Here is a 54,804-nt window from a genome sequence, read left to right on the forward strand (position 1 = left end):
TGGGCCTTCGCACACGCCGGGTTTGCCCGTCACCCGGGCATAGCCATCTGCCATATAGGCCGCGTGCCGCTCATCCCGCGTCAGGGTGTGTTGAATGCCGTGATCCATCCGCGCCAGCGCGTCATAGAATGGCAAGGTTGTATCGCCGCACAGGCCAAACATGTGTTTCACACCATGTGCCTCGAGCATACGAACCATTGCCTCAGCTCCGGTCAGGTAATTCGTTCCAGTCATGGTCGGTAACTCCTTTGATTCCATCTGCACACAGAACTGTATACAGTTTTGTATATTGATTTCAAGAATGACCTGTGGCACCTGTAGACCAAAGTGCAAAGGACGGTATTATGGCGGGTCCACGCGTTGATGATATCTATGATCAGGTAAAGGCGATGGCAGTTTCATTTCGCCTGCGCCCCGGTGATCGACTAAATGAGGTAGCGCTGTCCAAAGATCTGGGGGTCAGCCGCACCCCCTTGCGTGAGGCACTGAACAGGCTGGTGGCCGAACGGTTGTTCGATTTCCGCCCGGGGCAAGGTTTCTTCTGCCGTCCGCTGGATGCCCAGAGCGTGTTCGATCTGTTCGAACTGCGCCAAATCATCGAAACCGCTGCCGCACGTATCGCCTGCACCAAGGCCTCGGCAGCTCAACTGCAGGCGCTTAACGATGAGCTTTATGCGACAGGCATAGATATTACTGGGCTCACCGTCCAAGAGGCCGTGACCCGGGACGAGGCGTTCCATCTAGGCATCGCCAAGCTATCGGGCAATATGGAGCTGCTACAGACCCTGACGCGGATCAACGAACGCATTCGCTATATCCGCTGGATCTCCATGAGCCTTGACCGGGTTCAGCGCTCAAAAGACGAACATAAACGTGTCATGCAGGCCTTGATGGACCGCGATCCGGATGAGGCCGCACATATACTAGGTGCTCACATCAACAAGCGTATGGATCAGGTGCAGGACGCCGTGCGCCATGGAATATCCAGTATTTACATGGAAGGGTCCGATAAGATCTCGACCCGCATTATTCAGGAGGCGCAGCCATGATCGCTCAGGGTGGAAAATCCATCTACGGTGCGTCTGTTGGCATACTGATGCTGGACGCGCAGTTCCCGCGAATACCTGGCGACATGGGCAATGCACAAACCTGGCCATTCCCGGTGCTCTACCGTGTCGTGCGGGACGCCTCACCCGATCTTGTGGTCCGGCATCGGGCCGAGGGGATGCTGGGCGCGTTTATCGATGCCGCCCGAGACCTCGTCAAAGACGGGGTGGATGGGATCGCCACCAATTGCGGTTTCCTCTCGCTGTTTCAAAAGGAACTGTCCGAAGCTGTATCCGTCCCGGTCGCAACCTCCTCTCTGATGCAGGTCGAGATGGTCAATCGGATTTTGCCCGCGGGGAAACGCGCCGGAGTGCTGACCATATCCGCTTCAACACTGACCAAAGACCACCTGACAAGCGCCCATGTGCCCGACGGCACACCAATTGGCACAACCGAAGACGGCAGCGAATTCACCTCGGCGATCCTTGGAAATAGGCTGACACTGGATGTAGACAAAGCCCGCGTCGACAATGTCGAAGCAGCACTTGCGTTGCAGTCCGGCAACCCGGACCTTGGGGCCATTGTGTTGGAATGCACAAACATGTGCCCCTACGCGCTGGATATTCAGAAGGCGACAGGCCTGCCGGTTTTTTCCATCGTGACCTTCGTAAACTGGTTTCAGGCCGGGCTGATTCCACCTGCGTATCCTTAGGACCTCGCATTGCCGGACGCCTTCGCGCGGGCATGGCCAATAGGCCTTTGACGCCAACTCCTCCTTCTCACTGATTAATATGTTAAGGAATGCGCTTGACCTCTGGCAATATTTTACTTAACATGTTTATTAATAAAGCAGTGAGGAACCATGCCGCATTTTCACGTCGAATACTCGGGGAACCTCGAAGATATCGTGGACATGGGCGGCTTGTGCGAATGCATCCGCGCAACAGCAGCCGGCATTGACACGTTCCCGATGCCGGGCATTCGCGTGCGCGCGGTGCGGGTTGATCACTATGCCATCGCCGACGGAAACCCGGTGCATGGATTTATCGACATCTCGGTCCGTATCCGCGCGGGCCGTTCCGCCGACATAAAACAGGACGCTACCCAGCGCATTTTTGAGGCGGTCGGCGCATATCTGGCCCCGGCCATGACGCGCCACTCAATCGCATTGTCGCTTGAAATGCGCGACATCGACCCCGAACTTTCGCCTAAAACTGGCACCATCCGGGATCACTTGGGTGTGCCCCCGCAGGAGACCTGACGCATGAGCGCACTGGACACAAACATCGAAAAACTGACCGGATATTTGGCCCGGTTCCAGGACACAGGGATCAAGAACCGGATCAACGGCAAAGATCGCGACGGGTCCGGTGGCGTGTTTCAATCGACAACACCCGTTGACAAATCCACTATCTGCGACGTAGCCCGCAGCACCGAGACCGATGTGGATGCAGCGGCACAGGCCGCACGGGATGCCTTTCCAGCCTGGCGCGACTTGCCCGCGACGGAACGCAAGAAAATTCTGATCAACATTGCAGATGCGATCGAAGCCCGCGCCGAAGAGATTGCCCTGTGCGAATGCTGGGACACGGGTCAGACTTGGCGCTTCATGTCCAAGGCAGCTTTGCGCGGGGCTGAGAACTTTCGCTACTTTGCCGATCAGGTGGTGCAGGCGCGAGACGGGCAGCAATTGAAATCGCCGACGTTGATGAATGTCACCACCCGTGTACCCATTGGCCCGGTGGGTGTGATCACCCCTTGGAACACACCGTTCATGCTCAGCACCTGGAAAATCGCACCCGCGCTGGCGGCGGGCTGTACGGTGGTTCACAAACCGGCCGAGGACAGCCCCCTGACCGCCCGTCTGTTGGTGGAGATCGCGGAAGAGGCCGGGCTGCCGCCAGGGGTTTTGAACACCGTGAACGGCTTTGGTCATGATGCCGGCAAGCGCCTGACCGAACATCCTGCGATCAAGGCAATCGCCTTTGTTGGAGAAAGCCGCACCGGAAGCATCATCACCAAGCAAGGGGCAGATACACTCAAGCGGATGCACCTTGAACTGGGCGGCAAAAACCCGGTTGTCGTGTTTGATGACGCCGATCTGGATCGCGCACTGGATGCGGTGATCTTCATGATCTATTCGATCAATGGTGAACGCTGCACGTCATCATCCCGCCTGTTGGTGCAGGACACCATCAAGGAAGAATTCGAGGCCCGCCTGATCGAGCGTGTAAACAATATCAAGGTTGGCCATCCACTGGACCCAGCAACCGAGATCGGACCGATTGTAACCGAAGAACACTATGACAAAGTCACCAGCTACTTCGACATTGCAAAAGAAGACGGTGCGACAGTCGCTGCGGGCGGCGTAAAGGTCGGCGACGAAGGCTATTTCGTCCGCCCGACCCTGTTCACCAATGCCACCAACCAGATGCGGATCGCACGCGAGGAAATCTTTGGTCCGGTGCTGACTTCGATCCCCTTTTCGACCGAAGAAGACGCGCTGGCCATGGCAAACGACACTGACTACGGCCTGACCGGCTATGTCTGGACCAACGATCTGGCGCGCGCGCTGCGCTTTACTGACAAGCTTGAAGCTGGAATGATCTGGGTAAACTCGGAGAACGTCCGGCACCTGCCCGCCCCGTTTGGTGGAGTAAAGGCCTCGGGCATCGGGCGCGACGGCGGTGATTGGAGCTTTGAGTTCTATATGGAGCAAAAGCACATCGGCTTTGCCACCGGACAACATAAAATCATGCAACTGGGTAAGCTATAATCGGCCAGCCCGCTCGAAAGACTGGAAATTCAGGAGGAGACCATGGGAGAAATTGTTCTAGCGGCAAAGATGACCCACGTGCCCACTCTGCTCATGTCCGAGCAGGAAGGGCCGATCAAGGGCAAGCGCCAACCAGCAATTGACGGCCATCGCGAAATCGCGCGACGCGCCAAGGAGCTGAGTGTGACCACGGTGATAATCTGCGACACCCATTGGGTGATCAACGCCGGTTTCCACATCAATGCAAACGAAAAGTTCGAAGGGATGTTCACCTCGAACGAGTTCCCTCAGTTCATTCAGAACCTGCCATATTCCTATCGGGGGAACCCCGAAATGGGGGATGCTATTGCCAAGATAGCTTCGGACAAAGGCGCCTATACGCTTGCGCACCACCTCGACAGCCTTGAGTTGGAATATGGCACGCTGGTTCCGATGCGGTTCATGAGTCGCGAGCATGACATGAAGGTCGTTTCGGTCGCTGCATGGGCAACGGTTCACGGACATGACGAAAGCCGGATCATAGGCGAAGCCATCCGCGAGGCGGTCGAAGCCAGTGATGAAAAAGTGCTGTTGGTTGCATCTGGTTCCCTGTCGCACAAGATCTGGGCCAACAAGGATTACGCCGCCAACAATGGCACCTTCACGATCAGTTCGGAATTCAACCGCCAGATGGACCTGCATGTTCTTGAAATGTGGAAGAACGGCGATCACGCCACTTTCCTGAAAATGCTGGGCGACTATGCCGAATACTGCTGTGGCGAGGGTTCGATGCACGATACGGCGATGCTGTATGGCGCGTTGGGATGGGATGCCTATGACGAGAAATGCGAGGTCGTGACCGAGTATTTCCCAAGCTCGGGCACAGGCCAAACCAATGTCATTTTCCCTGTCTAACCAAGTGATCTGCTGAAACAGAACGCGCGTCTGGCCATAAATAAATGTAATGCAGCGGGGCCCGGCCCGGTTGATGAGGACTGAATCCAATGCGCTTTGCGACCTACACCGCCAATGAGAATACATTCTACGGTGTTGCAACCGATGACGGGATGATTGCCCTGTCGCCCGAGTTCCCCCAATGGCCCTCTCTTTACGATGTCGTGGCTGCAGGCGCACTGGACCAGCTAGCAGCAGCCGCTCAAGGCCGGCAGGTTACACATACCGAGTTCACCTATGAAATGGTCATGCCCAATGCGCGGCGCATCCTGTGCGTTGGGGTGAACTTCCCTGACCGGAACGCCGAATACAAGGACGGTAGCGCACAGCCGAAATACATGTCGCTGTTTCCACGGTTCGCCAGTGGATTTACGGGGCACGAACGAAACCTTATTCGCCCTCCTGAAAACCACACACTGGATTACGAAGGCGAAGTCGCAATTGTCATTGGCAAAAAAGGGCGCCGCATCCCACAGGAACAGGCCTATGACCACATTGCCGCGCTGACATTGTGCAACGAAGGCACCATCCGCGATTGGGTTCGGCATGCAAAGTTCAATGTCACGCAAGGCAAGAATTGGGACAATTCCGGCGCGATCGGCCCGTGGCTGGTTCCATTTGCCGACGCCTCTCAACTGGATGACGCCCGTATCGTTACCCGCGTGAATGGCGAGGTACGTCAGGACGATACCCTGAACCGGATGATGTTTCCGATCCGACGCGAGATCGAATATATCTCGACCTTCATGACACTGCAGCCCGGAGATATCATCGTCACAGGCACGCCCACCGGCGCGGGCGCACGGTTCGATCCGCCCAAATACCTCAAACCCGGTGATGTGGTCGAAGTCGAAGTCGAGGGGATTGGCACCCTGCGCAACGGCATTGAGGACGAGGTCGTATGACACCGGCAGAGCATGCAATAGCCGCTGCTGATCTGCTAAGTGCCGAACGCACCGGCAAACAGATCGGCCTTTTGACATTACGCCACCCGAACATGGGGATGGATGATGCTTACGAGGTGCAGAACGCCATCTATCGCGCCAAATTGGCTGAGGGTCGCAAAGTGATCGGGTGGAAGATCGGCCTGACTTCGAAAGCGATGCAATATGCGCTTAACATCGACATCCCTGACAGCGGAATCCTGTTCGACGACATGATGTTTGACAGCGGCGCAACCGTGCCTGCGGGACGGTTCATTCAGCCCCGCATCGAGGCTGAGATCGCTTTTGTCACGAAATCATCGCTGGGTGGGGATACGGTGACCCGTGAAGATGTGATTGCAGCCACCGACTATGTCACCCCCGCCTTTGAAATCCTCGACACCCGGATACTGCGCGTGGACCCTGAGACGGGGAAGACCCGAACCGTGTTCGATACCATCAGCGACAATGCGGCCAATGCCGGTGTTGTACTGGGAACCGCCCGCCATAAGATTGATGCCATCGATCTGCGCTGGATCGGGGCGCTGACCTTCCGCAATGGTGAAATAGAAGAGACCGGGCTGGGTGCGGGCGTGCTAAACGACCCGATTGAAAGTGTGGTTTGGCTGGCCCGTCGCATGGCTACCTATGGTCAGAGTATCGAACCCGGCCAGATCATCCTGTCCGGTAGCTTCATCCGACCGGTCGAATGCCCTTCCGGAGCTGAAATCCACGCTGATTTCGGAACGTTTGGGTCCGTTGATATTTGCTTTGCCTAGAAAGGGTTCATGATGCCTGCCCCTACGAACCGCTTTAAGATCGCCCTGAACGAAAAACGCCCGCAAATCGGCTGCTGGATTGGTCTGGCTGACGCGTATGCCGCCGAAATCTCGGCGACCGCCGGGTTCGACTGGTTATTGGTTGATGGCGAGCACGCTCCGAACGATTTGCGCTCGATCCTGGAACAGGTACGTGTGATCGAGTCGTCCGACAGCATTCCCCTCGCCCGTCTTCCGATAGGCGAAACCTGGATGATCAAGCAATATCTGGACGCCGGTATTCAGAGCCTGCTGATACCGATAGTTGAAAGCAAAAATCAAGCCGCCGAACTGGTGCGGGCAGTTCGGTATCCGCCAAATGGTGCGCGCGGTGTCGGTTCATCGCTGGCGCGCGCCTCGCGTTTCGCGGCGATTCCCGATTATCTGACCACTGCCGATGATCAAATATGTCTGATCGCGCAGGTGGAAAACCGGGCGGGGATGGCCGAGCTCGACGGCATTCTAGAGACCGATCTTGATGGGGTTTTCATTGGCCCAGCTGATCTGGCTGCCGATATGGGTCATATTGGCCAGGCAGACCACCCTGAGGTCAAAACCGCGGTGCTTGAATCCATAAGGCGCATCGTCGCCTCAGGCAAAGCGGCTGGAATCCTGACCACAGACCCTGAAATGCAACGCGAATGCCTTGATCTGGGCGCAACCTTTATCGCCACCGATATTGATGTAACCCGGTTCGCAACGGCCATGCGTACCAGCGCCAAACAAGCTCTGAACCTTCTGCCTGACCAGAAAGCGACAGGTCAAATGGCATCGACCAATGGCGGTAGATACCTGCAGCAACTTTGCAAACATTGGTCACACAAGGCCGATGCAGAATTTAGCGATACACATGGTCGGATCAGATTTGCCGATGGCAAAACACTCGAAATGTCTGCAGCCGAAGATCATCTTGCGATTGTTGCGACTACGGGTCCGCGCGGTGATCTGGACCGTTGGAAACAAGTAATCGAACAACATCTCTTGCGCTTTGCGTTCCGCGAAGACTGCATTTTGCACTGGGATCAAAACACGTCCTGATCCCCCACCTATGCCTGTTGATGGAACAGCGATTGGTCGCAGACCAACAGCGCCGCGCCGTTTAACGCATTGAAGACCGCAAAAGTTTGTGACACCAACAGTCGCAATGCAGCTAGTGAAGTTTGAGGGGGCAGATGCCACTCGCCGCGACCGGGCATCATGCCGTTGCATATAAAGAAGGACGGGGCGAATGACCTTAACTCCGATCGAATTGCTTAAGGCGAATGCGCCAACCACCCGTCCTGTTGTCGCGCTCAGCGAAGGGGCTGATCCTCGGGTTGTGGCCGGTGCGCTGGCGGCGCATCATGCCGGAGTTGCTGATATCATTCTTGTCGGCCCGGAACCCGAAGTCGAAGCCGCCTTGCAGGCCGAGGGCGCGTCAGCGGGCAATGGCATCTCGATCCATGATCCGGCACAATCATCGCTGACCGAAACTTTTGCTGCCGAATACCACAACCTGCGCAAGCACAAGGGTATTGACGAAGCAAAGGCCCGGCAGGCAGCCGAAACGCCGCTGGTCTACGCGGCGATGCTGGTCCGACTTGGGCACGCGACCGGCACGGTGGGTGGCGCTGTCCACACGACCGGCGATGTTGTCAGAACTGCGATTCAGGTTATCGGTATGAAGCCTGGCGCGGGAATGGTGTCATCGTTCTTTTTGATGTACCCGCCCGAAATCGCGCAACCAGGTGCGCGCGCGATGCTGTATTCCGATTGCGGCCTGGTTATCGACCCGAATTCGGAAGAATTGGCAAACATTGCCGCCGCATCCGCAGCTTCGGCCCACGCGTTGCTGCGGGAAGAACCAAAGATCGCAATGCTAAGCTTTTCGACCAAAGGCAGCGCCCGGCACCCGTCAGTCGACAAGGTGATAAACGCGACAAATATACTCCGCGAGAGACACCCCAACTTGAATGTAGATGGTGAACTGCAATTCGACGCCGCCTTTGTTCCCTCGATTGGCGAGCGAAAATCGCCCGGATCGGCAGTTGCAGGACAAGCGAACGTCAAGATATTCCCAAATCTCGACGCAGGAAATATCGGCTACAAAATGACCCAACGACTGGGCGGTTATCTGGCGATTGGTCCGGTACTTCAGGGCCTCGCCAAGCCGGCCAACGACCTTTCACGCGGCTGCAGTGCCGAGGACGTGAGCCAGATCATCGCGGTGACCATCTTGCAGGCGCTCGAAACCTGAAAAACTGCAGCTGACCTGCCATGTTGGGCAGGTTTGTCACCCCTACACGATAGCAGAAGAACCAACGGTTTTCCGTCCGCCTGCACGCTACCCCGTCGCTAGCCAAACGGGTCAATAAGCGCGCCTGCGTCAGTCTGCATAAAGAATTGCCTTCCAGGAAATATATTTTCCTGTGATTATTGATGCGCTTTCACTTTATTGGTACCGTCGAATCAGAACAATCACCCAAGGAGATCGCCAGCCATGTGCGGAATTGTTGGATTATTCCTCAAAGACCAGTCCCTGGCGCCTAAGCTGGGCACTATGTTGACGGATATGCTTATCACCATGACAGACCGTGGCCCCGACAGCGCGGGAATCGCTATTTACGGGGATGGCACTTCCAAAGCTGCCAAACTGACCGTGCAATCAGCCAACCCCGACCGTGATTTTTCCGGGCTGGCCGAGGACTTGGGGCAGGCTCTGGCAACTTCTGTGACGCAATCTGTCAATGACACGCACTGTGTTCTCCATCTGCCCGCCGATCAGTTCGAGGCCGCGCGTGCCGTCTTGTCTGAAATTCGACCCTCGATCCGGATCATGAGCCGAGGAGAGACGTTGGAGATCTATAAAGAAGTTGGCTTGCCCAAAGAAGTAGCCACCCGTTTCAACCTAAGCAGCATGAGCGGGACACATGGCATTGGCCATACACGCATGGCGACCGAATCCGCAGTGACAACCATGGGTGCGCATCCCTTCAACACCGGATCGGATCAGTGTCTGGTTCACAATGGCTCATTGTCCAACCACAATTCACTGCGTCGAAAGCTGCGCCGTGAAGGTGTGACCATTCAAACCCAAAACGACACCGAGGTTGGCGCGGCATACCTGACCTGGAAGATGATGAATGGTGCCGATCTGGGCGAAGCGCTTAAGTCCAGCCTGGATGATCTGGACGGTTTTTTTACCTTCGTGGTCGGTACCAAAGACGGATTCGGCGTGGTTCGTGACCCAATCGCCTGCAAACCCGCGGTCATGGCGGAAACTGACCAATACGTGGCCTTCGGCAGCGAATATCGTGCTTTGGTGAACCTGCCCGGGATCGAACAGGCGCGCGTCTGGGAACCTGAACCCGCCACCGTTTACTTCTGGTCCCACAACAACAGCCCCACGACGCACGAAAGGGCCGCCTGATATGCAGACATATGATCTCGAAGCGAACGGTCTTAGCGGGTTGAACTCGACGCTGCAGTCCCAAAACACCGAAACCAACCAGACAAGTTGGGAAGTCGTAAATCCCAAAGGCAGCCATGCGATCGCTGTAGGTCTTGATGCACCGATCGAAGTAACGGTCAAAGGTTCGACTGGCTACTATTGCGCCGGTATGAACCAGCAGGCGACGATCAGGGTCGAGGGATCAGTTGGCCCCGGGGTTGCGGAAAACATGATGTCTGGCGAGGTTATCGTAGATGGTGATGCCAGCCAGTACGCCGGTGCAACCGGTCACGGTGGATTGCTGGTCATCAAGGGCAATGCCAGCTCGCGTTGTGGTATCTCGATGAAGGGAATCGATATTGTTGTGCATGGCAACATCGGACACATGTCGGCCTTCATGGCACAAGCGGGCAATCTGGTCGTATGCGGAGATGCCGGTGACGCGCTGGGAGATTCTCTTTACGAAGCACGTCTGTTTGTGCGCGGCACGGTCCAAAGCCTGGGTGCAGATTGCGTTGAAAAGGAGATGCGGCCCGAGCACCTCGAAGTTTTGAAGGACTTGCTGGATCGTGCTGGCTGTGACGCTAAGCCCGAAGAGTTCCGGCGCTATGGCTCAGCCCGCCAGCTTTACAACTTCGACGTCGACAATACCGCTGCTTACTGAAGAAGAAGGGCATGAAAGATATGGACGATCAGATCCCTCGTACCGTGCCGATTCAGTCGGCGACATTCACTAATCCGATCAACGCCGAGATCCGTCGCGCCGCTGCGACCGGCATCTATGACATTCGCGGTGGTGGCGCCAAACGCAAGGTACCGCACTTTGACGACCTGTTGTTTCTGGGTGCATCAGTCAGCCGGTATCCCTTGGAGGGCTATCGGGAACGCTGCGACACCTCGGTAACTCTGGGCACACGTTTTGCCAAAAATCCCATTCATTTGGACATTCCGATCACGATTGCAGGCATGAGCTTTGGTGCGCTGTCTGGTCCTGCGAAAGAGGCACTGGGTCGTGGGGCTTCGATGGCAGGGACATCGACCACCACCGGCGATGGTGGCATGACGCCCGAGGAGCGTGGCCATTCCAGCAAGCTGGTCTACCAATATCTGCCCTCGCGCTATGGCATGAACCCCAATGATCTGCGCAAAGCGGACGCCATCGAAGTCGTCGTGGGTCAAGGTGCGAAACCCGGTGGCGGGGGCATGTTGCTGGGGCAGAAAATATCTGATCGCGTGGCCGAAATGCGGACATTACCCAAAGGGATAGATCAGCGTTCGGCCTGTCGTCACCCTGACTGGACCGGGCCGGATGATCTCGAAATCAAGATACTTGAGTTGCGCGAAATCACCAATTGGCAGGTGCCGATCTACGTAAAAGTCGGTGCCACGCGGCCCTACTACGACACTGCTTTGGCCGTTAAGGCAGGCGCGGATGTCGTCGTGATGGATGGGATGCAAGGGGGTACTGCAGCCACGCAGGATGTGTTCATCGAACATGTCGGCATCCCCACCCTCGCCTGTATCCGGCCTGCCGTTCAGGCCTTGCAGGACTTGGGCGTGCATCGCGAGGTGCAACTGGTGATCTCGGGCGGTATCCGAACCGGGGCCGATGTCGCCAAGGCGATGGCTCTTGGTGCGGATGCAGTGTCGATTGGCACAGCTGCGATGATTGCGATCGGTGACAATGACCCGAAGTGGGAGGCCGAGTACCAAAAGCTCGGGTCAACAACCGGGGCGTATGATGACTGGCACGAAGGGCAGGACCCGGCGGGGATCACCACTCAGGATCCCAAGCTGGCGGCGCGCCTTGATCCGGTAGATGCAGGCCGCAGACTACGCAATTATCTCAAGGTTATGACGCTTGAGGCGCAGACAATCGCGCGCGCCTGCGGACATAACCACTTGCACAACTTGGAACCGGAAGACCTTTGCGCGCTGACGATGGAGGCAGCGGCGATGGCCAAAGTACCCCTAGCCGGCACCGACTGGTATCCAGGTAAAGGCGGAGGGTACTGAACAAACAAAGGGCGGGGTTTCGCAACGCGGACCGCGCCTTTTTCATTTTTTAGACCAACAGGGAAAGGGAAGCCGACCATGACCATAGATCTGGCAGCTTTCGCCAAGGAAAAAGGCGTCAAATATTTCATGATTTCGTTCACCGACCTGTTCGGTGGGCAGCGGGCCAAGCTGGTTCCCGCGCAGGCAATTGCGGATATGCAGGAAGAAGGGGCAGGTTTCGCCGGGTTTGCGACCTGGCTGGACATGACCCCCGCGCATCCCGACATGTTGGCAGTACCGGATCCGTCATCGGTGATCCAACTGCCGTGGAAACCCGATGTCGCCTGGGTGGCTGGCAATTGTGTAATGGAAGGCGAAGACGTCGCGCAAGCACCGCGCAATGTGTTGCGCCGTCTGATCAGCGAGGCAGCCGACGAAGGTCTGCACGTGAAAACGGGCATCGAGGCAGAGTTCTTTCTGCTGTCCCCGGACGGTGAACAGATCAGCGATCCGTTCGATACCGCCGAGAAACCTTGCTACGACCAACAGGCAGTGATGCGCCGTTATGATGTGGTGCGTGAGATCTGCGACTACATGCTGGAATTGGGCTGGGGTCCGTACCAGAACGACCACGAAGACGCGAACGGGCAGTTCGAAATGAACTGGGAGTTCGATGACGCCCTGCGCACGGCAGATAAGCATTCCTTTTTCAAGTTCATGACCAAGTCGGTGGCCGAAAAACACGGGCTACGCGCCACGTTCATGCCAAAACCGATCGAAGGTCTGACAGGCAATGGCTGCCACGCCCATATTTCGGTCTGGGATGCGCCGGGAGCGGACGCAAAGATCAACGTGTTTGCCGGTGAAGGTGGCGGCCCGACAGGTGAACTGGGTCTAGCCGAGCAGGGAAAACATTTTCTCGGCGGCATCATGAAACATGCCAGCGCTTTGGCGGCGATCACGAATCCCACAGTGAATTCCTATAAGCGCATCAACGCGCCGCGCACGATGTCAGGGGCCACGTGGGCGCCCAATACGGTCACCTGGACGGGCAACAACCGGACGCACATGGTGCGCGTCCCGGGACCAGGCCGGTTCGAGCTGCGCCTGCCCGACGGTGCAACCAATCCATATCTGCTGCAGGCCGTGATAATTGCGGCCGGTCTGTCAGGTATCCGTTCAAAGGCGGACCCGGGAAAGCGGTACGATATCGACATGTATGCTGAGGGCCACAAGGTACGCGGAGCACCGAAACTGCCGCTTAATATGCTCGACGCGCTACGCGAATACGACAAGGACAAAGAGCTAAAAGCGATGATGGGTGCCGAGTTCTCATCTGCCTTCTTGAAAATGAAACATCAGGAATGGAACTCGTTCGTTTCCCATTTCTCGCGCTGGGAAAAAGATAACACGCTGGATATCTAACACGCTATCGGTCGCTTCACTTTGACTCCGCCACTGCAACACCTTTCCAGTCAGCTGGTGGAGGCGTGGATATATATTCCGAAGCACGTTCTTTCATAACGGCTGAAACAGGGTCCGCGCCACGGGCTTTTTCCGCAGCAACAAAAGCCAGGATTGCTGCATCGAAACGGCGATTTCGATAGTGTTCCAGACCCTCTTCATAAGCCGCAATCCAAGGATATGTTCCTTGGGATTTGTCGGCCATTGCAATCAGTTCGTAAATGACAAGGCCGCCAGTTCGACCAAAGACAGCCAATGTGTCAAGCTCACGAACAATGATTGAATCACCAGCCGCACGACGGGTTTCCGGACCGATCAGAACCGAGGAGCCATAGACCTTGTTGACGCCTTCCAAACGGCTCGCAATGTTTACAGCGTCACCAATAGCTGTGTAGTTCAATCGCTCTTCCGAACCGATATTTCCGACCAGCGCCTCGCCTGTGTTTAGCCCCACGCGGATGCTCAGCGGGTGTCCTTCATCATCCTTGATGCCCGTCGCAGCGACCGACTCGACAAGGTCCAAAGCCGCCCGGCAGGCATTTTCGGCATGATTAGGATCTGCACGCGGCGCGCCCCAGAAGGCCATGACCGCATCGCCCATGAACTTATCAATCGTTCCATCATGCCGCGCGATCGCTGACGATGCAGCACTGAAGAACGGCGCCATCAACTTAACGATTTCAGGCCCAAGTTTTTCTGAAAGCCCCGTAAAACCGGCCACGTCGCAAAACAGAACCGAAATCCGCTTGATCTCTCCACCTGGCTGCGTGTTGATCCCCTCTGCGACCAGCATCCGGACAAGATCAGTCGGCACATATTTGCGAAAAGCTGACAGGCCAGCCGCCATGTTTGCCGTGGCCGCTGAAAGGTTCGAAAGTTCCCTGAGTTTTGAGGGTCGGCTCGTGATTTTTTCGGTATCAAACCGCTCGACCCGGCTCAGGTCTTCGACGATGCGCGCCAAGGGGTTTGAAACAACTGTTCTAACCAGCCAAATGGCCAACCCCGTCGCCACAATGACGACACCAACCAGAATATAGAGCAGATTCACCAATGTCTCGTCGATCCCTGACAAGAAGGTAGACTCGGGAATAACAGTGGCAACACGCCACCCATAAAACCCAAGCGGCGTCAGCGCGACCGCATAGGGTACTCCATCGCTGACTACCCTTGTCGTGGAGTTCATTGTTGCGCGCGCGTTCGAATTCCCCAGAAGTTGCTGCCCTGACAACTTGGCAACCTCGAAAAGTTCGCCTTCGCCCATGCGCGCGGGCGTGACCTCATCCGCGTCTGGGTCCGGAACCGCAATCACATTCCCCTCGGCGTCCAGAATAAAAGCGGCGCCAAATTCACCTGGTCGCAAGGTGCCGAGAAAACGCGACAGACGATCAGTTTCGATGGCCACCGCCAGTACACCTTGTCGTCTGCGATTTACATCCACAGGGCCCGCAAACGCATAAACGGTCCTGTGGCTGCCGGGCAGATCGCGGGCCTCGATCCAGTCCGCTGTGCTCAGACCTATGAAGTTATCAAACCATGCGTGTTCACGTGGGTCATAGGTGGTGGGAGAGAAACTCCGCTCCTCAAACTGAATATCACCAGGGATAAAGATGTATCGGTCAGTCCGCAGCATGCCATCTTGGATTTCGCTATCAATCTCGATCATCTCAAGCCCACCATCCCCCAAACGGTGCGCCGCGAAGAAATTTCCGTCCGGCCAGCCGAACATGATCCATGAGATGTTGGGTTGTGCCTGCAGTTGCGAAAGAAAAACAAACTCTCGCTTGTCGGCTTGTCGCGTCGCGATGACGTCCTGAACAAAGATCGTTCGCACTGCCGCCCATGCCGCCTCAGCCGATCTGAGCGTCAGCCCGACTTCGATCCGGACGGTATTCGCGATCTGGCTATTGATCTCGGCTGCAAGCATCCGGCTGTTTTCGCGTGCAGTCGTCCACCAAAGCGAATGTACGACAAAGGTCGACACGCCAATTGACAGCGCAACCAGCATTGTCACCGCAACCCCTACGCTGATCCGCATCTTTGCTCCGGAATTGTGTTTGGAAATTGGAATTGCGAAATGGCCAAATCGAACCTCGTTGCCGCTGCCCGTTCTATCGGGCGAAAGTGGCTATTATTACCGGCCCACACAATACGCGATCAAACAGGGCAAATTCTACATGGCCCGAGCCACAGACTGAATTGCCGCGCTAAATGGGCTTACTTGTCCGCGCATGATGGCACAAATTCAGCTCAAGGCGTAATCACTTCGCATTGAAGTGGATTTCACCCTTTAGCGTTTGGAATTCTGAAAGAGCAACGACATCAAACCAATCGCAGCCGATACGATGATCAATAACAGGGAAACCGCATTCAGAACCGGAGTTGACCCCTGTTTTAGCTTGTCGAACATGGTGATGGTAAGCGGTGATTCCGACCCCACAAGCATCAAAGTGGTGTTGAAATTCTCAAAACTCATAAGCACCGAGACGATAGCCGAAGCGACGATCGCAGGAAGCAAAAATGGCAACGTGATCTGCCGGACAGCACCGAACTTACTTGCCCCAAGATTCAGGGCTGCTTCTTCAAGGCTAGGATCAAACTTTTGCAAACGTGCGGAAATCACTAACGTGGCGAATGTTGCGACAAAAGAAAATTGACCCAGAATGACAAGGGGCAACCCAGGTCGCAAACCGTCAAACCACATCCCGGTCGCATCCTCCAGCGTGTTTGCCACCGCGCTGGAAAACACAAGGATCGAAATACCCAATATCACCCCGGGTATGATCAACGGCAGAAGCATCAGCATATATAACAGTGCTTTGCCGCGAAACTCATGGCGTACAAAAAGAAACGCATTGCACGTGCCCACCACAACGGCCAGACCAGCCACCCAAACTGCTACAAAGGCTGAGGTTCCGATTGCCCGCAAAATCGAACGCTCATTGAACACGCCGATGTATGGTGCATCAGAGCCAAAAAACCACGCAAGCGTGAACCCTTCCCAGGGCAATGATGGAAAGACCGAATTATTGAAGGCAAAAAGGCATACCACCGAGAGCGGCAGCGCGAGATAGACGAAAAACAAAATGACATAGGCACGGTAACACCATGTCATCACGGCAGGCTGTGGTACGGTTGGTATCATCTTAGCGCCCCATCGTACCGGACAGCGATTGCCGCGAAAGTTTCAGCCCGACAAAAACCAATACCGAGGACAGCGCCAGAAGAAGGAAGCCAAAGGCCGAGCCTAGCTCCCAGTTAAATCGGGTAATAAACTGCGTATAAATCATGCCAGTGAACCACAGGCTGTCCTTACCGCCCAACAGGATAGGTGTAAGGTAGTTGCCAAGCGACAGCATGAACACAACAATACACCCTGACACGATCCCAGGCATTGCATGTGGAATCACGATTTCCCGGAGAATAGAAAAGCTGCTACCACCAAGGTCATAGCCCGCCTCGATCAGGCTGTCGTCCAGGCTATCAAGCGTCGTGACCAAAGGCACGACCATGAACAGGATCGAGGTATAGACTAGACCAACCATTATGGCGGCGTCGTTGTACAGCATCTCAACTGGACCGGAAGCGAGCCCGACATATTGCAGAAAACTTGAAAACACACCGGATTCTCGCAGCAGGATCATCCAACCGTAAGTGCGGACCAACTCGGACACCCAGAACGGGATCATGCACATCAGAAATAGCGTGGTTTTCGTCCGCCCTTTGGTAAGCTTCGCGATATAATATGCGATGGGGAAACCAAGGATCAGTGTTAGCCCTGTCGCCAAGATCGACATGATCGCCGTGCGCGCAAAAGTCCTCCAATAAAGTGGTTCGGTGAAAAATGCCGCGTAGTTGCCCAACCCGATCTCATATTCGCGCACACCTACCTTTTCCGACACCGAAACAACAAAAAGCCCGATATGTGGGAGGATAATTAACAACACCAGCCACAGAAGAAGCGGTGCCAACAATAGATAGAACCCGAGTTTGGATGCATCGCGTGACATAATCAGGCCCCATCACCCGGATAGCAGCGGGCCTTTGTTGGGTGCCAGCTTGCAAAAATCTCATCACCTTCGCTGAGGTCCGAAAAAGCGCCGGTTTGCGGCAGGGCGACATTCAGCGTTGCACCCGACCCGGTTTCGCGTAAGGCGACCATACTGTTTGCCCCGTTGAACAACACCGACGTCACCGTTCCCGACGTGACATTGGAATTGCCCGTGATTTGTTCTTTGGATTTGGCAAGCTCAATTGCCTCGGGTCGCAGAAAGACCTGTGCGTGTTGACCCACATTGAGGTCAGCCATTTTTGCCTCGACCTCCATCGTCGATCCCGCTTCGGTTTCCAAAATCAGCGATTCTTCCGAGCTACCTTTCACCCTTGCACTAAATCGATTGGCGTCCCCAACGAATCCTGCAACAAATGCTGTCGCCGGTTTGTAATAAATGTCGTGCGGGCTTCCGATCTGTTCAAACCGGCCATGGTTCATGACCGCCACATTGTCGCTCATCACCAAAGCCTCGGATTGGTCATGTGTGATGTAGACGAATGTAGTCCCAAATTCGTGCTGAAGTGCTTTGAGTTCAAGCTTCATATGTTCACGCAGTTTAAGGTCGAGCGCACCCAGCGGCTCGTCCAACAACAGCAGATCCGGCTCAAGAATCATGCACCGCGCAATGGCGACGCGTTGCCTCTGCCCCCCTGAGAGTTGATCAACACGGCGGCCAGATGTGCCAGGCAGGCCAACGCGCGCAAGCACTTCTTCCACCCGTTTCTTGATGTCGGTCCGGTTAACACCGCGTTGACGCAGGCCAAACCCGACATTATCGCCAATATTCATCGTCGGAAACAACGCCAGATGTTGAAACACCATCGATACAGGGCGCTTGTTCGGCGGCACCCCGATCATGGATTTACCTTTGATCAAAAGCTCACCATCCGATGGGGCCTGGAACCCGGCGATCATTCGCAGCAACGTGGTCTTGCCACATCCTGACGGACCCAAAATGGAAAAGAATGAACCCTGCGGCACTTCGAAACTGACATGGTCCACTGCGCGAAACTGATCAAATTCCTTGACCAGATCACGGCAGACGAGATCGGGGGCGTCTGTCATTTTGTATTCACTTCAGTTGATAAAAAAGGGCGCCGCGAGGCGCCCCTCCTCGATTGAATCTTTAATAGACGCTTAATTCGCCGCGTTCACACGATCAAGTGTGGCACCTTCCAGCGTCTCCAGCCCAGCAGGCACTGGTGGGTACCATTTGATGTTATCAATCGCCTGTTGGTCAAAGCTTCCTTGATAACGTGCTTTGAGATCTGCGTTTACACCTGCATCCCCATCGACAGCAGCGGTAAAGTTGCCAGCTGTGTTGGTAATCATTGCAGCGACCTCTGGGCGCATTACGAAGTTGATCCAGTCATAGGCCGCATCATCTGCCCGACCGCGGGCCGGAAGAACAAAGGTGTCAATCCAACCCAGTGCACCGGCTTCGGGCGCAACAAACGTGATGTCGGGATTATCGGCGTTCAGTTGCCATCCACCTGTATCCCACGCCATCGAGGCCACAACCTCGCCCGAGCGTAGCAGGTTCTTGATCTCATCGCCGCCTTCCCAATAGGTTTTCACATTGGGTTTGCACTCGGTCAGCTTGGCCTCAACCTGATCCAGAATGCCTTGGTAAGCATCGGTATCGCCATAGGCTGCGAAGGGATCAAGCCCCATGGAATAAGCAAACCCGATCAGGGTCGGACGTTTCAGCCGGTAAGATACCTTGCCCGAAACGGATGCATCACAAAGATCTGCATAATCCTTAATATCACCCGCTTCTGCGGTGTTCACGACAAGCCCACTGGTTCCCCATACATGCGGCAGACCATAGACCTCTCCGTCAAATGTACTGTTGGCTGCGGTTGCGCTCAACATTGAAGGAATGAACAGATCGGCCTGCACCTTCGACATGTCGATAGGCTTGTAGATACCGAACTCTTCTTGTGCGCTGGCAATCCGGTCCTGACTTGGCTGAGCCAAATCAAAGCCGCCGCCATTCGTTGCGCGAAGCTTGGCAATCATCTCTTCATTGTTAGAAGTGGTCACTTCTACGGTGTGGCCAGTTTCTTCTTCGAATTTGGCAATCACTTCATCCGGAGCATATCCACCCCAGGTCAATAGCCTAAGCGTCTCGGAATGTGCGCTTTGTGCGACAAACGCAGTCGCGATGATAACTGATGATATTGCGGTCTTCTTCATGACCCTGTCCACCTTCTATTATTGTAACTGAATGCATTAAGACCAGCTACGTTCCATATGTCCAATACTGATATTGGGTATGTGTAACAACAAGACGAACTTTCGGCTGAGTACCGCGAGTTGGCAAGACCTGAATCAACACACACCTGGTTCGGGGCAAACCCAGCGCCAAAGGTCAATTATGCAGGGTCCGGCAAGTGGCTTTGCCAATGCTCACCCATAGCAACGATGCAAGAGGTTCCATTTGCGTAATTCTGCACGATCACCCAGTCACGGCTTTTTCGCGTGACCCAAACCTCCAGCACTGTTTCCGGGTCACGCAGGCCAGTCCCTTGTCGTTCTGCATTCAGAATATTTGTCAGCCTGTTCGCCATCCGGTCGCTGTCATCACAGCTTACCTCAGCCATCCGTGCGTTGGCGTGCCCTGCGAGAAATAAACAAGTGCCAATAATACTTCCCAATCGAAACATCATATACAAAGTATAGACGTTTTCCCGGCTGAAAGTAACAGCTTTACGGCGGCTGGTGGACCATCCCAATTTTTTTTTGGAAGCACACCTTGCGACATGCCTGTTCTGCCAAGCGACGGCTGTTACAAATCCTTCGCGTACAAGTCAAAAATCTGAAGCATGTTCGTCATGAAGTTGTAGCCTTGCCCCTCTATCCGCCTCTCAAACACTGGGGGCGACATGCTGACTATCAAGGCGCTGACAAAACGGTTCGGAGACAACACGGCAGTGGATGCCGCAACTATCGCTGTCGACAAACCAACAATGATTGGGGTCATTGGCTGCTCGGGCGCGGGTAAATCGACGCTTTTGCGTATGATCAACCGCCTGAGTGACGCAAGCGACGGCACGATCACATTCGAAGACGAAGAAATCACAGCGCTGAAAGGGGCAGCAAAGCGACACTGGCAATCCCGGTGCGCGATGATCTTCCAGCAATTCAATCTGGTTCCACGCATGGATGTGGTATCCAACGTGTTGCACGGCACATTGAACAAGCGCTCGACCTTAGCGACGATGTTCAATCTATATCCGCAATCAGACATTTATCAGGCGATCGAGATTCTGGATCGTCTGGGTATTGCTGAACAGGCCTCTAAACGTGCCGAAGCACTTTCAGGCGGTCAGCAGCAACGTGTGGCCATCGCCCGCGCACTGATGCAGGACCCCAAGATCATTCTTGCGGATGAGCCAATCGCCAGCCTGGACCCGATGAACGCGCAGGTGGTGATGCAGTCTCTGCGTGCGATCCACGAGGAAGACGGGCGCATGGTGATCGCCAATCTGCACACACTGGATACAGCGCGTCGCTATTGTGATCGCGTCATAGGGATGCGCGACGGTCGGATCGTCTTTGACGGTACGCCCGCGCAACTGACCACCGGCGTGGCGCGCGACATCTATGGTGCCGGGTCAGATTTTTCCGAAGCGGCCACTTCAACCGAAATCGAAACACTGGACAGACCGGAAGTCCGCGAAGCGGAAGCCTACGTCTGACTCAGTTGACTTCCCTGCAGCGTTGCAGGGTCAACCACCGACCTGCCCTGAAATAACCGAACATCGATAGGGCAAACAAACCTGGAGAGACCTATGAAACAGACCCTAGCACTGGCGTTGGTTGCCAGCACTGCCCTGAGTACCGGCGCATTTGCCCAAGAAATCACAGAATTCCGCATCGGTATCCTTGGCGGTGAAAACGCTCAGGACCGCATGAACTCTTATCAGTGCCTGGCGGACTATACTTCGGAAGCGCTCGGCGTCGAAACCAAGCTGTTTGCACCCGCAGATTACAATGGCGTGATCCAAGGCCTGCTGGGTGGCACAATCGACATGGCATGGCTTGGCGCATCCTCATACGCAGCCACCTATCTGCAAGATCCTGACGCAGTCGAACCGGTGCTGATTAAAGTGAATGTAGACGGTTCCATCGGCTATCACTCCATCGGTTTTGCACACAAAGATAGCGGCGTGGCTTCACTGGATGACATGCAGGGTAAGGTCTTTGGTTTTGGCGATCCAAATTCGACCTCAGGCTACCTGATCCCCTCGATCGAGATTCCCCAGTACAAAGATGGCATCACAATGGAATCCGGTGAGTATTTTGGAGAGGTCAAATTTACTGGCGGGCATGAGCAGACCATCGTCGCCGTCAGCAATGGCGACATCGATGGCGGTGTGACTTGGGCGGATGCTCAGGGTAACTGGGAAGATGGCTACAACTCGGGTGCGTTGCGAAAAGCTGTGGACGCAGGTCTGGTCGATATGAACGACCTCGTACAAATCTGGAAATCCAATGTAATCCCGGAAGGCCCGGTGGTTCTGCGAAAAGCCCTCCCCGCTGAAGTGCGCGCCACGATGACCGAACTGGTCGACGGGCTGCATGAGAAGGATCCGGAATGCGCCTATGGTGTCGCGGCCGGTGAAACGCTTGGTTTCCAACCTGTCACGCATGACACCTACATCTCAATCGTCGAAGCGCGCAAAGCCAAGATCGGCGGCTGAACAACATCATACTGGACCGGCGGCCCATACGCGGCTGCCGGTTTTCATGTTCGGGGGTCGAGGATGACGAACACAACTATGGGAATGACGTTGAGCGGCGTCAACGCCATTCAATCCAGCTATTTGGCTCAGGTTCAGCGTCGCAGACTTTACGGTGGTTTGGCTCTGTTGATTTTCGTCGTGTTGATGGTGTCTGGATTCAACATCGCGGATGACAGAAATGCAGGCGGTTTCTGGGAAGGCCTGCACCAAATTGGCGACTATCCGGCGGATGTGCTTTCAGAAGCGTGGGAAAAGCGCGCCGACATGCCGGCCCTTATCCTCAGATATTTCCCCGCGCTTGTTGAAACGATCAATATCGCCGCCGTCTCAACCCTGATCGGGGCGATCGGTGGGCTTTTTCTATCATTGCTCGGAACGCGTGGACTGGCCAAATGGCCCCGACTGATCCCAGTGTTTCGCCGTATCTCGGACATCATGCGCGCGGTACCGGAGATTGTGATTGCCCTGGTTCTGATTTTTGTTCTGGGCGGCGGACCCGTTCCTGCAATGATCGCGATCGCCATTCACACCGCAGGTGCCCTTGGCAAGATGTTTTCGGAAGTGGCGGAGAATACCGACCTGAAACCTGTCGAGGGTCTGGCGTCGACAGGCGCAACATGGTTGCAGCGCATGCTTCTTGGCGTATTGCCTCAAGTCGCCCCAAATTACATCAGCTATGCCCTACTTCGTTTCGAAATCAATATTCGAGCGTCGGCCATTCTTGGCTTCGTTGGTGCCGGTGGTCTGGGCTATGAGCTGCGCAACGCCATGGCCTGGGGGCCCGGTCGCTTTGATGAGGCTGGCGCGATCTTCATCCTGCTTTTTGGGACGATTGTCTTTTTTGACCAACTCTCAAGCCGTTACCGCAATCGCCTGATCGAAGGGCAAAATCAATGACTGCCGCAGACCTTTCCTTTATCAAACACGAGGCCGACAACCTCTTTCGGCGCAAACGCTTGGCGGGGTTCGGACTTCCAGCCGTGCTTCTGCTGTATCTGGCCTATGTATTTGTTGCTTTCGACCTTCAAAGCCTCGCCCAACGCGCCAATCTGGACAATGCGGTCACGCTTGTCTCGGACAGCTGGTCACACAAGGTTCACGTCACACGCGACAATAGAACGGGTCAAATCGATTACTCCGTCGAAGGAGAGCGCAAGGGTCGTTATACTGAAGGCCAGCGCCCCGACTGGGTGACCGGAGATGAAATCACCACAATCGATCTGGGTGATGGATATGTCGTGCGTTACTTGCCAGAGAACTCGACCGAGATTGAAATCCCCGGTTTTCAACTGATTCAGGTTCAGGCTGAGGGCCGCAAGCTCACAAGCAACCTACCGGAGACGCTCCCCAATTGGATCTCGGCGTCGGACCGTCGTATCGGGATTACAACACCTGAAGGTCGCATTACGCTAACGGGTGCCCGCACCGAAGTGTTTAACTACTTCCCCGGATGGGAACTGTTCTGGTTCACTCTCGACAGCCCGTATTATGGACAGAGCCTTGGCACAATCCTGTTCGGCGAGCGGCTGGATCCTGCGCGCTCGAACATAGTGGGCGCTTTTTCGGACTGGTGGAACAATGCCATGTGGCGCCACAAGGATGTGGCATGGGCGATTGGCGAGACGATCCTGATGGCATTTCTCGGCACCATGGGTGCTGCGATCGTGGCACTGCCGCTTTCCTTTCTGGCGGCAAAACGGTTTTCCCCGATCATGCTTCTGCGCGCGTCCACCCGCAGGCTGTTTGATTTTGTGCGAGGTGTCGATGCCTTGATCTGGACGGTGGTTCTGGCCCGTGCATTTGGTCCCGGGCCCCTAACCGGTGCGCTGGCGATCCTGATTACCGACACTGGAACATTCGGCAAGATTTTCTCGGAAGCGTTAGAAAATGTTGATCAAAAGCAGATCGACGGCGTCGCATCTACCGGAGCCAAACCGCTGCAACGCTATCGTTTCGGAGTGATCCCGCAGGTCGTGCCGGTACTTCTGGCGCAAATCCTCTATTTTCTCGAATCCAACACACGGTCTGCAACAATCATTGGTACAATAACAGGAGGTGGTATTGGCCTAATGCTGACACAGGCCATTCAAACCCAGAAGGATTGGGAAGAAGTCGCCTATTACATTGTTCTGATTATCTGCATGGTGATGTTTATGGATTGGTTGTCGGGCAAGTTGCGTACGAAGTTGATTGGACGCAAGGAATAATCATGGCACGACTTGCGGCTGATCAGCCTTGCATTCATCCGGACTGCACAATCACGGAAAGCGACTTTGGAGCCTATGTTGAAATCGGACATGGCAGCCGAGTCGCTCATTCAATTCTAGGCGACTACAGCTACTGTGACCGATATGCAGACATCGCTAACGCCCGGATTGGCAAATTCGCAAATATCGCTTCCTTTTCGCGGATAGGTGCCACCGATCATCCGCTACACACCGCGGCCTGCCATCATTTTTTTTACCGTTCAGACGACTATTGGGGCGATGCTGACCGGGATGAGGAATTCTTTGCCCACCGCAAGTCTCGCATCATCGAGATCGGTCACGACACATGGATCGGTGCAAGTGCAATGATAAAGCCCGAGGTCTCTCTGGGCCATGGTGCTGTTGTAGCAGCAGGAGCGGTTGTGACCAAAGATGTTGCCCCTTACACCATCGTCGCCGGAGCCCCGGCGACGCCTTTGCGCCCGCGCCAACCAATAGATATCGCCAATCGCCTTATCGCCCTTGCCTGGTGGGATTGGCCCCATGACGCACTGCGCAATGCGCTGATTGATTTCCGCAGGCTTTCAGCCGCGGCATTTCTGGAAAAATATGAACCCTAGCTTTCAAGCGTCAATGTCACGCGGTCACCCGCAAACCAGGTGCGACCGTACTCAACCGGCTGATCCCCCTCATCCACGTTGACACCTGATGAGCGTAGCAGTGGGTCCCCTTCGGAGAGTTGCAGATGCAAGGCATGCGTGGCGTTAGCACGGACAGCCGTTAGCCGCGTCGTCGCACGGGTGTAGTCCGCGATGCCGACCGATCTCAATGCCTCGGTCACGCTGCTTGTTTCATTCAACGCGGCTATCAGGCCAGAAAGGCGTTCAAGCGGGAACAGGCTTTCGAATATTGCAATCGGCTGCCCGTCAGCCAGAGACAAACCATGATAGGCGCAGACCGCACCTCCGACCTCGATATCCAAAGCACTGGCTTCGCCTTGCGTCGCTGAGCGCGTTTCCACCTGCAACACGCGCTTTTCGGGCTGACGGCCCGCCGCGATCAGGTTCTCGTGAAAGCGGACCCGCTTTCCGATTGGATAATCCGTAGGCGTCGACGCCACAAAAGCCCCGGCTCCACGGCGCGTTCGGACAAGGCCCTCATCCACCAGCGCTGAGATGCCGTGACGCACCGTATGACGGTTCACCCCGAAGCGCTCGGCCAGCGCAGCCTCAGTCGGCAGTTTATCCCCGGGCACGTACCGCCCTTCTGCCAGATCTGCGCGCAAAGTGTCTGCAATGGCTTTCCAGATCGGAGTCGTACCAGTCGTGTTACGCAAAATTCACAAATCTCCTCTGTCCATAGAGCCCGGATGTGTTAATATATGTATAGTTGTATAGTAAATGGAAAAGTTGTCGAGATGAAAGACACTTTTGACGAGAATAATCCCCGAAAGGCTTGGATGGGCCTTCTGGCAAAGGCCCCCGACGGGCGGGTTGCCAAGCTGCTGGACGCCGCAATTCAACGGCCCGCGTTTACCTGGCTTCGCGCGCCTGAGGTTGGCAGCACCATGGTTCGCGCGCGAATGGGCGGCACCGGCGCGCCGTTTAACCTGGGGGAAATAACCGTGACCCGCTGTGCGCTGATGCTGGAGGCGGGCGAGATCGGGCACGCCTATATTCAGGGACGACGCAAGGCAGACGCCGAGGCGGCAGCTCTTGTTGATGCGCTGATGCAGACACAAGCGGCGAAGTTGTTGCGTGCCTCTGTACTGGAGCCTCTAGAAGCTGAAATGACCGCTGCCAAAGCTGTGCGGGCGTCCAAAGCTGCGGCCACCAAGGTCGACTTTTTCACCATGGTTCGGGGAGAAGACTGATGCAGACGCAAACTCTGTCTGGTGGGTTCGAAGATCCGGCCATTCAATCGGCGCATGCGTTCCGGGGCATCATGGAAGCCATGGCTCGGCCCGGTACACTGCAGACGATTTCAGGTGCCACACCCCCTGCCCCACTGTCCCCCGCCGCTGGTTGTGTGTTGTTGGCCCTCTGCGACACGGATACGCCGGTCCATCTCGCCGGCGAGACAGATTGCGAGGCGGTCCGCGCATGGCTTGCCTTTCACACAGGCGCACCAACCACCGGCTCGACACATTGCATGTTTGCTGTCGGCACATGGGATACGCTCGCGCCACTATCAGCCTATCAGATTGGCACTTCGGAATATCCTGACCGTTCAGCCACACTGATCGTAGAGTGCCCCGCGCTTGAAACGTCCGGGGCAACTCTGACTGGCCCAGGTATCAAGGATCACGCCTCGTTGTCTGTACCTGATGTTCAGGCTCTCCAGTCCAACCGGGCATTATTTCCTCTGGGTCTCGATTTCATCCTGACCTGCGAAAACCAGTTGGCTGCTTTGCCCAGAACGACGGAGGTTTCGTAATGTATGTGGCTGTCAAAGGAGGCGAGCGCGCGATTGAAAACGCGCATGCGTGGCTGGCAGAGGAGCGCCGAGGTGATACCGATGTTGCTGAACTGAGCATCGTACAGATCCGAGAACAACTGAGCCTTGCGGTCAACCGCGTCATGGCCGAGGGGTCACTTTATGATCCCGACCTCGCCGCACTGGCGATCAAACAGGCGCGCGGCGACCTGATCGAAGCAATCTTCCTAATTCGCGCGTATCGCACGACGTTGCCTCGCTTTGGCACGTCAAAACCCGTTGAAACAGGCACTATGGCCTGTGACCGAAGGATTTCCGCCACCTTCAAAGACCTGCCCGGCGGACAGGTTCTGGGACCAACCTTCGACTACACACACCGCTTGCTGGATTTCAAACTGGCCGCCGAAGGCGATCTCCCAGAGGCCCCTATGCGAGAAGCACAGGTCGGAGAAGTTCCACATGTGACCGAATTCTTGAATCGCGAAGGCCTTATCGAAGAGGCTTTGCACGATGATGCGCCCCCTCCCGATCTGACACGGGAACCACTGGAAATGCCCGCTGAACGCGCCTTGCGCCTGCAGGCGCTCACCCGAGCCGACGAAGGATTTACGCTCGGCCTCGCCTACTCCACCCAGCGTGGGTATGCCCGCAACCACGCATTTGTTGGTGAACTGCGGATCGGGTCAGTGCCAGTTGAAATGCACATCCCGGAACTAGGCTTTGCCATAGATATCGGCGAAGTGACACTGACCGAATGCGAGACTGTCAACCAGTTCAAGGGGTCCAAAACCGAGCCTCCGCAATTCACGCGCGGTTATGGTCTGGTGTTTGGTCTGAACGAACGCAAAGCGATTTCGATGGCTTTGGTCGACCGTGCTTTGCGATGGGAAGAACTGGGCGAAGACAACGAAGGCGCCCCGGCACAGGATGCAGAATTTGTTCTGTATCATGCAGACAATATTCAGGCGACCGGGTTTCTCGAACATATCAAGCTGCCGCATTATGTCGACTTTCAGTCCGAACTGGAACTGGTGCGCAAATTGCGCCGCGAGGCGGGCGCATCTGATGTGCAGGAGGCCGCAGAATGAACGCGTATAATTTCGCCTATCTCGATGAACAGACAAAACGGATGATACGCCGCGCCATCCTCAAAGGGCTGGCAATTCCCGGATATCAGGTGCCCTTCGCATCGCGCGAAATGCCTATGCCCTACGGATGGGGTACGGGCGGCGTGCAGGTGTCTGCCGCAATCCTGACGCCCGAAGACAGCTTTAAGGTGATCGATCAGGGCGCGGATGACACGACCAACGCCGTCTCGATCCGAACCTTCTTTGAACGCACCGCCGGGGTTGAAACAACAACCAAAACCTCTGAGGCTTCGGTGATCCAGACCCGCCACCGGATACCCGAAGACCCATTGATCGAGGGGCAGATCCTTGTCTATCAGGTTCCAATCCCCGAGCCGTTGCGCTTTCTTGAACCCCGCGAAAGCGAAACCCGAAAGATGCACAGCCTTGAGGAATATGGGCTGATGCATGTGAAGCTTTACGAAGACATCAGCCGCCATGGGCATATTGCGACCGCTTACGCCTATCCTGTGAAAGTCGAGGGGCAGTATGTGATGGACCCATCACCAATCCCGAAGTTCGACAATCCCAAACTCGGCGATATGGCCGCGATCCAGCTTTTTGGCGCGGGCCGCGAACAACGGATCTACGCCTTGCCGCCGTATACAAATGTTGTGAGCCTTGATTTCGAAGATCACCCTTTTGAAGCGTCAAAGGCAGACCACCCTTGCGGGCTGTGTGGTGCGATCGACAGCTATCTTGATGAGGTCATCATCGATGACGCTGGAGGGCGGATGTTCGTCTGTTCGGACACAGACTATTGCGAAAACCGTCAGGCGGCGGGCCACAAGGGAAAGGACGCAGCATGACACCCCTTTTGTCGGTTCAAAGCATCACCAAACGCTACGGTCCGCATGTTGGCTGCGCTGATGTCACATTCGATCTCTTCCCTGGTGAAGTCATCGGGATCGTCGGCGAAAGCGGATCGGGTAAGTCCACTCTGTTGAACTGCATGGCGGGTCATCTGGTCCCCGACACAGGCAAGGTCGTGTTCGATACACGCACAGATGGGCCGCGCGATACGATTGCCATGTCTGAGCCGGAACGACGGATGTTGTCGCGCACCGATTGGGCCTTTGTCCATCAGCACGCCCGCGATGGGCTGCGCATGGGGGTCAGCGCAGGCGGCAATGTAGGCGAACGGCTTATGGCTGTGGGTGAACGCCACTATGGCGACATTCGCAACAAGGCCACCGATTGGCTGGCGCGTGTCGAGATTGACGAAACCCGCATCGACGACCGGCCCACAACCTTCTCAGGTGGGATGCAGCAACGGCTGCAGATCGCACGCAATTTGGTTACCGGGCCTCGTCTGGTGTTCATGGATGAGCCAACGGGTGGACTGGACGTTTCGGTTCAGGCCCGTCTTCTGGATCTGCTGCGCGGATTGGTGCGTGACATGGGGCTGTCTGCAATTATCGTGACGCACGACCTTGCGGTTGTCCGCCTGTTGGCGGACCGGCTGATGGTCATGAAATCTGGTCGCGTGGTCGAAGCTGGACTAACCGATCAGGTGCTCGACGATCCCCAGCACGCCTATAGCCAACTTCTTGTCAGCTCTGTTTTACAGGTGTGAGCGATGATCGAACTCAACAATGTGTCAAAAACTTTTACGCTTCACAATCAGGGCAGCGCGGTGATCGAAGTGCTTTCGAACGTCTCCCTTTCTGTGGCCCCAGGCGAATGTGTGGCCCTGACCGGTGCGTCCGGCGCCGGGAAATCAACGCTTATGCGAATGATCTATGGCAACTACCTGACGCAGAAGGGCGAGATCTGCATTGATGGTATAGATCTGGTTCAGGCCGCTCCGCGAGAGGTGATCGCGCTGCGTCGGGACGTGCTGGGCTATGTCAGTCAATTCCTGCGCGTGGTGCCACGCGTGCCAACGCTGGAAGTTGTAGCCGAGCCGCTCCGTGCGGTCGGTGTCTCGGCGTCCGAGGCTGAAGCGCGGGCCAAGGTTCTTTTAACACAACTCAACATTCCAGAACGGCTTTGGAGCCTTTCGCCAACAACCTTTTCAGGGGGCGAACAGCAACGTGTGAACATCGCGCGCGGCTTTGCCCATCAATACCCGGCGTTGCTGCTGGACGAACCCACCGCCAGCCTTGATAGGACCAACCGCGAGGTGGTTCTTTGCCTCATCGAAGAGGCCAAAACGCGCGGCGCGGCAATCATCGGCATATTCCATGACGAGGCCGCGCGGGATCGGATCTGTGATCGCGAAATCGACGTTACCGCATTTACTCCGGGTATCGCCGCATGACAATCGGACGCCTCATAGCGGTCGTCGGGCCATCGGGTGTTGGTAAAGACAGTGTGATGGCGGGCATTTACGACGCCCTGCCGCACATGCACGTTGTTCGTCGCGTAATTACACGCGCGCCCGGTCTGGGTGGTGAGGACTATGAGGCAGTGTCGGTCTCAAAGTTTGAGGAAATGGCTCGCGCCGGGGCCTTCGCGCTACACTGGGGGGCCCATGGGCTTTTCTATGGCGTGCCCGCAGACGTGGAAACCCACCTGAGTGAAGGCACCGATTGCTTGACCAATTTTTCACGCTCCGCTCTGGCCGAAGCAGCCAGGATTTTTCCCCATTTCACAGTTCTAAATATCACCGCAAAGCCAGAAACGCTCGCCCTCCGCCTTGCGTCAAGGGCGCGTGAAACAGAAGAGGAAATTGCGAAACGCCTGACGCAAGTAGACAAACCTTTGCCCGCAGGTTTGAATGTAATCCATCTGTCCAATGATGGCCTGCTCGCCGATACCATCGCGCGCGCGACCCTCTTACTTCAACCTGCGAGTGCATAGCGATGGATCAGCTCAAACCGTCCATCTTCGCGTTCACCACACAGTGCAATCTGATCAACCACAAACGGGGTCGGCAATTCCGGCAGAAACCGCTGCACCGTTTCGGTCCAGACTGGAATATCGGCCTTGGGCAACCGCCCCGTGAGGGTCATGTGAAACCTAAACTCGTCCATCACATACGGGTAACCCCAACGGGTCAGCAACGCGTCCTGTCGGGCGCTCAGCCCCGATTTGCGCCGTCTTTCAAGTTCCACCTCGTCTGCAGGTGCTCGGAACCCGTCGAGGTCTTTGACGCAAGCCCCCGCCACGCGCCGCAACGACTTCAAATCTCCACGCGGCGTCAGCGCCAGAAAACGGCCCAATCTTGTCAACTCCAACCCATCGCAGATGGCCGGAGCGAGCACGGACGCCAGCTTAGACGCTGCGGCAGTCAAATCCTCGGCAGTACGGCCATCCGCCAGCCAAAACGGTGGCTTCAACGTCCCGTGGAACCCATACTTGCGCGGTGTCATAGTGATGTCACTCAAACCGGGCAGATCGAAAGTGGATGTTTCGCAGCCGCCGGCAATATCCCATCCCAGCCAGGACGCGCCAAAATCGGCCAGCGTCCCGGCGGGTCGGACATAATAGATCGCAAATCGAGTATATGACATGAATTCCCCTTTTTCTGCGCCCACTTTGATAACAGCTTGTGACAGCGATGTGTCAGGCAACCTGTGTCTTGCCAATGCACGGCTGGTTTTGCCGGATCAGGTTGTAACCGGCGCGGTGACCATCGAACAGGGTATGATTACAGACATTCAAGAAGGCGGAAACGTGCCGTCCGACGCAGTGAACTGCGATGGAGATTTTGTCATCCCCGGTTTAGTAGAATTGCACACCGACAATGTAGAACGTCATATCGAACCGCGCCCGAAGGTTGACTGGCCGCATCTGCCGGCACTTATCGCACATGACGCAGAGCTGGCCTCGACCGGGATCACCACAGTATTTGATGCCATGCGCGTCGGCTCAATACACAGTGGCAAAGGGCGTTATATCGATTATGCCCGCGAACTTGCCAACGAACTGCTTGCTGCGCGTGCTGAAGGCATTTTCAAGATCAGCCATTTCCTGCATCTGCGCGCTGAGGTCTGTTCCGAAACCCTTCTCAAGGAATTGGCCACATTCGGCCCCGAAGACAGGGTCGGGATCGTCAGCCTGATGGACCACACGCCTGGGCAGCGTCAGTTTCGCGATTTGGCAGCGCTTAAAACCTATGTGACTAAGAAGCGCGGCATGACAGATACCGAGTTTTCTGAACATGTGGAGAACCTGCTGAACCTGCAAAAACGCTTTGGCGCCAAACATCAGGCTGGTACTGTCATTGAAGCGGGTCGCCTGGGCGCAGTTTTGGCTAGCCACGACGATACCACAGCCGACCATGTCTTGACGTCGGCGCGAAACGGGGTGGGCTTTGCCGAGTTTCCAACCACGTTACAAGCCGCCGAGGCCTGTCGAACCCACGGCATTGCAGTAATGATGGGTGCACCTAACCTGATCCGGGGCGGGTCGCATTCCGGCAACGTCGCCGCCGAACAATTGGCCCATGCCAACCTGCTGGACATCATGTCATCAGATTATATTCCTGCGGCGCTTTTGCAGTCCGCATTCCGCCTTGCCGAAATCTGGAATGACCTACCCCGCGCTATCGCAACCGCGACCAGCAACCCCGCCAGCGCGGCCCGCCTGACTGATCGGGGTACCATTGGGATAGGCTTGCGCGGCGACATTCTGCGCGTGCGTAAGCTAGACCACACACCCTTGTTGCGCGGCGTCTGGAGCCGAGGCAACCGTGTGGGGTAGCAACAGGCCTCGTTAACAAGACCTTGGGGTGACCGTGATTGACAAAGCTTGATCCTCAGGACTTGAACTGACGCGCTTATCAATTTACCGCTGCCCCTTGCGACCAACTGTCTGATCAGTGATCAACCAGGTTTGGCGATGGTCCAAGGGCATTTCCGGTCATATGCGGCAATCAGGCGCTTGAACTCCGTCATGCTAATGTATACGAAAGTATACTATACCGATCCAGCGACGATTAAGCCGGCCCGAAATATCGCCCCATAGCATGCCAGAAACGCGGAAAAGAACATGAGCCTCTACAACGATTATTTGACCGAGATCGAAGCCCGCAAGGAACAGGGCTTAAGCCCCAAACCCATCGATGATGGCGCACTGGCCCGCGAGGTTATTGACCATATCAAGGACATCACCAGCGCGCACCGTGATGACTGTCTGCACCACTTTATTTACAATACGCTGCCCGGCACCACGAGCGCCGCAGGCGAAAAGGCACGCTTTCTGAAAGAGATTATCCTGGGTGCAGCAGAGGTCGACGAAATCACACCGGCCTTCGCTTATGAGCTTTTGAGCCATATGAAGGGTGGCCCGTCGGTCGAAGTGTTGCTTGACCTCGCGCTGGGATTGGACGAAGCAACGGCCCGTGACGCAGCTGAAGTGCTTAAGACCCAGGTCTTTCTTTACGAGGCAGACACAGACCGCATCAAGGCGGCATACGAGGCTGGCAATACCATCGCCGCGGCCCTTCTGGACAGTTATGCCAAGGCCGAGTTTTTCACCAAGCTGCCCGAGATCGACGAAGAGATCAAAGTTGTCACCTATGTAGCCGCCGAAGGCGACATCTCGACCGACCTTCTGAGCCCCGGCAATCAGGCGCACTCGCGCGCTGATCGCGAGTTGCACGGCAAATGTCTGATTACCGAAGACGCGCAAAAGGAAATCGAGGCCTTGAAGCTCAAGCACCCCGATGCGCGGGTCATGCTGGTGGCTGAAAAAGGCACGATGGGCGTTGGGTCCTCGCGTATGTCCGGGGTCAACAACGTTGCGCTGTGGACCGGCAAGCAGGCCAGTCCCTATGTTCCTTTCATCAACATCGCGCCGGTCGTGGCGGGAACGAACGGCATCTCACCAATCTTCCTGACCACCGTGGGTGTGACCGGCGGGATCGGAGTTGATCTCAAGAACTGGGTCAGGAAAACGGATGAAGATGGCAAGCCTATCTTGAACAATGACGGCAATCCGGTGCTGGAACAGAAATATTCGGTCGAAACCGGAACCGTTCTAAAAATCAATACGAAGCAAAAGAAACTCTATAGCGAGGATGGCGGCGATGAACTGGTCGATATGGCCGGATCGTTCACACCGCAGAAGATGGAGTTCATGAAAGCCGGTGGATCTTATGCCATTGTGTTCGGCAAAAAACTGCAAACTTTCGCAGCTGAAACGCTGGGGATCGAGGCGCCGCGCGTCTTCGCCCCCTCGAAAGAAATCAGCGTTGAAGGTCAGGGCCTGACGGCGGTTGAAAAGATCTTTAACGCCAACGCGCTGGGCATCGTATCCGACAAGATGCTGCATGCTGGGTCCGACGTGCGGGTGCGCGTCAATATCGTCGGCAGTCAGGACACAACCGGGCCGATGACGGCACAAGAGCTTGAGGCGATGGCCGCAACCGTTCTGTCCCCCTCGGTGGATGGGGCTTATCAGTCGGGCTGCCACACGGCTTCAGTCTGGGACGCCAAGGCGCAGGCCAATACGCCGAAGCTGATGGCCTTCATGCACAAATTTGGCCTGATAACCGGGCGTGATCCAAAAGGCACCTATCATGCGATGACTGACGTCATCCACAAGGTCCTCAACGACATCACCGTCGATGACTGGGCAATCATCATTGGCGGCGACAGCCATACCCGGATGTCAAAAGGTGTGGCATTTGGTGCGGATTCAGGAACCGTGGCGTTGGCACTGGCGACCGGTGAGGCGACAATGCCAATCCCGGAATCTGTGAAGGTGACATTCAAGGGCAAGATGGCCGATCACATGGACTTCCGGGATGTGGTCCATGCCACCCAGGCACAAATGCTGGCCCAGCACGGTGACAACGTGTTCCAGGGACGGATCATCGAGGTGCATATCGGAACGCTGTTGGCTGATCAGGCATTCACCTTCACCGACTGGACTGCGGAAATGAAGGCCAAGGCATCCATCTGCATTTCCAACGACGACACGCTGATCGAGTCGCTGGAAATTGCCAAGTCACGTATCAAGATCATGATCGAAAAGGGTATGGAGAACGATGCCCGTATGCTTAACAGCTTGATCGAGATTGCGGACAAGCGCATCGAACAGATCAGATCGGGCGAGAAACCCGCACTGACACCTGATGGAAACGCAAAATACGCGGCAGAGGTCATCGTTGATCTGGATGAAATCATTGAGCCAATGATCGCGGACCCGGACGTCAACAATGCGGATGTATCGAAACGGTATACCCACGATACAATTCGCCCAATCTCATTCTATCGTGCCGAAAAGAAGGTGGACCTTGGGTTTGTGGGGTCATGCATGGTGCACAAAGGCGATATCAAAATCGTCGCTCAGATGCTGCGCAACCTCGAGGCCGATCAGGGAGATGTCACTTTCAAGGCACCGCTGGTCGTAGCCGCCCCAACCTACAACATCATTGATGAGTTGAAGGAAGAGGGCGATTGGGAAATCTTGCAGAAATACTGCGGGTTCGAATTCGACGACGCGGCGCCCAAAGTGAATGCGCGAACCGAGTACGAAAATATCCTCTATCTTGAACGTCCGGGCTGCAACCTTTGCATGGGCAACCAGGAAAAAGCCGCCAAAGGGGATACAGTTCTTGCCACATCGACACGCCTGTTCCAGGGCCGGGTAGTTGCGGATTCCAATACCAAGAAGGGTGAATCCTTGCTGGGTTCCACCCCGGTCGTTGTTCTCTCGGCAATCTTGGGGCGCACGCCAACACTTGAGGAATACAAGACAGCGGTTGATGGCATCGATCTGACCAAGTTCGCACCACCAACTCAGAAGCCTTTGGGCAGCATGTCCGCGCATTTCTAGGTCCACGGTTTTCTCAGGGAACGCTTCGATAGCAGATATACCGATTTGGTGCCGAAGACCTGTACAACAAACGAGGGGCGTACGCGTGAAATCCGTACGCCCCTTTCAAAACTTTAACTGCGCATTCTTCAGACGTGGGTGTTTTCCATTGTTCGTGAGAAGAAGGCGCAGCCGAGGCTTATAGATCGCTCGTACGGAAGAGAGACAAAGCCGCTGAACACAGTTGCTTCGACCAATCCCCAACCGTTGTAGGAAAAGCTCAAAATGGACGTCTTTAAGCTGGAATACAGTTGATCAAATCAACTGCTGTCCGAAAGCCGCCAGACATCCTGCTCACCAAACCCCCGGATTGCTCTTGCCCCGATGTTTTCAAGATCGAACTGGTCCTTCAAAACATTTGCCACTTCGTCCTGGACGCTGATTTCCATCGGCTCAGAAAACTCCTGCAGACGCGAGGCAAGGTTCACGGCGGGCCCGAATATGTCATAGACATATTTCTGAATTCCAACGACCGAACCAACAACTGACCCCGAAGAAAGGCCGATGCGGCATTGCCACTGATGCGGATGGCTTAGGTTGCGACGCGTCAGATAGCGCACAAACCGAATGGCGGTGTTAGCGATTGCCTTGGCGTGATCTGGGGTTGGATCAGGCAACCCGGCAACTGTGATGTAGGCGTCGCCGATTGTCTTGATCCGCTCGCAGCCGAATTGCTCTCCGATACGGTCAAAGGCGCTGTAAATGTCGTTCAGTTCGGTGACGGTTACGCTGGGATCTTGCGAGGCAACCATTTCCGTAAAGCCCACAAAATCCAGCATCAGAACGGAGACCGGATTGTACAATTGCGGGGTTACAACACCGAAGGTTTTGTATTCCTCATAGACAGATCGAGGCATGATATTGAGCAGCAGTTTTTCCACTTGCTCTTTCTCGCGCTTGATCTCTCTGGTGTTGCGCTCAACCATCATCGAATAGGAATCGATCATGGATTCCAGCTCTTTGATGCGCGTGATGTTTTGGCAAACCAGAACCAGCACATCGTCGTTTGTTGAGGTGAAATCGAGCGCGATTATCAGTGTTCTGCGTTTCTTCTTGAACCTGATTTCAGAGGTATATCGCCCGCTTTCTGTAAGCGCAGTCTGCATTGCCCCAACATCCAGGTCAGGGAAAAGCTCCTGCAACTGATTTGGTTGGTTTTCGCTGCTGAACCAATCGTCAAACGTATCATTGCGAAATCCGAATTGCAGCGTCCTGCTGTCCAGAAGCGCGACGCCCACACCGATTGCCCGCAGGAGCTGTTCATTGATGGCTTCAATCGTCATGTGTCACCCGACAATCAAGGGGCGGCGTTTTGCGAACTCAGCGACAACTGCCTCAACGTCCTCATCAGCCATGCTGTGCTCACGCAAGGTGGCGCGAAGCACCACTTCGAGTTCGTCAAAATGCGCATCGTTGATATCGAGATGAGAATGCAGTTGTTTCAGCTGCTTGTCCGTATAAGACGCCGGTCCGCCAAGCAGGGAAGCAATGAATTTGGTCTGGTGATCAACCATCCGGGACATGTCGACCTCGTCGAAGAATGGCCCGATCTCGTCATTGTCGAGGAGGGTATCGTAGAAGGAGAGGACGATCTTGCTCACTTGCGAAAATCCCCCGTACTTCTCATAGAGCGTGCGTTCAGCCATAACAAAACCCTTTCAAACAAAGTACGAATAGGGAAGCGCCCCTTGTTGAAGACTACAAATTCTAACCAGACCAATTCAAGTCCGCCTGCCAGTTTCTAGTTCATTGCGCCCTTCGGGGGATTTCCGAAGGGCGTTCTGAGCCGTCAAATCGCTTCAGCGGCGCTCAATAATAATCTCGGCATACTCGGACGAGATGCAGAGAGAATCGTTGGTGGAAATGTCGAACTTGTCGATCAGCGCCATCATGTCGTTGCGCAATGCGGTCTGACCATCCGTATCCAAGGCCTTGAACGCTTTTTGCATGGGGCCATAAAACGTACGAAAGTACTCCATGAAGTGCGCAGCCGAACGATAGCGGAACATGAAGTTCTTACGCTGGAATGATGCGACCTCACATTGAGTTCCAAACGTCTGATCAATCCATTCCCGATTTCCCCACATCGCCGGAGAGTTGACACCGGCGGGAGGCGGCACGTGCTTCCCAATCGTCTTGAACAGTTGCCCGATAAAGCTTTCCGGAGTCCAGTTGGCCATGCCGATCTTTCCGCCCGATTTAACAACACGCTGAAGCTCGGCCGCGGATTGCGCTTGATTGGGCGTGAACATAACGCCGAAAGTAGAGACAACCGCGTCGAAAGACTGATCCTCGAAAGGCAGGTTTTCGGCGTCAGCGACCTTGTAGTTTACAAATAGACCTTCGGCTTGCGCACGTTTGCCGCTGGCTTCCAGCAGGCTTTCAACATAGTCGGTCGAGGTCACGTTGCAAAAGCGCCGTGCAAAGGCCAAAGTCGCGTTTCCATTACCCGCAGCCACATCAAGGATTGTGGAGTCCGCACACATATCCATGGCTTCGGCAAGCTCTTCACCGGTTATTTGCAGCGTCACTCCGACTTTGCTGTAGTCACCGGACCCCCAGGCCGCGTTCTGTTTTGCTTTGATTGCAGTGAAGTCTGCTGTTTGAGCGATAGTTGATTGAATGCCCATGATTGATATCCTCCGGGTGTTTTGCTGGACTTAGATCAGCGGTTTTAAAGAGTGTCGCATCCTTTGAATGCGACTGGTTTATGCGGCTTCGACATGTGGCCAGCTGAAGTCGACGGTCGGCCGTTCGGCGTTGGCAACGTGTTCGAATATTCTTGAATTGACCCATTCTGGCTGAAAGATCGGTGCCATGTGCCCAAGTTCTGGCAGCAGGGCGATACGTGCATTGGGCAACGCCTTTGCGATGGCCACGGCCACATGCTGTGCGATCCCTGGGGATTCCAGACCTGTCATCACCAGGGCAGGCATCGTGAGATCGGACAGGTCCTTTAACGTCCAGCTCTCAGCGAACCCATTGGCAAAGTCGCTCATTACTGATGAGATCAGGCCGGCGAACTTTTGTCTGGCCTTTACGGGCAGGTTGTCCCAAAATCCGTCACCGTTCCAGAAATCAAGGAAGTGCCGCATTCCCGCAGGCGCATCACCCTCTGCCGCAGCCGCAGTAACCTGCCCCGACAAAAGCTTGATCTGTTGAAACAGGCGACGACCCTTGTTGTTCCCATGATTCAGAAAGTGAAAAGCTGCCGGTTCATAAACTGTCAGGCTTTTGACCAGATCAGGGCGCATCAAGGCAATCTTGATCGCGATCCCGCCGCCATTCGAATGACCGACAAGATGGACAGCGCGGCCCAGCTTTTCAATTTTCTTGATCACGGAGGCCGCCGAAATTGCCGCCCCTGTTTGAGTGTGATCACCAACCAATGGGGCACGACCGTAGCCGGGCAGATCAAAGGCATGAACATCAAAGCGACCTTCGAGATCGTCCATCAGTTGGTTCCATTGTGCGCCGCTGGACGCAGAGGAATGCAATGCGACAATCGGTGCATTGTTTGCTTCTGTAGACCTAAATGAAATCGTCATTGTCTTTACTCACTTGCGTTTGTGATGAGTAGAAACTGGACGTTCATTGTTTCATTGCAATTTCCGAAATAGGCGCAACATGTTTCAGTTGTTGCTCTGTGAAGCAGTTCACACAACGCGCTATCTGTCTTTAGAACATGGGAAATTATGACTGAATTTGGTTTGGCACTGACTGATTTGAAACAATTGAAACACTAGATGCAGATTTTGAAATGGCGCTGAAACAATGATACCGTAAAAAAACAGGATGACGGTGGACATGGCGAACGATTTTCAGGAAATCGAGAAGGCACGAGACCTCCTGCGCGATGCAATCGAGTCTCTCAAGGAAGGGTTCGCCCTGTATGATGACGACCGTCGTCTCGTGATGTTTAACCAACGCTATGCAGAGATGAACAAAGGGGTCTCGGACCTATTGAAGCCGGGTCTGGACTGGGAAATCCTGATGCGTGAAACGGCGCGTCGCGGGATTTATGCTGATGCGATCGGCAATGAGGAGCATTGGGTCTCTGACCGGTTGGCCAACGGTATCGAGTTCATTCAGGATTATGAATTGGCCGAAACTGACGGGCGGACCTATCTGGTTTCCGTCCATCCCACCCATCTGGGCGGATTTGTTGTCACGCGCGAGGATATTACAGAACGCAAACAAGCCGAGGCCGAGGAGCGCGACGGGGATCTGCTGATCAGAAAAGTGCTGGATGCCAGTTCTGCAGTGGTAACAATGGCGCGGATCGGTGATGGCCAGATCCTGTATCGCACGCCCGCGGCCCTGCAAATGTTTGGTGCAGCCAAATCTGCCCGTGAGCATTATGCCAACCCCGACGAGCGCGCAGATTTTGTGACCTTGCTGTTGGCGGACGGTCGTGTTGATAACTTCAAGCTTGATCTGCTCAACGCCAACGGAAAGGTGTTTCCAGCTTCAATTTCTTCGCAGCTGATAGATTACAAAGGCGAAGAAGTCATCGTGACCAGCATTATTGATCTCACGGTCCAAAAGGAAGCTGACGCTCTGATCAGGCAAGTAATGGAAGCTTATCCGGCCGCCATTAATATGACCCATGCCGAAACGGGTGAGGTTTTGTTCGCCACACCGGAAATCAAGGCCCTGTTTGGCCCTGCCCGCAATTCCAAATCCTATTATGCCGATCCTTCGGAGCGTCAGCGATACCTGAAAGACCTTCGGGCTGCAGGGTCTCTTAAAGATCGGCGGATGGAATTCATTGATTCAGGCGGAAGAAAATTCTGGGGCGCAGATTCATCGCGCTTGATCGAATTCAATGGCGAAGAAGTCATAGTTTCAAACACCCGTGACCTTACAGATGAGCTGGCGATTGAAGAAGAGCTTGCGAAGCAACGAGAGATGCTTTTCCAGAATGAGAAAATGTCAGCACTTGGCGAACTGCTGGCCGGAGTGGCCCATGAGCTCAACAATCCGCTTTCGGTGGTTGTGGGTCACTCTCTTATGCTCAAGGAAGAGATCTCCGATCCAGATTTGACGGTCAGGATCGAAAAGATCAGCAACGCGGCGGAACGGTGTGCAAAGATCGTTAAAACCTTTCTTGCGATGGCGCGCCAGCAACCCAGCAATATCGAAGATGTAGATGTTGCCGGGTTGGTTACGACCGCTGCGGACGTCGTAGGTTACGGCACTCCATCAGATGGTATTCGCATCCGGCAGAGTATTCCGGCGGACCTGCCCCCTATCGCCGCTGATGCGGATCAGATCACTCAGGTTATTATCAATCTAATCATCAACGCTGAACAGGCGATGACGGCATCAGGTTGCGGTGATCTTATCGAGCTTACAGCAGAATTAAGCCCTGCAACAGGCATGGTGGAGCTGGCGGTAAAGGACAATGGTCCTGGCATTCCCAAAGCCATTCGCGCACGCATCTTTGAGCCCTTCTTTACGACCAAAGAAGTAGGTGAAGGCACCGGCATTGGCCTTGCATTTTGCCACCGAATTATTCTGTCTCACGGTGGTCAGATCAGACTTGATCCGAGTGATAGAACAGGCACCTGCATGCGGATTCTGCTACCGATTGGAACCCGACAGGAAGCGGCCGAAAACGAACCAGTCGACCCGATTTCTGCGTCGTTAAATCTAAGGGCCTTGGTGGTAGATGATGAAATCGAAGTCGGTGAGTTACACGCCGAAATACTGAGAAGAGACGGCTTTGACGTTGATGTCGTTTCTTCTGGTGAAGATGCGTTACGTAATCTTCGTTCACAAAACTACGACATATTCCTGAGCGATCTGAATATGCCGGGTGTCGATGGGCGAAGAATCTATGAAGCCTTGGTCGCCGATTTCCCGGAGATGCTGGACAGAACAGCCTATGTAACCGGTGATACGATGGGGCAAGCCTCACAAGGGTTGCTCAGCGAGTCTGGGCTGCCGCATATCGAAAAACCCGTTTCCCCTTTGGAACTAAGAACCCTCGTCGGCAATTTGCTCGCCGATCGGAAGGAAGCATCCGATGGATAATCAAAAAACCCATATCCTGGTATGCGATGACGAAGTCGACGTGCGCGAAATGCTTCAGGAATATCTTGGCAAACGCGGGTACAAGGTTTCAGCGGCCTCGGGCGGAGACGCGCTTCGGCAGATACTTTCGATCAACGCGGTGGACGTCATCGTCATGGATATCAACATGCCAAAGGAAGATGGTCTTTCGGTTCTAAGATCATTGCGCCCCGACGATACAACGCCCGTCATAATGCTGACCGCGGCAGGCGATGTGGTTGATCGCATTGTCGGGCTGGAAATGGGTGCGGACGATTATCTGGGCAAACCCGTCGACCTTCGGGAACTCGAAGCCCGGATCAAGGCGATCCTTCGGCGCGAAGCCATTCACGAGACAACGACCAAGGAAAACCCAGACATAAACGGCGCACCCTTTGGCGAATTCACGTTGGATAAAGACGCGGCCAAACTTTTGGCGGCCGATGGGTCCGAAGTTCAGTTGACGGCAATGGAATACAGCCTGATCAAGGTTTTCGCAGAAAACAAAGGGCGCGTTTTGAACCGGGATCAGCTTCTGGAACAGGCGCATGACCGATCCTGGGACCCATTCGATCGCAGCATCGATATCAGGATTTCCCGGCTGCGTCGAAAGCTCGAAACTAACCCGGAAAAGCCCGAGATCATCAGAACCGTGCGTGGCATCGGATATCTGTATGACCCAAAGTGAATGCCCCTTTTGATAGTCTTCGTGCTAGAATAGATGTGGGCCACTGCCTATGAACCAGCATTTTGGCCCATTGTAGCGGCGCGAATGTCTGACCTGAGACACGCGTTGGAACACTGAGCGCACCGGGGTCAACCAGTATGCTATCAATGTCCGAACTTCCCGAACTGGACTTCTCGTCGGAAGAATATCAAAAGCACCCGTTTGAAACTCTGGCCGAACTTGCACGCAAATGGCGCGTGGCGCGCAGTAAACGCGGTGTGGAAATTCTGGACTACGATCTCTGCCGCAACATGATCTTGGATCGCCGGTTTGGCACCGGGCATCCAAGATTGATGCATCTTTTGGGCCTGCCAGAAGGCCGCGCCTTAAACTACAAACGTGAATCCATATCTTTCTATAACCGGGGCGATAAGCGGCGCAAACTGCGGCAGCCGATTGCGCGCCTCATGAGCCCGCACGCCTCTGAGGCGTTTCGACAGGACATCAAAAGTGTAATCGCCGACATAATTTCAGACATCCCGACACACTCAAGTGTCGACCTGATTGCGAGGCTTTGTGATCCCACGCCCTCGCAGGTCTATTGTTATTGGGTCGGTGCGAACAAAGAAGATGCATCCTACATCGCCAGAACATCACACACAGTTCAGCAGGTTCACACGCGAAATCCCGAAAAAACGCCGGAAATTGTCGAAGCGTTTGACAGCCTGCTCGATTATGCAGAGGCCCGTATTGCTGCAGCAAGAAAGGCCCCTACTGACAATTTGATTTCGGATTTGGTCCGTGCGGCAGACAATGGCGAGTTTACGGATGACGATCTTCGGAACTGGATAATCAAACTGGCTGAAGCGAACACTGACAACTCGTCTCATCAAATTGCGAGCACCATTATCGAACTGGCCTCACGACCCACAATCTGGCAACGGTTGGGCGAGGATCCTGACGCAATTCCAACCGCCGTGAATGAGGTTATGCGTATTCATCCGCGTTCGATCTCAACCTCTCGCGAAGCACTGGAAGATGTCGAGATCGAAGGTGTGCATATCGCCAAGGGCACGCCGGTTTTTGCAAATATCGGAGCCGCGCATTGGGATGAACGCTACTATCCAGAGCCTGAAAAGTTCTCTCTGGAGCGTGGTGGGCAACCGGCTCATCTGAATTTCGGGGGCGGCGTATTCTCTTGCCTGGGACGCTATGCGATCACGATCGAAGTCGAAGAGGTTGTCCGCCACATGACAAAAGCCTTCCCACGTATCCGATTGGACAAGGCAGAATTCAGCCATTCACCCATGTTTACTGATGTGATCGAACTGCGCGCAACACTTGCCCCTTTTGAATAAGCCCTCCAATAAATCTGCGACATAGCTATCATTCGGGCATCGTATAGTTGGCGAGACGTACCAATTTGGGCAATGGCCGCATTCCGCACCACTACAATTTCGTTCGAAACCATCAATGCTTCTCCCTGATCGTACGTTAAATAAGCGCCCGTCAGACCTAGGTCTTGTTGTTGCGGGCGTCATCGGAGCGCCGCCGTTTTTTCGCTGGGATATCAATATCTGGGATTCAAAGGTTCTGCGCCAGGACGAGTCCGCCACCATGGACCCCGCTTAACGAATTTGCCTGGCCACAAATCAGCTTGATCCTAGTTGTCATTCTCGTTGCCCTAATGATAAGCGAATGGCTCTGTGCCAAAGTACAGGGGCGATCATTTGACTAACATCTCGATAGAAGACGCGTTTGAGGCTTATGAAGCTGCGCGCCATCGTCTGCCGTCTGTCGCGGCAAAGGATCGGACCTTTCGTTGGGCAGGCACGCTTGAGGACATAGCCGAAGATTTTGATGTTTTTCTCCTTGATGCGTTCGGTGTTCTCAACATAGGCGAAACTGCCATCCCCGGCACACCCGAGCGAATTGCAAAGCTGAAAGCCATGGGAAAGCGCGTTCTCGTGGTCTCGAATGCCGCTGGGTACCCTCATGCGACGTTGATGGAGAAGTACACGCGGCTTGGCTATGACTTTGCTCCGCAGGATATCATCACCAGCCGTGCGACATTGCTGGCTAACTTGAATTCCCAACATGACGTACATTGGGGGCTGATGGCCACACCCAGCACAGGCCTTCGCGAACTGGAAGGTCTGAATTTGACCTATCTGGAGGAAGACAGCGCCCCTTATGACGCCGTCGACGGGATTTTGATGATTGGCTCTGCAGCATGGACCGAGGTGAGACAGGCATTGTTGGAATCCGCACTGCTAAAGCGTCCGCGGCCTGTATTAGTCGGAAACCCGGACATAGTAGCCCCGCGTGAAAACGGCTTTTCGTCCGAACCCGGCCTATTCGCGCATCGCCTTGCTGATCGAACCGGGGTGGTTCCGGAATTCTTTGGAAAGCCGTTCGGCAACATCTTCGAATTGGCCCTCAAACGGTTGGGGTCTGTCGACAAATCCCGCGTTCTTATGGTTGGCGACAGTCTGCATACCGACATTCTGGGCGCTCGCGCCGCTGGCATCGCATCGGCGCTGGTTTCAGGTTACGGCTTTTTTTGCCGGGTACGATATTGAAGACCCCATTCAAAAAGCAGGCATCGTACCAGACATCGATGTGAGCCGACCTTAAGGTCTGAGCGACGCGGCCCGCAGAGGTGGTTGTAGAGCCGCGCCGCGCAGGGTATGCAACTACGCCGCCGGCGATCGGCCAGTTCGCCGGAAGATACTGACTAATCGCCCAGTCCTCTGACCGAGAGAAGCTAATTCGATGCTAGACCTGACCCGCTTTCGCCAAGACCTGCATACGCATCCAGAGATCGGCTTTGATCTGGACCGAACGCCACGATTGATCGCCGAGCAACTGGAACATGCTGGACTTGAAGTTACGCGTGGTATCGGGCGCTCGGGCCTTGTTGCAACGCTGCGCCGGGGTCCTGTTGAAACGGCGATAGGGTTTCGTGCAGACATGGACGCGCTGCCGATTGAAGAGGCCAATACCTTCGCTCATCGTTCGCTCAATCCCGGCATGTTCCACGGATGCGGCCACGATGGACACAGCACGATGTTATTGGGTGCCGCCCTGAGGCTGGCGGATGATCCGACGCTCGAGCGGACCATTCATTTTGTGTTCCAGCCCGACGAAGAAAACGGAAACGGTGCTGCTGCCATGATTGCGGACGGGCTTTTCGACAGATTTACGATGTCGGCGATATTCGGATTGCACAACATGCCCGGTATGCCACTTGGGCATTTTGCCACACAGGCCGGTCCGTTTTGTGCATTCGAAGACAATTTTGAGATCCAGATTCAAGGGCGCGGTGGACACGCTTCGATGCCGGACAAGGGGGTTGATCCACTTGTGACCGGCTCGGCGATTGTTTTGCAATTGCAATCCATCGTATCGCGGTCGTTGCCTGCCAGCGAGCATGCAGTTGTTTCAGTTACCGAATTCCTGACCGACGGGGCACGCAATATCCTGCCCAGCAATGTGACTTTGCGCGGGGATTGCCGTGGGTTTTCAAGCGAGGTGTCAAACACGATCAAGACCCGTATGCGCGCAATTGTGGACGGTACGTGTGCTGCGCAAGGTGCCAAGGCAACACTGGTATACTCCACGTCATTTCGACCGCTCGAAAACAACGCTGGTGCCACAGCGACGATCGTCAATGCCGCCCACGAGGTCGGCTCTGTAGATGCCGAATATGGACGGGTGGGGTTCTCTGAAGACTTCGCGGAATTCCTGACGCATCGTCCCGGTGCGTTCATCCTGATGGGCAACGGAGTGGATGGGCCCGCAGCGATGCCGCTTCACAATTCATCCTATGACTTCAATGACGATGCCTTGGAGCACGGTGTTGCCTTTTGGGTCAGGCTCGCCCACCAAGGCGGCTGAACCTCGCATAACACAAATACGCCAAGAGATCGTTCATTCAGGAAGCTCGAAACCTAACGAACTTGGCCGCGTCTGCCTAAGTACGGCCCGACCGGGGAGTTAATCCGATCGGGTCTCTGCTTGCCTCAAAGACACTCGGCAAGTGTCTTGGCCATATTGCGGATGACTTGCGGATAAAGCTCGGTTCCGGGTTCAAGGTCAGACCCCAGCGGATCGATCACACCGGTATTGGCCTCTGTACCATCCAGGACAGTTGCAACAATTCCAGGGTTGAATTGTGGTTCAGTCAAAACGCAACTCACGCCCTCATCCCGGATACGTGCCTGTATTTCTGCAATGCGGGCCGGGCTGGGGTCGGCGGCATCGCCAACTGAAATCGCACCTGAAGCCGGGAAATCAAAGGCGTCTTCAAAATACTGATAGGCGTCGTGGAATACTACAAAGTTGCCACCTTGAACTGGTTCAAGAATCTCAGCGACTTCGGCTGACAGAGCTGTCATTTCTTCGCGTGCAGCCGCCGCGTTGGTAAAAAATGTGCCCGCGTTTTCTGGATCCGCTGCCGACAGCTGGGCGGCTATGACGTTCAGCCAGTTTTCTGCATTTGCAGGAGAAAGCCAGGCGTGGGGATCATGATCACCATGCGCGTGCCCGTCGTCATGGTTGTCATGGTCCGCGTGATCATCATGATCGTGATCGTCGTGGTCATCTGCATGGTTATCATCATGATCGTCATCGTCATGCCCCTCGCCTTCCGCATGCTCATCATGATCGTGGTTTTCACCCTCTGCATGATCATCGTGGTCATGCGCCTCAAACAATGCGTTTTCACGGAAATCGAGCAGAACCGTGCCGTCCGATTCAAGCAACGCCGTAACAGCTGCCCCATCGCTAAGCGTCTCGACAGCGCCTTCCATCCACGGGGTCAGATCTTCACCGATCCAGAACACCAGATCAGCCTCTTGCAGCGCAGCGGCTTCCGATGGGCGCAGATTGTATTCGTGCGGCGACGCACCCGCCGGTATGATCAGATCAGGAGTTCCAACCCCCTCCATAACACGAGCCACCAGCGAGTGGACGGGCGCGATGTCTACCGCTACTTTGGGGACGTCCGCCATGGCGGTCCCGCCGATTAACGCAGCGGTGATCGATAGTGGAAGAAGCTTTCTGGACATCAGACCCTCTGTGTGATTGTATAACATTACGAGCGGCATACATGATATGGAATAACATGACAAGTGAGACGCACCCTGATCCTGCTGACAAAAACGCACTGGTCGGATTTCATAAACACAACCATGAGAACTGCGTTGAGACAGCGATGGCGACAGCCGATACGCGGTGCAAGGATGAAGGGTTGCGTCTGACCCCTGTACGGCGAAAGGTGCTTGAGATGTTGCTTCAAGAGCATCGCGCACTGGGGGCGTATGCCATTCTTGACGGATTGCGCGATGAAGGGTTTGGTTCGCAGCCACCAGTGGCCTACCGCGCCCTTGATTTCCTTGTCCAGAATGGTTTTGTCCACAAGATCGAGCGATTGAACGCGTTTGTTGCGTGCTCTCACCCCGGTGCGGCCCATTCTCCAGCTTTCATGATCTGCCGAAAATGCGAAGCGGTTGCAGAAGCGCAGTCAACCCCGGCCAAAGGCATCCTTGGCGCAGCCGCACGTGCAGTGGGTTTCGAAATTGAGCGAACGGTTGTAGAAGCCGAGGGACTCTGCCCCGGCTGCACTAAAAAGGCTTAGAAATGACCTTGATCACCGTTGAGAATCTCAGCGTGCGTTATGGCGCAAATACCGTACTGCGCCATGTCGATATGGCGGTTGAAGCCGGAGAGATCGTTACCATCGTTGGTCCCAATGGCTCGGGCAAGACCAGTCTTTTGCGTGCCATCATCGGCGCGACCAAGCCGTCGGCAGGTCAGATCTCGTTGAAACCGGGATTGAAGATTGGGTATGTCCCGCAAAAACTGCATATCGATCCAACGCTACCGATCTCGGTTGAAAGGTTCATGCGACTAACTGATCGCGTTTCGAAAAAGCAGTGCGAGGAATCCCTTGAAATTGCCGGGGTGCCGGATCTTATGACGCGCCAGATGTCGCAGTTATCCGGCGGGCAATTCCAGCGCGTCTTGCTGGCCCGCGCCCTGATGAACCGCCCGGATGTTTTGCTTTTGGACGAAGCAACGCAGGGACTCGACCAGCCGGGATCGGCCGCATTTTATCATCAGATCGAAAAAGTCAGGCGCGAAACAGGATGCGCCATTGTGATGATCAGCCATGAGTTGCATGTGGTCATGAGCGCTTCGGATCGCGTGATTTGCCTTAATGGGCACGTATGCTGCGAGGGGTCCCCGGCGGTCGTGGCGTCGGCTCCAGAATACCGGGCACTGTTTGGGTCCGGCACGGGTGGTGCGCTCGCCCTATATCGTCATGATCATGACCATGATCACGACAACTGTGAAACCTCTCAGGAAGCCGCAGAATAATGCTTGATGATTTTATGACGCGCGCAACGCTTGCGGGTATCGGTGTTGCTTTTGCTGCCGCCCCATTGGGGTGTTTTGTTGTTTGGCGTCGGATGGCATATTTTGGGGATGCTACCGCTCATGCGGCGATCCTTGGCGTCGCGCTTTCGCTGACCTTTCAAGTGTCGGTCTTTGCAGGGGCATTGGCGGTTGCGCTTGCCATGGCCCTCACCGTGACCATGCTGTCAGGGCGCGGTTATGCGATGGATACGCTGCTGGGTGTTCTGGCGCATTCCGCCCTTGCATTCGGCCTTGTCGCCGTTTCTTTTCTATCCGGCGTTCGCATAGATCTTATGGCTTACCTCTTTGGTGACATCCTTGCCGTTTCACGCACGGACCTGATTGTAATCTGGGGTGGTGCCGCCCTTGTTGTGGCCCTGATCACATGGCGTTGGTCCCACCTTCTGACTGCCACGTTAAATGAAGAACTGGCTTATGCCAGCGGCTTCAACCCGAAACGAGAGCAACTGATCCTGACACTGGCCCTAGCCGTAACCGTGGCTGTCGCAATCAAAGTCGTGGGCGTTCTTCTGATCGCTGCGATGTTGATCATTCCTGCGGCTGCGTCCCGCAGTTTGGCGCGATCGCCGGAATCGATGGCATTGATTGCCGCAGCAATCGGCACTTTTTCCTCTGCTGCCGGGTTAAGGGCCGCATACGTGTTCGATACGCCTGCCGGGCCATCTATCGTCTGCGTGGCCGCGATTCTGTTTGCCTGCCTCAGTTTAATCGGATGGCAGTCGCGAAACGGATCCAAGCACAACTAAGGCCATTCGCAACCTGCCTATTGCTGTTTATCGTCCGACGTTGATCAATCCCGCTATGGTCAGTTTATAGCCACGATTTCTTCCCGTGTTATCAGGGCGCAGCAAGCTTTGCACATCCTCGCCGAAAGATACCAGCCAGCCAGTGAAGTAATCGTGGCTGACAAGGCTGGCACTAGGGTCATGAACATTCAGAAACGTGGCTAAGATGCTACGCAGATTAGTGATTTTCCCGCTGGCGCCGTTATCCATCCAGTGATGTGCGATTAAGACCGAAGCGGCCAGACCCTCTGAACTCTCTACCTATCTCAGAGTTTTATCACAGCCAATTTGTCTTGTGTCATGTCGTGCATGGTGTAGCCAATTCCGCCGGTGTTGTACCCGGATTGCCGACGACCCGCGAAGGGCATCCAATCGACCCGAAAGGCGGTATGATCATTCACCATGACGGCGGTTGCATCCAATCTCTGTACGGCCTGCATTGCGGTGCCAAGCTTATCGGTGAACACTGCCGCCTGAAACGCAAAGGGCAGGTTGTTTGCAGTTTCATACGCCTGATCCAACTGGTCATAGCTATAGACACACACCACTGGCCCGAATATCTCGGCCGTTGAAACCCGCGCATCTGCTGGTGGGTTCAGAAGGACGGTGGGTGCATAGGTGGTCGGACCCAACCGTTTCCCCCCTGTCAAAACGCGTGCGCCACCCTGGACAGCCTCATCCACCCATTGTTCGACCCGATCAACTTCGCCGGGACGGATCAAAGGACCACAGTCTACGCTGGCATCACGGGCGTCGCCCACCTTAAGCGCCGACGCCGCAACTGCGAGTTGCTGAGCGACCTCGTCGGCCATTCCCGATTGGGCAAATACGCGCTGGACCGAAACGCAAACCTGACCGGAGTGATAAAACGCGCCCTTGGTCAACAAGGGGATCATAGTGTCAATATCAGCCGTCTCATCGACAATAACCGGTGCCGCGCCACCATGCTCTAACGCACAACGCGTACCCGGTGCCAGCTTAGAGTGCAGCATCCACCCGACCCGCGCCGATCCTATGAAAGAAAAGAACCCAACCCGCGCATCGGTGATCATTTGCTCGGCCACATCATTGTGGCAGATCGCAAGGTGGCACCAATCTTTCGGCAGGCCTGCCTCGTGCAGAATGTCGACAAAGGCTTTGCAGGACAGCGGCGTATCAAGCGCCGGTTTGACAAGGACTGGACATCCCGTTGCAATCGCCGGGGCCACCTGATGCACGATCAGGTTCAGCGGGTGATTGAATGCGCTTGCGGCAACCACCACTCCGATAGGTTCGCGTTGCGTAAAGGCAATGCGGCCCGCACCTGCGGCGGTCAAATCCATCGGGATCTCGCGCCCAGCGATCTGCCCGATCTCATGGATACAAAGTTCGACACCATCAATGGCGCGCGTCACTTCAATGCGCGCGTCGACAAGGGGTTTACCACCTTCGCTGGCGATCAGCATCGCCAGGTCTTCGGCGCGATCCGCCATGATCCGGGCGGTGTTTTTTAGGACCTCAATCCGCCTATGGGCAGGTAGCCAAGCGCTTCGATCGCGATGCAGACGGTGCGACACGTTCAACATGGCATCCACGTCGGACCACGCTTTGATTTCGACACTGCCAATTGGCTCAAGATCGAATGGGTTCAGGACATCAAGAACGCCGCTCATATCAGGCAGACCTTCGCCGCAAGCTCATCAATCAGAACACGCTGGTTTTCGCTATAGTCGACAGGTAAATCGATCAGATGTACACCACCTGCCTCAAATGCCTTTTCGAAGGTCGGCACCAGATCTTCGGTCCGTTCAACGCGGTGTCCGGTAGCGCCATAGCTGTTTGTGTATTGTACGAAATCCGGGTTGTTGAACTCTAACCCCCAATCCTCGAACCCGGCGTGTGACTGCTTCCATCGGATCATGCCGTATGAACTGTCATTCAGCACTGTGACAACCATGTTGAGACCCAGACGAACAGCAGTCTCGATCTCTTGACTGTTCATCATGAAGCCACCGTCGCCACAAATCGCCATGACACGCCGTTCGGGATACAGCTTTGCCGCCATCATGGCCGAAGGCAGCCCCGCACCCATGGTGGCCAACGCGTTGTCCAGCAAAACCGTATTTGGCTGATAGGCCTGATAGTTTCGTGCGTACCAAATCTTGTAGATACCGTTGTCTAGCGCGATGATATCGCAGTCACCCATGACTTTGCGCGTATCGGCCACAAATCGCTGCGGGATTACAGGAAAACGCGGGTCATCGGCGCCTTCTGACGTATGCAGGTCTGTCTCGTTTTTGACGCGTTGGAAATAGCTGCGATCAAACTCCACGGGTCCGCCCAGTATTTCGCCCAATCGTGCGATGGACTGAGTCAGATCGCCCACCACCTCGACCTGCGGGAAATAGACCTGATCCACCTGCGCGGCTTTGTAGTTGATATGGATGACCTTGGTTCCGCCTTCTTCCATAAAGAAAGGCGGTTTTTCCACCACGTCGTGGCCGACATTGATAATCAGATCGGCCCGGTCGATAGCGCAGTGCAAATAATCTCCATCCGACAGCGCGGCAGTGCCCAGAAACAACTCGGACCGTTCATCCACAACACCTTTGCCCATCTGCGTATTGAAAAACGGGATCTGGGTGTCATTCACGAACTTGCTGAGCGCACTTCGCGCATATTTGCGGTTCGCCCCGGCCCCCAGCAACAAAAGCGGCATTTTTGCTGCGCGGATCAAATCAGCGGCTTCGTTCAGAACCGTATCACCGGCCACCGCATAATGACGTGGATGCGGCTCAAGAACGCGTTCCGACGTCTCTTCGGCGGCGATGTCTTCTGGAAGCTCCAACAAAACCGCGCCGGGGCGTTCTTCCTGCGCGACGCGAAACGCCTCACGGACCAGTGAGGGAATGGTATTGCCGTGTACGATCTGTTTAGACATCTTGCAGATCGGATCAAACAATCCCACGACATCGATAATCTGAAACTGACCCTGTTTCGATTTCTTGATGGGCTTTTGCCCCGTGATCATGATCAGCGGCATTCCACCCAGATGAGCATAAGCTGCAGGTGTGGCAAAGTTCGTAGCCCCCGGCCCCAGCGTCGCCATGCAGACACCGGCCTTGCCTGTCAGTCGCCCATAGGTAGCTGCCATGAACGCAGCACCTTGTTCGTGGCGCGTTAGTACCAATTCGATTTTTGAGGTTCTCAGGGATTCTAGAACATCCAGATTTTCCTCTCCCGGAACGGCAAAGATGTATTCAACGCCCTCGGCCTCAAGCGCTGCGACAAGCAGATCAGAGGCTTTGGTGATTGGCGATGCGGTTTGGTTGTTAGCGGTCATGTAATCTCCTGTTATCACGGCAAGTCAGCAGGTTCGGGCGGCTATCAAAGGAAGGTATCACCTTTTCAGATTAGGTGCCGAACCTTCGACTATTCAGCGGCTTGTATTTGTTGGGGTTCGGGGTACAGCTCGTCCATTGAAGCCGATCGACCGTTATCCAGTACCACACGCGCGTGATACCGTTTTAGCAGGCGCGGCTCTGCGACGCCGCAGCTATGGGCAATGATGCCGACCTCTTTCTTCATGTTCTTAGCATAACTTGCAACGCGTTCAGCCTTGCTGGTCGGATCAAGCCCGAATTGAAGCTTCGTGTTGTGTGTCGTGATACCTGTCGGACAGGTATTCTTGTTACATTGCAGCGCCTGAATGCAGCCGAGTGCGAACATGAAGCCCCGGGCCGAGTTCACAAAATCAGCCCCTGCACAGAACGCCCAAGCGACCTCGGAGGGGTTGATCATCTTCCCGCTGGCGCACACCTTGATCCGATCCCTCAGCCCATATTTCTTAAGCATATCTACAGTCAGAGGCAAGCTTTCGCGCAACGGCATGCCCATGTTGTCGATCAAACTCATTGGTGCGGCCCCGGTTCCACCATCCGAACTGTCGATGGTCACGAAATCAGGGGCGCTCTCGGGGCCGCGCCGTAGAATCTCGGCACACAGGCTGTCAAAAAAACCGTAGGCACCGATCACAGCTTTGAAACCTACTGGCTTTCCTGTCACTTCGCGGACAAAATTGATCATGTCCAGCAGGTCACCGACATTTTCAATCTCGGGGTGCCGATTGGGGCTGATCGCGTCCTGACCTACCTTGAGTCCGCGGATTTCGGCGATGTCTTCGGTCACCTTTGCTCCGGGCAGAATTCCACCTTTTCCGGGTTTTGCCCCCTGGCTGAGCTTAATCTCGAACATCTTGACAGCATCATGCGCGGCCACCGCCCGCAACTTGTCCTCATCAAAGCCGCCTTCGGGTTTACGTACCCCGAACTTGCCGGTCCCGATCTGAAATACGACATCCGCACCGCTTTCCAGATGATACGGGGACAACCCGCCCTCACCCGTATTGATCCACATCCCGGCTTTCTTGGCACCTTGGGACAGGGCTCGGACAGCAGGGATAGAAATCGCGCCATAGCTCATGCCCGATATGTTAAACAGCGCATCAGTTGAATAGGGTTCACGCGCATAGGGCCCGACAGTCACGGTCGAGGGACCCTCGGCATCCTGTTCCAATGTCGGGAAAGGGCAATTCACGAAATAGACCGTACCGGTCGGGCGCAAATCGCGGGTCGATCCGAACGCGACCGTCGAATCCACATTCTTGGCCGCGCGATAGACCCACGACCGTTCTGCCCGGTTGAACGGCATTTCCTCGCGATCCTGCGCAAAGAAGTACTGCCGAAAGAACTCGCCCATATGTTCAAAGAAATACCGAAACCGAGCAACCACAGGATAGTTCCGCCGCAATGTGCTTTCGGTTTGGGTCTTGTCATGTACGTAAATCACAACGACCCAAAGAACCGCGATGCCAATCGCGAAGATAAAGGCGTAAGAGAGGACTTCCAAAAGTCCCAGGATTACAGAGTAAAGCTCCGGCATTTCAACCTCCAGGCTGGGGTAATTGTTGCGGGTTGAACGGGATATCGCGGCTATCCAACCTGCACGTGGCGGTTCATGCTACATAGGGACCAAAGAGCATCCAAACCAATCACGAGGTTGTCAATTTCATCCGGCCCATGCACGGGCGACGGGGTGAAACGCAGGCGTTCGGTGCCGCGGGGGACGGTTGGGAAATTGAT

At 55.1% G+C, this 54,804-nt stretch carries 52 protein-coding genes and 1 pseudogene (1 of these 53 running past the window's edge); 35 read left to right on the plus strand and 18 right to left on the minus strand.

Annotation, left to right across the window (positions count from 1 at the left end):
• Positions 1-234: the 5' end (the start) of a thiamine pyrophosphate-binding protein gene (locus Q1B46_RS19705; protein WP_299951008.1), read on the minus strand. 1,461 nt of this gene lie to the left of the window's left edge; the window shows 234 of its 1,695 coding nt (coding positions 1-234); it begins with the start codon at positions 232-234; its stop codon lies off the left edge, out of view.
• A gap of 110 nt (positions 235-344) precedes the next feature.
• Between Q1B46_RS19705 and Q1B46_RS19710 the strand changes: the two genes are divergently transcribed.
• From Q1B46_RS19710 to glnT, 13 genes are all read left to right on the plus strand, one after another.
• Positions 345-1,049, plus strand: coding sequence for a GntR family transcriptional regulator (locus Q1B46_RS19710; RefSeq protein ID WP_299951011.1), 705 nt, complete (start codon positions 345-347; stop codon positions 1,047-1,049).
• Positions 1,046-1,759 (plus strand): aspartate/glutamate racemase family protein, encoded by a 714-nt coding sequence (locus tag Q1B46_RS19715; protein WP_299951014.1) that lies wholly within the window; start codon positions 1,046-1,048, stop codon positions 1,757-1,759. Before Q1B46_RS19710 ends, Q1B46_RS19715 begins: the two co-directional genes overlap by 4 nt.
• 150 nt (positions 1,760-1,909) lie before the next feature.
• The gene (locus tag Q1B46_RS19720) at positions 1,910-2,308 is read left to right on the plus strand and encodes a 5-carboxymethyl-2-hydroxymuconate Delta-isomerase (protein ID WP_299951016.1); all 399 of its coding nucleotides are present in this window, start codon (positions 1,910-1,912) and stop codon (positions 2,306-2,308) included.
• A gap of 3 nt (positions 2,309-2,311) precedes the next feature.
• On the plus strand, positions 2,312-3,823 hold the full coding sequence (hpaE, locus tag Q1B46_RS19725; protein WP_299951019.1) for a 5-carboxymethyl-2-hydroxymuconate semialdehyde dehydrogenase: 1,512 nt from the start codon (positions 2,312-2,314) through the stop codon (positions 3,821-3,823).
• A gap of 42 nt (positions 3,824-3,865) precedes the next feature.
• On the plus strand, positions 3,866-4,717 hold the full coding sequence (hpaD, locus tag Q1B46_RS19730; protein WP_299951022.1) for a 3,4-dihydroxyphenylacetate 2,3-dioxygenase: 852 nt from the start codon (positions 3,866-3,868) through the stop codon (positions 4,715-4,717).
• Positions 4,718-4,806: 89 nt separating this feature from the next.
• Entirely contained in the window at positions 4,807-5,661 is an 855-nt protein-coding gene (locus tag Q1B46_RS19735) for a fumarylacetoacetate hydrolase family protein (protein ID WP_299951025.1), read from the plus strand.
• On the plus strand, positions 5,658-6,458 hold the full coding sequence (gene hpaH / locus Q1B46_RS19740; protein WP_299951031.1) for a 2-oxo-hept-4-ene-1,7-dioate hydratase: 801 nt from the start codon (positions 5,658-5,660) through the stop codon (positions 6,456-6,458). Before Q1B46_RS19735 ends, hpaH begins: the two co-directional genes overlap by 4 nt.
• 9 nt (positions 6,459-6,467) lie before the next feature.
• On the plus strand, positions 6,468-7,535 hold the full coding sequence (locus Q1B46_RS19745; protein ID WP_299951034.1) for an aldolase/citrate lyase family protein: 1,068 nt from the start codon (positions 6,468-6,470) through the stop codon (positions 7,533-7,535).
• A gap of 190 nt (positions 7,536-7,725) precedes the next feature.
• Entirely contained in the window at positions 7,726-8,733 is a 1,008-nt protein-coding gene (gene pta / locus Q1B46_RS19750; protein WP_299951037.1) for a phosphate acetyltransferase, read from the plus strand.
• A gap of 243 nt (positions 8,734-8,976) precedes the next feature.
• Positions 8,977-9,906, plus strand: a complete 930-nt coding sequence (locus tag Q1B46_RS19755; RefSeq protein WP_299951040.1) for a glutamine amidotransferase family protein — start codon at positions 8,977-8,979, stop codon at positions 9,904-9,906.
• 1 nt (position 9,907) lies between these two features.
• Complete coding sequence (locus tag Q1B46_RS19760; protein WP_299951043.1) at positions 9,908-10,591, plus strand: protein GlxC; 684 nt, start codon at positions 9,908-9,910, stop codon at positions 10,589-10,591.
• Between the two features lie 20 nt (positions 10,592-10,611).
• The gene (locus tag Q1B46_RS19765; RefSeq protein ID WP_299951156.1) at positions 10,612-11,943 is read left to right on the plus strand and encodes an FMN-binding glutamate synthase family protein; all 1,332 of its coding nucleotides are present in this window, start codon (positions 10,612-10,614) and stop codon (positions 11,941-11,943) included.
• Between the two features lie 78 nt (positions 11,944-12,021).
• On the plus strand, positions 12,022-13,350 hold the full coding sequence (glnT, locus tag Q1B46_RS19770) for a type III glutamate--ammonia ligase (RefSeq protein WP_299951045.1): 1,329 nt from the start codon (positions 12,022-12,024) through the stop codon (positions 13,348-13,350).
• A 16-nt stretch (positions 13,351-13,366) separates the two neighbouring features.
• On the opposite strand, the gene Q1B46_RS19775 is transcribed toward glnT, so the two are convergent.
• The 6 genes from Q1B46_RS19775 to Q1B46_RS19800 form a co-directional block, all read right to left on the minus strand.
• Positions 13,367-15,424: an adenylate/guanylate cyclase domain-containing protein gene (locus tag Q1B46_RS19775; protein WP_299951048.1), complete on the minus strand. Its 2,058-nt coding sequence runs from the start codon at positions 15,422-15,424 to the stop codon at positions 13,367-13,369.
• A 252-nt stretch (positions 15,425-15,676) separates the two neighbouring features.
• Positions 15,677-16,531, minus strand: a complete 855-nt coding sequence (locus Q1B46_RS19780) for an ABC transporter permease subunit (protein ID WP_299669581.1) — start codon at positions 16,529-16,531, stop codon at positions 15,677-15,679.
• Between the two features lies 1 nt (position 16,532).
• Entirely contained in the window at positions 16,533-17,396 is an 864-nt protein-coding gene (locus Q1B46_RS19785) for an ABC transporter permease (protein ID WP_299951052.1), read from the minus strand.
• Positions 17,397-17,398: 2 nt separating this feature from the next.
• Positions 17,399-18,505, minus strand: a complete 1,107-nt coding sequence (locus Q1B46_RS19790) for an ABC transporter ATP-binding protein (RefSeq protein ID WP_299951055.1) — start codon at positions 18,503-18,505, stop codon at positions 17,399-17,401.
• A 72-nt stretch (positions 18,506-18,577) separates the two neighbouring features.
• Positions 18,578-19,639 carry an extracellular solute-binding protein gene (locus Q1B46_RS19795; RefSeq protein ID WP_299951058.1) on the minus strand — a complete coding sequence of 354 codons (1,062 nt, stop codon included), beginning with the start codon at positions 19,637-19,639 and terminating at the stop codon, positions 18,578-18,580.
• Positions 19,640-19,818: 179 nt separating this feature from the next.
• Entirely contained in the window at positions 19,819-20,046 is a 228-nt protein-coding gene (locus Q1B46_RS19800; RefSeq protein ID WP_299951061.1) for a hypothetical protein, read from the minus strand.
• 282 nt (positions 20,047-20,328) lie between these two features.
• Here Q1B46_RS19800 and phnC point away from each other — a divergent pair, with 282 nt between their 5' ends.
• The 5 genes from phnC to Q1B46_RS19825 all read left to right on the plus strand — a co-directional run bounded on the left by phnC (position 20,329) and on the right by Q1B46_RS19825 (position 25,018).
• A complete protein-coding gene (gene phnC / locus Q1B46_RS19805; RefSeq protein ID WP_299951066.1) occupies positions 20,329-21,144 on the plus strand; it encodes a phosphonate ABC transporter ATP-binding protein in 816 nt (271 codons plus the stop codon).
• 93 nt (positions 21,145-21,237) lie between these two features.
• Positions 21,238-22,149: a phosphonate ABC transporter substrate-binding protein gene (gene phnD / locus Q1B46_RS19810; protein ID WP_299951069.1), complete on the plus strand. Its 912-nt coding sequence runs from the start codon at positions 21,238-21,240 to the stop codon at positions 22,147-22,149.
• A 63-nt stretch (positions 22,150-22,212) separates the two neighbouring features.
• Entirely contained in the window at positions 22,213-23,088 is an 876-nt protein-coding gene (phnE, locus tag Q1B46_RS19815; RefSeq protein WP_299951072.1) for a phosphonate ABC transporter, permease protein PhnE, read from the plus strand.
• A complete protein-coding gene (phnE, locus tag Q1B46_RS19820) occupies positions 23,085-24,398 on the plus strand; it encodes a phosphonate ABC transporter, permease protein PhnE (RefSeq protein WP_299951075.1) in 1,314 nt (437 codons plus the stop codon). The genes phnE (Q1B46_RS19815) and phnE (Q1B46_RS19820) overlap by 4 nt, the downstream gene beginning before the upstream one ends.
• 2 nt (positions 24,399-24,400) lie before the next feature.
• The gene (locus Q1B46_RS19825) at positions 24,401-25,018 is read left to right on the plus strand and encodes a DapH/DapD/GlmU-related protein (protein WP_299951078.1); all 618 of its coding nucleotides are present in this window, start codon (positions 24,401-24,403) and stop codon (positions 25,016-25,018) included.
• Here the strand turns inward: Q1B46_RS19825 and phnF are convergent.
• Positions 25,015-25,734 (minus strand): phosphonate metabolism transcriptional regulator PhnF, encoded by a 720-nt coding sequence (gene phnF / locus Q1B46_RS19830; protein WP_299951080.1) that lies wholly within the window; start codon positions 25,732-25,734, stop codon positions 25,015-25,017. The two genes, Q1B46_RS19825 and phnF, sit on opposite strands and share 4 nt — an antisense overlap.
• 81 nt (positions 25,735-25,815) lie before the next feature.
• Between phnF and phnG the strand changes: the two genes are divergently transcribed.
• The 7 genes from phnG to phnN are packed head-to-tail and all read left to right on the plus strand — an operon-like array spanning position 25,816 to position 30,766.
• Positions 25,816-26,271, plus strand: a complete 456-nt coding sequence (gene phnG, locus Q1B46_RS19835) for a phosphonate C-P lyase system protein PhnG (protein ID WP_299951084.1) — start codon at positions 25,816-25,818, stop codon at positions 26,269-26,271.
• Positions 26,271-26,834 carry a phosphonate C-P lyase system protein PhnH gene (gene phnH, locus Q1B46_RS19840; protein WP_299951087.1) on the plus strand — a complete coding sequence of 188 codons (564 nt, stop codon included), beginning with the start codon at positions 26,271-26,273 and terminating at the stop codon, positions 26,832-26,834. Before phnG ends, phnH begins: the two co-directional genes overlap by 1 nt.
• On the plus strand, positions 26,834-27,922 hold the full coding sequence (locus Q1B46_RS19845) for a carbon-phosphorus lyase complex subunit PhnI (protein WP_299951090.1): 1,089 nt from the start codon (positions 26,834-26,836) through the stop codon (positions 27,920-27,922). Before phnH ends, Q1B46_RS19845 begins: the two co-directional genes overlap by 1 nt.
• Positions 27,919-28,770: an alpha-D-ribose 1-methylphosphonate 5-phosphate C-P-lyase PhnJ gene (locus Q1B46_RS19850; protein ID WP_299951093.1), complete on the plus strand. Its 852-nt coding sequence runs from the start codon at positions 27,919-27,921 to the stop codon at positions 28,768-28,770. The genes Q1B46_RS19845 and Q1B46_RS19850 overlap by 4 nt, the downstream gene beginning before the upstream one ends.
• On the plus strand, positions 28,767-29,537 hold the full coding sequence (gene phnK / locus Q1B46_RS19855; protein ID WP_299951096.1) for a phosphonate C-P lyase system protein PhnK: 771 nt from the start codon (positions 28,767-28,769) through the stop codon (positions 29,535-29,537). The genes Q1B46_RS19850 and phnK overlap by 4 nt, the downstream gene beginning before the upstream one ends.
• 3 nt (positions 29,538-29,540) lie before the next feature.
• Positions 29,541-30,224 (plus strand): phosphonate C-P lyase system protein PhnL, encoded by a 684-nt coding sequence (phnL, locus tag Q1B46_RS19860; RefSeq protein WP_299951099.1) that lies wholly within the window; start codon positions 29,541-29,543, stop codon positions 30,222-30,224.
• Positions 30,221-30,766, plus strand: a complete 546-nt coding sequence (gene phnN, locus Q1B46_RS19865) for a phosphonate metabolism protein/1,5-bisphosphokinase (PRPP-forming) PhnN (RefSeq protein ID WP_299951102.1) — start codon at positions 30,221-30,223, stop codon at positions 30,764-30,766. Before phnL ends, phnN begins: the two co-directional genes overlap by 4 nt.
• Here phnN and Q1B46_RS19870 read toward each other — a convergent pair.
• A complete protein-coding gene (locus Q1B46_RS19870; protein ID WP_299951105.1) occupies positions 30,748-31,419 on the minus strand; it encodes a DUF1045 domain-containing protein in 672 nt (223 codons plus the stop codon). The genes phnN and Q1B46_RS19870 overlap by 19 nt on opposite strands.
• On the opposite strand from Q1B46_RS19870, the gene Q1B46_RS19875 reads away from it, so the two are divergent.
• Positions 31,418-32,611, plus strand: coding sequence for an alpha-D-ribose 1-methylphosphonate 5-triphosphate diphosphatase (locus Q1B46_RS19875; protein WP_299951109.1), 1,194 nt, complete (start codon positions 31,418-31,420; stop codon positions 32,609-32,611). The genes Q1B46_RS19870 and Q1B46_RS19875 overlap by 2 nt on opposite strands.
• Before the next feature lie 288 nt (positions 32,612-32,899).
• Complete coding sequence (locus Q1B46_RS19880; RefSeq protein WP_299951112.1) at positions 32,900-35,692, plus strand: bifunctional aconitate hydratase 2/2-methylisocitrate dehydratase; 2,793 nt, start codon at positions 32,900-32,902, stop codon at positions 35,690-35,692.
• Positions 35,693-35,991: 299 nt separating this feature from the next.
• Here the strand turns inward: Q1B46_RS19880 and Q1B46_RS19885 are convergent, their stop codons facing one another.
• The 4 genes from Q1B46_RS19885 to Q1B46_RS19900 form a co-directional block, all read right to left on the minus strand.
• Positions 35,992-37,014, minus strand: coding sequence for an adenylate/guanylate cyclase domain-containing protein (locus Q1B46_RS19885; protein WP_299669537.1), 1,023 nt, complete (start codon positions 37,012-37,014; stop codon positions 35,992-35,994).
• A gap of 3 nt (positions 37,015-37,017) precedes the next feature.
• Positions 37,018-37,377 carry a group 1 truncated hemoglobin gene (locus Q1B46_RS19890; protein ID WP_299669535.1) on the minus strand — a complete coding sequence of 120 codons (360 nt, stop codon included), beginning with the start codon at positions 37,375-37,377 and terminating at the stop codon, positions 37,018-37,020.
• A gap of 153 nt (positions 37,378-37,530) precedes the next feature.
• A complete protein-coding gene (locus Q1B46_RS19895) occupies positions 37,531-38,361 on the minus strand; it encodes a class I SAM-dependent methyltransferase (protein WP_299951116.1) in 831 nt (276 codons plus the stop codon).
• Between the two features lie 78 nt (positions 38,362-38,439).
• Positions 38,440-39,279 carry an alpha/beta hydrolase gene (locus tag Q1B46_RS19900; RefSeq protein ID WP_299951119.1) on the minus strand — a complete coding sequence of 280 codons (840 nt, stop codon included), beginning with the start codon at positions 39,277-39,279 and terminating at the stop codon, positions 38,440-38,442.
• A gap of 259 nt (positions 39,280-39,538) precedes the next feature.
• Between Q1B46_RS19900 and Q1B46_RS19905 the strand changes: the two genes are divergently transcribed.
• From Q1B46_RS19905 to Q1B46_RS19925, 5 genes are all read left to right on the plus strand, one after another.
• A complete protein-coding gene (locus Q1B46_RS19905; protein WP_299951122.1) occupies positions 39,539-41,770 on the plus strand; it encodes an ATP-binding protein in 2,232 nt (743 codons plus the stop codon).
• Positions 41,763-42,476 (plus strand): response regulator, encoded by a 714-nt coding sequence (locus tag Q1B46_RS19910; RefSeq protein ID WP_299951125.1) that lies wholly within the window; start codon positions 41,763-41,765, stop codon positions 42,474-42,476. The genes Q1B46_RS19905 and Q1B46_RS19910 overlap by 8 nt, the downstream gene beginning before the upstream one ends.
• Before the next feature lie 146 nt (positions 42,477-42,622).
• A complete protein-coding gene (locus Q1B46_RS19915) occupies positions 42,623-43,813 on the plus strand; it encodes a cytochrome P450 (protein WP_299951128.1) in 1,191 nt (396 codons plus the stop codon).
• Positions 43,814-44,185: 372 nt separating this feature from the next.
• A complete protein-coding gene (locus Q1B46_RS19920; RefSeq protein WP_366871607.1) occupies positions 44,186-45,037 on the plus strand; it encodes a TIGR01459 family HAD-type hydrolase in 852 nt (283 codons plus the stop codon).
• A gap of 193 nt (positions 45,038-45,230) precedes the next feature.
• Positions 45,231-46,355, plus strand: coding sequence for an amidohydrolase (locus tag Q1B46_RS19925; protein WP_299951132.1), 1,125 nt, complete (start codon positions 45,231-45,233; stop codon positions 46,353-46,355).
• Positions 46,356-46,480: 125 nt separating this feature from the next.
• Here the strand turns inward: Q1B46_RS19925 and Q1B46_RS19930 are convergent, their stop codons facing one another.
• Positions 46,481-47,527: a zinc ABC transporter substrate-binding protein gene (locus Q1B46_RS19930; protein WP_299951135.1), complete on the minus strand. Its 1,047-nt coding sequence runs from the start codon at positions 47,525-47,527 to the stop codon at positions 46,481-46,483.
• Between the two features lie 56 nt (positions 47,528-47,583).
• Between Q1B46_RS19930 and Q1B46_RS19935 the strand changes: the two genes are divergently transcribed.
• Genes Q1B46_RS19935 through Q1B46_RS19945 form a run of 3 tightly spaced genes read left to right on the plus strand, consistent with a single transcriptional unit; the run spans position 47,584 to position 49,645 of the window.
• Positions 47,584-48,096 (plus strand): transcriptional repressor, encoded by a 513-nt coding sequence (locus Q1B46_RS19935; RefSeq protein WP_299951138.1) that lies wholly within the window; start codon positions 47,584-47,586, stop codon positions 48,094-48,096.
• A 2-nt stretch (positions 48,097-48,098) separates the two neighbouring features.
• Positions 48,099-48,839, plus strand: coding sequence for a metal ABC transporter ATP-binding protein (locus Q1B46_RS19940; RefSeq protein WP_299951141.1), 741 nt, complete (start codon positions 48,099-48,101; stop codon positions 48,837-48,839).
• The gene (locus tag Q1B46_RS19945; protein WP_299951143.1) at positions 48,839-49,645 is read left to right on the plus strand and encodes an iron chelate uptake ABC transporter family permease subunit; all 807 of its coding nucleotides are present in this window, start codon (positions 48,839-48,841) and stop codon (positions 49,643-49,645) included. The genes Q1B46_RS19940 and Q1B46_RS19945 overlap by 1 nt, the downstream gene beginning before the upstream one ends.
• 305 nt (positions 49,646-49,950) lie before the next feature.
• On the opposite strand, the gene Q1B46_RS19950 is transcribed toward Q1B46_RS19945, so the two are convergent.
• The 4 genes and pseudogenes from Q1B46_RS19950 to Q1B46_RS19965 form a co-directional block, all read right to left on the minus strand.
• Positions 49,951-51,336 carry an aldehyde dehydrogenase family protein gene (locus Q1B46_RS19950; RefSeq protein ID WP_299951146.1) on the minus strand — a complete coding sequence of 462 codons (1,386 nt, stop codon included), beginning with the start codon at positions 51,334-51,336 and terminating at the stop codon, positions 49,951-49,953.
• Complete coding sequence (locus Q1B46_RS19955) at positions 51,333-53,006, minus strand: acetolactate synthase large subunit (RefSeq protein WP_299951151.1); 1,674 nt, start codon at positions 53,004-53,006, stop codon at positions 51,333-51,335. The genes Q1B46_RS19950 and Q1B46_RS19955 overlap by 4 nt, the downstream gene beginning before the upstream one ends.
• Before the next feature lie 89 nt (positions 53,007-53,095).
• A complete protein-coding gene (locus Q1B46_RS19960; protein WP_299951154.1) occupies positions 53,096-54,604 on the minus strand; it encodes an FMN-binding glutamate synthase family protein in 1,509 nt (502 codons plus the stop codon).
• A 50-nt stretch (positions 54,605-54,654) separates the two neighbouring features.
• Positions 54,655-54,804 (minus strand): annotated as a pseudogene (locus tag Q1B46_RS19965) (5-aminolevulinate synthase); the annotation flags it as partial.

This window comes from uncultured Ruegeria sp., assembly GCF_947500045.1.
GTDB lineage: Bacteria > Pseudomonadota > Alphaproteobacteria > Rhodobacterales > Rhodobacteraceae > Ruegeria.

Excerpts from the sequence above, each read along its gene's own strand:
- Q1B46_RS19710 (WP_299951011.1), top strand. The coding sequence starts at position 345 with ATGGCGGGTCCACGCGTTGATGATATCTATGATCAGGTAAAGGCGATG.
- Q1B46_RS19715 (WP_299951014.1), top strand. The coding sequence starts at position 1,046 with ATGATCGCTCAGGGTGGAAAATCCATCTACGGTGCGTCTGTTGGCATA.
- Q1B46_RS19720 (WP_299951016.1), top strand. The coding sequence starts at position 1,910 with ATGCCGCATTTTCACGTCGAATACTCGGGGAACCTCGAAGATATCGTG.
- hpaE (WP_299951019.1), top strand. The coding sequence starts at position 2,312 with ATGAGCGCACTGGACACAAACATCGAAAAACTGACCGGATATTTGGCC.
- hpaD (WP_299951022.1), top strand. The coding sequence starts at position 3,866 with ATGGGAGAAATTGTTCTAGCGGCAAAGATGACCCACGTGCCCACTCTG.
- Q1B46_RS19735 (WP_299951025.1), top strand. The coding sequence starts at position 4,807 with ATGCGCTTTGCGACCTACACCGCCAATGAGAATACATTCTACGGTGTT.
- hpaH (WP_299951031.1), top strand. The coding sequence starts at position 5,658 with ATGACACCGGCAGAGCATGCAATAGCCGCTGCTGATCTGCTAAGTGCC.
- Q1B46_RS19745 (WP_299951034.1), top strand. The coding sequence starts at position 6,468 with ATGATGCCTGCCCCTACGAACCGCTTTAAGATCGCCCTGAACGAAAAA.
- pta (WP_299951037.1), top strand. The coding sequence starts at position 7,726 with ATGACCTTAACTCCGATCGAATTGCTTAAGGCGAATGCGCCAACCACC.
- Q1B46_RS19755 (WP_299951040.1), top strand. The coding sequence starts at position 8,977 with ATGTGCGGAATTGTTGGATTATTCCTCAAAGACCAGTCCCTGGCGCCT.
- Q1B46_RS19760 (WP_299951043.1), top strand. The coding sequence starts at position 9,908 with ATGCAGACATATGATCTCGAAGCGAACGGTCTTAGCGGGTTGAACTCG.
- Q1B46_RS19765 (WP_299951156.1), top strand. The coding sequence starts at position 10,612 with ATGGACGATCAGATCCCTCGTACCGTGCCGATTCAGTCGGCGACATTC.
- glnT (WP_299951045.1), top strand. The coding sequence starts at position 12,022 with ATGACCATAGATCTGGCAGCTTTCGCCAAGGAAAAAGGCGTCAAATAT.
- Q1B46_RS19775 (WP_299951048.1), bottom strand. The coding sequence starts at position 15,424 with ATGCGGATCAGCGTAGGGGTTGCGGTGACAATGCTGGTTGCGCTGTCA.
- Q1B46_RS19780 (WP_299669581.1), bottom strand. The coding sequence starts at position 16,531 with ATGATACCAACCGTACCACAGCCTGCCGTGATGACATGGTGTTACCGT.
- Q1B46_RS19785 (WP_299951052.1), bottom strand. The coding sequence starts at position 17,396 with ATGTCACGCGATGCATCCAAACTCGGGTTCTATCTATTGTTGGCACCG.
- Q1B46_RS19790 (WP_299951055.1), bottom strand. The coding sequence starts at position 18,505 with ATGACAGACGCCCCCGATCTCGTCTGCCGTGATCTGGTCAAGGAATTT.
- Q1B46_RS19795 (WP_299951058.1), bottom strand. The coding sequence starts at position 19,639 with ATGAAGAAGACCGCAATATCATCAGTTATCATCGCGACTGCGTTTGTC.
- Q1B46_RS19800 (WP_299951061.1), bottom strand. The coding sequence starts at position 20,046 with ATGGCTGAGGTAAGCTGTGATGACAGCGACCGGATGGCGAACAGGCTG.
- phnC (WP_299951066.1), top strand. The coding sequence starts at position 20,329 with ATGCTGACTATCAAGGCGCTGACAAAACGGTTCGGAGACAACACGGCA.
- phnD (WP_299951069.1), top strand. The coding sequence starts at position 21,238 with ATGAAACAGACCCTAGCACTGGCGTTGGTTGCCAGCACTGCCCTGAGT.
- phnE (WP_299951072.1), top strand. The coding sequence starts at position 22,213 with ATGACGAACACAACTATGGGAATGACGTTGAGCGGCGTCAACGCCATT.
- phnE (WP_299951075.1), top strand. The coding sequence starts at position 23,085 with ATGACTGCCGCAGACCTTTCCTTTATCAAACACGAGGCCGACAACCTC.
- Q1B46_RS19825 (WP_299951078.1), top strand. The coding sequence starts at position 24,401 with ATGGCACGACTTGCGGCTGATCAGCCTTGCATTCATCCGGACTGCACA.
- phnG (WP_299951084.1), top strand. The coding sequence starts at position 25,816 with ATGAAAGACACTTTTGACGAGAATAATCCCCGAAAGGCTTGGATGGGC.
- phnH (WP_299951087.1), top strand. The coding sequence starts at position 26,271 with ATGCAGACGCAAACTCTGTCTGGTGGGTTCGAAGATCCGGCCATTCAA.
- Q1B46_RS19845 (WP_299951090.1), top strand. The coding sequence starts at position 26,834 with ATGTATGTGGCTGTCAAAGGAGGCGAGCGCGCGATTGAAAACGCGCAT.
- Q1B46_RS19850 (WP_299951093.1), top strand. The coding sequence starts at position 27,919 with ATGAACGCGTATAATTTCGCCTATCTCGATGAACAGACAAAACGGATG.
- phnK (WP_299951096.1), top strand. The coding sequence starts at position 28,767 with ATGACACCCCTTTTGTCGGTTCAAAGCATCACCAAACGCTACGGTCCG.
- phnL (WP_299951099.1), top strand. The coding sequence starts at position 29,541 with ATGATCGAACTCAACAATGTGTCAAAAACTTTTACGCTTCACAATCAG.
- phnN (WP_299951102.1), top strand. The coding sequence starts at position 30,221 with ATGACAATCGGACGCCTCATAGCGGTCGTCGGGCCATCGGGTGTTGGT.
- Q1B46_RS19875 (WP_299951109.1), top strand. The coding sequence starts at position 31,418 with ATGAATTCCCCTTTTTCTGCGCCCACTTTGATAACAGCTTGTGACAGC.
- Q1B46_RS19870 (WP_299951105.1), bottom strand. The coding sequence starts at position 31,419 with ATGTCATATACTCGATTTGCGATCTATTATGTCCGACCCGCCGGGACG.
- Q1B46_RS19880 (WP_299951112.1), top strand. The coding sequence starts at position 32,900 with ATGAGCCTCTACAACGATTATTTGACCGAGATCGAAGCCCGCAAGGAA.
- Q1B46_RS19885 (WP_299669537.1), bottom strand. The coding sequence starts at position 37,014 with ATGACGATTGAAGCCATCAATGAACAGCTCCTGCGGGCAATCGGTGTG.
- Q1B46_RS19890 (WP_299669535.1), bottom strand. The coding sequence starts at position 37,377 with ATGGCTGAACGCACGCTCTATGAGAAGTACGGGGGATTTTCGCAAGTG.
- Q1B46_RS19895 (WP_299951116.1), bottom strand. The coding sequence starts at position 38,361 with ATGGGCATTCAATCAACTATCGCTCAAACAGCAGACTTCACTGCAATC.
- Q1B46_RS19900 (WP_299951119.1), bottom strand. The coding sequence starts at position 39,279 with ATGACGATTTCATTTAGGTCTACAGAAGCAAACAATGCACCGATTGTC.
- Q1B46_RS19905 (WP_299951122.1), top strand. The coding sequence starts at position 39,539 with ATGGCGAACGATTTTCAGGAAATCGAGAAGGCACGAGACCTCCTGCGC.
- Q1B46_RS19910 (WP_299951125.1), top strand. The coding sequence starts at position 41,763 with ATGGATAATCAAAAAACCCATATCCTGGTATGCGATGACGAAGTCGAC.
- Q1B46_RS19915 (WP_299951128.1), top strand. The coding sequence starts at position 42,623 with ATGTCCGAACTTCCCGAACTGGACTTCTCGTCGGAAGAATATCAAAAG.
- Q1B46_RS19925 (WP_299951132.1), top strand. The coding sequence starts at position 45,231 with ATGCTAGACCTGACCCGCTTTCGCCAAGACCTGCATACGCATCCAGAG.
- Q1B46_RS19930 (WP_299951135.1), bottom strand. The coding sequence starts at position 47,527 with ATGTCCAGAAAGCTTCTTCCACTATCGATCACCGCTGCGTTAATCGGC.
- Q1B46_RS19935 (WP_299951138.1), top strand. The coding sequence starts at position 47,584 with ATGACAAGTGAGACGCACCCTGATCCTGCTGACAAAAACGCACTGGTC.
- Q1B46_RS19940 (WP_299951141.1), top strand. The coding sequence starts at position 48,099 with ATGACCTTGATCACCGTTGAGAATCTCAGCGTGCGTTATGGCGCAAAT.
- Q1B46_RS19945 (WP_299951143.1), top strand. The coding sequence starts at position 48,839 with ATGCTTGATGATTTTATGACGCGCGCAACGCTTGCGGGTATCGGTGTT.
- Q1B46_RS19950 (WP_299951146.1), bottom strand. The coding sequence starts at position 51,336 with ATGAGCGGCGTTCTTGATGTCCTGAACCCATTCGATCTTGAGCCAATT.
- Q1B46_RS19955 (WP_299951151.1), bottom strand. The coding sequence starts at position 53,006 with ATGACCGCTAACAACCAAACCGCATCGCCAATCACCAAAGCCTCTGAT.
- Q1B46_RS19960 (WP_299951154.1), bottom strand. The coding sequence starts at position 54,604 with ATGCCGGAGCTTTACTCTGTAATCCTGGGACTTTTGGAAGTCCTCTCT.